A 55888-nucleotide genomic window follows, 5' to 3' on the forward strand; every position below is an offset into this window, starting at 1 on the left:
CCCGGTGAAAACCACCTCACGCACATGCTCCAGCTCGGTCGAGCCTTGTTCGTCGGAGTTCATGGGATCGTGCGGAACCAGCGCGCCAGTTTAGCGGAACCGAGCACAGTGCAGCGCACGCAAGCCATCACAATCTCATCTTTTTCGATTGGCTCGCCGACCAGGAAGCTATCTGTTGCTTCGACGGCAGGGTTAGGGGCATTTAGCCTCATGCTCAAGCGCTTTAACGTGTCGGACCAGCTGCATTTCGCGGAGCTGTCGGGCGATTACAATCCCATTCATGTCGATGCCGATCACGCCCGGCGGACGGTTGCCGGCACATTGGTCGTCCATGGGATACATCTGCTACTTTGGGCTCTGGACACCTTCGCCGCGGAACGCGCCGCAAGTGATGAGATCAAAAACCTGCAGGTGCAGTTTTCGCGCTTTGTGCACGTCGGCGAACTCGCTGAGGTCCAGGTCAGCCGCGAAACGGACAAGGCTTTCCAACTTCGTATTACGGCGGGGGGGCTGCTGCGGGCTCTCATCACCCTGACGATCGGCCCGGAGGATCCCGCACCTGTACCGGCTCCCGCGGAAGGAGCGCAATCCCATACGCCATCCCGCCCGATAGATTGGCCCATTGCCGAGTGGGTAGCGAAGCAAGGGATCGTTCCGTTCGCTAAGGACGCGGCGACCGTCGCCTCTGCATTTCCCGCCGCAGCGCGCTGGCTCGGCGCCTCCCGCCTGGCCGGCCTCGCTACGACAACCCGCCTCGTCGGCATGGTCCTTCCGGGACTTCATTCAATTTATGTGGGACTTAACCTCCGCTTCCATGCGAGCGGCGCCGAAGTGTCTGCGATACGCTTTCATGTTGATGAGCCCCGACACGGCCTGCTCACCTTGCAGGTGGCCGGAGCCGGCCTGGTGGGGTCGGTCCAATGTGTAGCTCGCGCCGCACCGGTCGCCCAACCGCGCATGGTTGATCTGCTCGAAAAGGTCGGACGCGCCGATTACGCCGGTGCAACCATACTGGTGGTAGGCGGATCGCGCGGCCTGGGCGAGCTCGTCGCCAAGCTTCTAGCAGCGGGCGGGGCTGACGTTACAATCAGCTACAGCCGAGGTCGTGACGATGCGGAAGCCGTAGCAACCGAAATCCGGAAAGCGGGGAGTATGTGCCGAACGATGCACTTCACCGTACAGGAACCCGCGGCGCCGCAGCTCGCGGCTGTGGACTGCGCCTTCGACTATATTTATTATTTCGCGGCGCCGACGATCGCACGCCCAAACTCCGCCTTTTTCGACGGCGATCGTCTCGCCGATCTCCAGGCCTACTTCGTGGGTGGTCTATGGAACTTGGCGTCGGCGATCCGACACCAAAAGGGCGGCGCTACCCTTTTCTATCCTTCGACAACGTTCCTTGACGATCGACCTGGGGGCATGGCCGAATATGTCATGGCAAAGGCAGCCGGCGAGCTGCTGTGTGACGAGATCAACCGGACGATGTCCCCTCTTCGCATCGTTTCGCGACGGCTACCGCCGATTGCTACCGACCAGACGGCGGGGCTGACCGGCCTCGCGCCGGCGGTCGATACTATCCTGCCGATCATCGCCGCGGTTCAGCGCGGAAGCGAGCCAGCCCTGACGACGACGCGGTAGATTCCGAGCGGTTGTGCCAAGCACGTCTTTAGCCGATCTTCGCCGCCACGACGCGCTGAAGATCGCCAACGTTCTTGAGCGTGTCGATCTCCGAGGTCTTCATCTTGATATTCCAGTGATCCTCGACTGCGACGATCAAGCTGATGTGCTTGATCGAGTCCCATCCTTCGACATCGTCCGCCATCGTTTCCGGCGCCAGCACGATTGAATCGTCGCCGAAAAGATCACGGAAAATGTCGGTCAGCTCCGCCATGATGGCCTGATCGTCCACGTCATTCGCTCCTGATGGTGATGGGGAAATCGTGTGCGGTCTCGGCAACATCCCGTCGGTACAAGCGCTCCGTATCGCCGGGCTGACCCGGTAGAGGCGTGAACCCCAGCCGGTCATAATGATCCGCTACCATTCCGTTTTGTGCTGTCCTACGGAAACAACCGACGAGTTCGGTCGCGCCGTGCGCAATTGCCTGCTCCACGACGACGGCCAAGGTTGCCTCTTCGACACGACGGCCAAGCACGCGACAACTCATCAACCAAGTGTCGAGGAAACAAAGACCGGCACCATCGACGCGGCCGATTATCACCGCGATGATCCCATTGTCGCCGAAGCGATCGGTAAGACGGAACTGCAATCCGAACGCCGAAGGATCGGTCATCACGGCGGCAACCTCGTCCTCGGTGTAGCGACGCGTCGTCAGATTGAACTGGTTGGTCTTGTTAATGAGCTGCACAGTACGAGCCAAACCCACCCGATCGAATGTTCGCCAAGAGAGCGCCATCTCGAGCGAAGCGAGATAACCATTCAAATCTGTCGCTTTGGTCCGAGAGGCTTCCCGCTCCCTATTCGTTTCGTACAAGGCCGTCCTGCCTCGATCTTCTGCCGTGATTGTAAGCCCTTCGAAGTAGCCGGCGTCCGCGAGGCATCGCGCAAACAGTGCCGGATCCTCCGGCAATTCGGGCACCGACACCATCGGAAGCTCCCGCCGAACCAGGTTCCGCTCGAAGGGATTGTCATCGACGAAAACGAGCGAATCCAGGCCGATGTTGAGCTGGCGGGCAATCTCCTTGAGGTTGCTCGCTTTGTCGTCCCAATTGGCTACGAAAGCTGAGAAACGGGAGCGCCGCAACACCATGTCCGGATGGTGTTCGAACGGCGAAAGGGCATTGGATTCATCGTTTTTGGAGCAAGCTGCCAGGAGTATGCCGCGTCGTTCCAGCCCAGCCGCATAGGTCTGAAACGCGGCGAACGCTTCCCCAAGCGGATCACCCTGCCCCACGACGATGCCTTGGAGACCATCGTCCCCGATCACGCCGCCCCACAAGGTGTTGTCCAGATCCAGTACCAACGCCTTCGAGGCCCGCCCTTGTCCAGCAGCTAGCAGCCGGGCCACCAGATCGCCGTACAGCGGCGCCGCGCGCGGTGTTATCTCCTGCTTCGCTCGATGCCAAAGAACAGGATCATGCCAAGCATCGAGACCGAGCTGCGTTGCCCATGCATCGATCGCCAGCAAACCGACGCCCTCCGCACCGACGATTGCTCTCAAACGGGCGTTCATTTCAGCAGCGATCGCTGCGCGCGATCCCGGCAAGTTCTGCTCATTCGATCCCAAAAGCGGCGGAAAGACCGGAAGCACCGTCTGCTGAATGATCTGTGCGCCGAACGCAGCGCGCGCTGAACGCCAGAGACTCTGGAGGAGATCACAGCGCTGATGCACAACGGCCTCGGCACTCTCTGGATTAAGAGCCGGATCGACATCGCCGACGAGATGACCGGCATCCAACGCGAAAAGGATGGCAGTCGGGGCAAAGCCGTACAGCCCGGAGGCGGGATTGGCGAGTTCTTGGCGATACTGCCCATAATCGGGCTCGTAGAGCGTAATCCACAGACCGCGCCTGAGCCCAGCGACACGTAACGCACTTGCGAGTTGGGCCGTTGTCGACGAAGCCAAGACAGCAAGACGGATTGGACGCGTGGCGAGGTTCACCGGTGGCCCATCGCCGAACAATCGCATGAGCGCCTTGTCGAGACGACCGACGCGGACAAAATCTAGCTTCACGCCTGCCAGCGCAACCAGCGCGTTCCAAGCCGCCTCGCCGACTTCCGACCGCTCGATCTCGGCGATACGGACGGACCAGTCATCTATAGATGGCAACCAATAGAGGTTAGCGCTGGGCCCGGACGGAGAGGTCAAGAAAACACCTTGGATGATCGGATGGATCGGCTCAAACGCCTGCGCGGCCTTACGCCTGCCCTCGTGAAGCAATCAAGCGTTGCGCGATGATCCCTGTCGGTCGAAGATCGTACTTTCGACGACCCGCCAGACGTCCTCGGGGCTGATGTCGGACATGCAACGCACACCGATTTCGCATTGACTGGCCGAAGCCTTCGAGCACTCTTTGCAGGCAATATCCGCTGCCGCCCAACTGCTCCGAACGCCGACGGGACCCCACCTGAGCGGATCATGCGAAGCCCCGAAGATGGCAACGGTAGGAAGGCCGACGCGCCCGGCAAAATGGGTCGTCCCCGTGTCGAGACCGATAAAACCATCAAGCTTGGCAAGAACCTCACCGAGATCCTCGATTCGGCAACAACCAGTAAGATCGATCGTCCGCCCCCCAGCACTGAGTTCCGCTATCAGCGCCCGGACCTGCTCTGAGTCGCTTGGTCCTCCTAAGAACACGATATCCACGTTTGGTTGATCGAGAAGCCGGCGGCAGAGCTCTACGAAAGCGTCGTGCGGCCATAGCTTGGTTTCCTTATTCGCGCCGATCGCAACGCCTATGAACTGACGCTCTCGCCTCAGCAGGCGTCGCTTACGCTGCACGAGTTGCTGGACCGCCGCTGCTGCCGTTGAATTTTGCCGCGGCTCCCGCAGTCGATCGACGATCTCTGTTGAAGAGGTGACGAGACTCGGCGCATGCCGGAGCGCCACCATTGCGGCGAGATCGATCAGCTGAAGCTCAACATGCTCAACCGGCAACTCGGGAGAGCGAGCCTGCATGCAGTGGAGCTCGACAGATGCGATTCTTAAGCGCGTGGGATCGCCGCTCCCTTCGCCCATCGCGGGCGCGACCTCGACGCGGATCGGCTCCGCACTATCCACAAGTTCAATCTCGAAAGGCGTTTCGAAGAGTCCTGATTCGCAAACAGCCTGTGCCGTCGAGATCCGAGCCACCACCTGCCCCGGACGAGCCCCCCCTATCGTGAGTGTGAGTGGCACCCAGTCTTCTGGCTCACCCACCCACACGCGCAGGACACCGCGATATCGGCCAGCACGAAGGAGAAACGGCGCCGAGCGGGCAATACGTCCGACCGACGTCAGCTCGCACTGCATCGCCAGGACAACCGGCTCGTCGCCCGATTTGAAAAGGTGGGAGGCCTCTCCACCTCCTCCTGTGAGCCACACTCGTGCCTCTGTGTGACTCACGCCCGTATGACCCTGGACCTCCACTAGGAGGTCTACCTTCGGCTGGCTTGTCGAACATAAGAGGTTAAAGGGCGCACGGCCGATCGTCGTCCAACGACCCCATGGCTCCCAGTCAAGCCAACCTGGACCGAACGCCATTTCGGATCGATCGATTGTAACGAGAGGCTCAGCCGTCAAAGCGGGTGTGCCGCCAGCGATTGATTGCCGCATGTGAATGGCGCGAAGGGCGGCACCGAGCGGTCGATTGTCCGGAAACCCTTCATCACTCGGCGCCCATACGGCATCGGTCGAGAGTTCGATGTCCACCCGGCCCACCGTACCGGACAAACAAAGCCCCTTCTCGTCGACCGTATGCCCCATTCCACCCTCAAGATCACAGGGGCGAAGACTAAGGCTCGTCATGCCGGTATCGAATCCGCGATGCGTCACGGGCAGGGCGACGTCTAGATAACTGTAGGTCAGCAGGTCGCCAAAACCGGCGCGGACGTCCGCCTCGAAGATCTTGAGAAGCGCGCGTGTATCTTCGTCACGCCGAAGGTCGATCGCCAGGTCAAACCTCGGCAGCGCAAGTGCACGCAGCCCATCAATCGCCTCCCGACGACGTTGCTCGCGCGTATCACGATCCATATCGCCGAGGCTGTTTTCAGCAAAGAGATCGACCGGGTAGATCTCGTCAGCAATCTCCAGCCTGCGGGCTAACCCAACATTCCATGGCCCACAGATCAAAGTGATGTGCGCGTCGGCAAACGATTTTCGCAGGAGCATCAAGGCCGGCGCAGCGATCAGGAGATCCCCGATATGATCAGGCTTGATGCAGAGAATACGGCTGACAGGCCGTTTGACGGGCGCCCCTCCAACTACCACCGCCCGAACGCGAGGGGCGTCAGCGTCGGGAAGTGCAATCGCCGCCACCCGCCTGGTCACAATCAGTTTTTCTGCGTCAGCACTCGCGCCGTTACGAAAGGCGTGAAAAGCTGATTGATGATGCTGACCATCTTCGTCGGCCGATTGGCAGCCGCATTGGCGATATAGATCACGTCCTTGTCGCGGATAGCAAACTTCTGGGCCAGGAAATAACTAGCCGGCTCCATCATATTCAGGCGATAGATAACCGGCTGTGCCCTCGCATCTGACTGCGCCATGGGATCATAACGGAACAGAAAGACGGCGGAAGGATCAGCGCGCTCATCCTGCGGCCCACCGGCGCGGGCTACCGCCTCTGCGAGCGACAGGTCGCCGGTTTCGAATGCAACTTGCGAAACGCGGGTCGTTGCCCCGAGCACGATGAAGCTGCGAGGCCGCTTGATGAGCTCGATGCGATCACCGGGGATCAGAACGAGATCATCGGCTGCACCGGCACGAATGCGGCCCAGACGCTCCTCGACCGTCTGGCTACCGCGATTGAAGCGAACCAGCGTGTCCTCGGAAGAATTGGCAGCTCCGCCTCCAAGAGCGATCGCGTCGAGGAGCCGCTCCCGTTGCAAGGTCAGTTCGAACCTACCCGGCTTGCGAACGTCGCCGCCGACATAGACAGTGCCGCTCAGGTTCGACCGGACGGCAACCACGGCTTGCGGGCTCTGCGACTTGCCGCGAAGTCCGCGGACGATCATGTCCTGGATCTCCGGGGGAGTACGTCCGGCCACTTGCAGCCGGCCGATATATGGAAGACTGATGCCCCCCTGCCGATCCACAACGATCGCGGGAAAAGTCACATTTCGCGCGCCCGAATCGAAGCCCTGCCCTACTTCTCCGCCGCCGGACGTCCCGAAAAGCGAAACGCCGACCTCGAAAATGCCGATCCCCAAAACGTCACCGGGCCCGACCACATCGTTACGGCCCTCGGCAGCAAGACCTGCAAGAGTGGGCGCCGCGCGATCGACAACGTCCGCCTTGGCCTCAATTTCCGCCAGAACGGGTGCCGTGATGTCCGCGATTCGAAAACCGATTGTGTTGCCGCTGCTGTTAACCCGGCGCTTTATTTCCCCCGCGGTGGGGCCGCTGGCAGGCAATGTTGCGCACGCGCTCAGCGATCCCAACAATATGGTGACAAGCCCCGTGCGGAGGGGAGCGGAGAGGCGGTAAAGCATTAAGGTCGGAAATCCTCCGGACGTGCGCCTGAACATGAGGGCGAGCGCGTGCTTTCGGCGACGCCCTAACCAAGCCGGCTTCTAGTGCCCGCTCACCGCCGGATCAATCGAGCATTCAGAAGGATCGCCGCTGCAGGCGGCTATGCACCTCGCTAGCCTCCTCGATCGTGTCGAAAAAGACCACCGACCCCCCGTAAACCACGGCTCCGCGCTTGCAATATTGCTTGAGGGAGCCGGGATCGTGGGAGATCATGATGATCGATGCGTGATCGCGGCGGTGAAGCAGCGCCTCCTCCGATCGCGCCCTAAACCGCTCGTCGCCGGCGCCTGTAACCTCGTCGACCAGATAGCATTCGAAGTTGATCGCAAGCGACACACCGAAGGCCAGCCGCGCACCCATGCCAGCCGAATAGGTTTGTACCGGCTGATGCAGATAGGGTCCGAGCTGTGCGAAATCTTCGACAAAATCCAGGAGTTCATCCTCGGGCTGATTATAGATGCGGGCGATAAAGCGAGCGTTGTCCGCACCGGTCAGACTGCCCTGAAAGCAACTGCCGAAGCCGATAGGCCAGGACGTGTTCATCGTCCTGGTGATCGTGCCAGTGGATGGCTGCTCGACGCCGCCAATCAGCCTCATTAACGTCGATTTGCCGGCACCGTTCGCACCGCAAATCCCGATGCTCTCCCCACGCTGGATGGTGAAATTCAGATTATTGTAAACGCGCTTCTCGAATTTCCTGATGTGATAGGTCTTGGAAACATTCTCGAATCGGATCATGCAAGCGGGACCTTGTAGCCAGATCGACGCTGCGGAAGCGCCGATCGCTGTTCCCATTAGCCGGTGATGCCCCAAGCGCCAAATCTACGACTGTGCGTTGACGGGCGGATGCTGGCTCCAGGGGGGACAGGCGTCTCCACATATGCACGGTCGATTGCTACGGCACAGCGGGGCATTTCCCCGTCCGCCCTCATACTCCACGATCAGTCGACGCAAGGTTGGTTGGCGGGAGGTCGGCTCCGTCGATGGGCACGCGCGCTGCTCCCCCTCTCAGCGCAAGCTCACGCCATAGGGGACCATATCCTTTTCGCCCCCGACCTTTATCGGCTCGCCCAAGTCTATTTCGATCTGCATGGCCGGCTCTTGGAAGTCCGCAGCCCGATAGAGGGCGGCATTATGCACTGGACCTACCCGGTGCCGCTTCGGCTAGTCGGCTGGCGCAATGTCTATACCATTCACGATGCGATTCCCCTGGCACATCCTGAACTCAGTCAGATCGATCCGGTCCGGCATCGCAAGCTGCTTTCGCGGATCGTCGATCAGGCGGACGGCATAGTCACAGTCTCCAACGCTGCTCGGGGCGAAATCGCGAACGAGCTGGGCATAGAGCCCGCGCAAATCGTGAATTGCAGCCAACCCGTCAGTCCGGCGTCCGACGGAGGACCTCCGCCGGCGGGGCTGACGTCTCGCAACTACCTCCTCGCGCTCGGCTCCGTCGAACCTCGCAAGAACGTCCAGCGCTTGCTGAAAGCGTATGCGGCTAGCCAAGTGCGGATGCCGCTCGTGGTCGCGGGCCCCGCGTCGCAACTCTATCCCGATCTGGAAGCCGCTATCGCAACGACCCCGGGGGCCATTCGCCTACCGGACGTCGCAGCGGGCGATCTCGGTCGACTGATATCCGGCGCTCGCGCGCTGGTCATGCCGTCGCTGGCCGAAGGCTTCGGCCTGCCGGTCGCCGAGGCGATGGCCTTGGGGACTCCGGTTATAACAGCCTGCCGCGGCGCGCTGGCGGAGACTGCGGGGGGGGGAGCTTTGCTCATCGAACCGACAGACATTTCAGCGCTTGCGTGCGCTCTTCAGCAAATAACAACTGATCCAGACTTGTGTCGTCGCCTCTCGGAGGCTGGGCTTCGGAATACCAGCCGTTTCTCGCCCGCAATGTTCGCTGGCGCTCTTGCTAGCTTCTACGGTGATCTGCTTGCCGCCACGTCGCACTCACGATAGCGCCGCGCGAATGAATCGGATGCGAATCGGGATCGACGGCTACAATCTTGCTCTCCCAAATGGCACCGGCGTCGCGACATACGGCTACACGCTCGCATCCGTTCTCAAAGCAAGCGACTTTGACGTCGAAGGCGTCTTCGGCATCGATGCCGGAAAAGATGCCGCACTGCGCGAGATCCTATTCTTCGAAACGCTCGGCAAATCGCCGGTCGAGCGATCGCTCGAACAGCGCCGGCAGGACAAACGGGCGCTTCGTCGCCGAGCACTCAATCCGTTCGCCTCACCTCGGTTGGACGATGTGCCGCTGAGCGGGCGCGTGGTGACGCAACCGCTCGCGGATCGTCTCCCGGCGTTCGACCGCATCATGAGCGCTCCGCGCCTTTTCGATCTCGCACATTGCCATTTCGCTTATTACGGTCGCCTACTGCCGATCAGGATGAGCACCCCGCCTCCGATCATGCACTGGACCTATCCGATCCCAATACGGCTCGTTGGTGCCCGCAACATCTATACATTGCACGATCTGGTGCCGCTTCGGCTTCCCTACACAACGACGGATCCCAAGAGGCGCTATCGCCATTTGATTTCTAGGATCGCCGCAACCGCCGATCATCTGTGCACGGTGTCGGAGGCAAGTCGTAACGACATACTGACCGAGTTCGGAATGAACCCCGGGGATATCTCGAACACTTATCAAGCCGCCATCATGCCGCCAGGAACGCTCGCCAGGACAGTTGCCGAAGATGCCGCAGTGATCGAGAACATTTTCGGCCTGCCTCATCGCGGCTATTTCCTGTTCTTTGGAGCCATCGAGCCCAAAAAAAACGTCGGGCGCCTCATCGAAGCCTATCTTTCGCTTGGGTTGTCGACACCGCTCGTCATCGTGGGCGGCCGAGGTTGGCAGAACGAGGGCGAACTGGCGCTTCTCGGCACCGCCGCCGGGACGAGCGATGAGGAAGATCAGATCGGCAGCGTGAACGCCCGCGATCCATCACGGCGCGTTATTCGGCTGACGCATCTCTCCCGGTCCTTGTTGTTAAAGCTGATCCGTTCCGCGCGCGCCGCCCTGTTTCCCTCCATCAGCGAAGGCTTCGGGCTTCCCATTTTGGAAGCGATGCAGCTCGGCACTCCGGTGCTTACCTCGAACATCAGTGCGATGCCCGAACTTGCCGGCGACGCTGCCGTCTTGGTCGATCCGTACGACACGTTTGCGATCGCTCAAAACATCGCGCACCTCGACACAGACCGGAGCCTGCGCGAGCGGCTGAGTCGCGCTGGTCCTCTTCGCGCCGAGCATTTTTCACCGGAGCGTTACAGCACGCGCCTCAGGACAATGTATTCCGAGGTGATGGCCGCGCCCCTCAGGTGATAAGCGCGGCTTTTCTGCAGACGATGCCACATGCCGAGAGACCGTTCGGTCCGACGATCAGCTTACGGTCGTCGATCCGGAATTCCGCGACGTCGTGCCCACGCGAGATCAAGATGATACAAATCCGCTCGATGTCGCCCCGAGCGAACGGCCCGACCGTCTCGCCGCTAGGATCATAATCGATGACATGCACGGCCAGGCCACCGGGACGAAGAGCGGCCATCGCCGCTTCGATAAACCGAACGCCTGCGGCTGCGGAACCGAGCCGCGAACACAAGCCGTCGGTCCATAGAAAATCGTAGTTGACCACCTCCGGCGAGAGAGGGTCTAAAGCGGCGACCCGTGTGGAAACACCAGATCCGCCAAGCGCCTCTCGTTCGGGCGGAATGATCGCATCGACATCACAGCCCTCTGCCGTCAATTTCTCGAAGATGGCCTCCTCTTCGCAATCGAGCCCGGCGCCTCGCGCGCCAGGCCTCAAGAAGCCATACGCCCGCACGGCTTGAACGACATAGCTGCTCTTCCAGCGAGTCAGCGCCGTCGTTCGATCGTGAGCTCCGCCAAACCACTGCCGGGCGTCCAATCCGCGCAATTGCAGATCCGTCGCGAGTTGGGTGACCGGCGTCTTCAGCGTTGCCGGCGCAAGCGACACGAGCTCCGGTGTGGCGAGGCTCTCTCCGCCGAAGGCAGTGTTGCGTGCTTCCGCCACCACCTCACGCATCTCGTTCGGGTCCGCCGGACGATCAAGCACCACCTGCAGGTCAGACGCCTCCGCGTCCGTGTCGCCGATTATGCCGCCATACAGAGCGTAGATGACACCGTGAAAAGCCTCGAAACGCAACTGGTGAAAGCCATTGACTGCCACCAAGCGATTCAAGGCGATCCGTTCGGCCGTTGCGAGGCGCGCATGCTGTTCGCCAGCGGACAGCATGTGAACGCGCAGATTCAAGGTGCCCGTGGTGGCCTTCAGCGAACCGAAATGCACTTTGAAGTGCGCAATGCCCTCGGCGACCACTACGTAAGGCGTGTGAAAAGCGTAGTCGCCGTCGGGCGCCCCTTCGCCGCCAAGGCCATTGATCCGGCTAGCCATGCCAGGAACATAGGCGAACGGATCGAGCGCAAGTTCGCCCATCGGGGCACTGGTTTCGACGCTCATGATCACCTAATCGATACAGTCCGAACAGTGTCGCCCTCCTCCGAGAGCAATCCGCGACTGCCTCTACGCTCGCCCTCGGCGAGTGGCAACGCGCGGAAAGGCTCATCTTGACCGGGCTGTTGGGGTATGTTTGACGGCCCCTGCCTTAGCAATGGACCATTGATGCTGAATTTGAATTTGGGGTTGCCCGAAACGATCGACGGGCGATCCTGCCTGCGCACCCTACCGGGTCCGTTCGGCCATGCCGTTTATGGTCCATACGAGCAGCTCAACGCCGGCGAGTATCTCGCGGGATTCCGGATCAGCAGCGACGAGCCAGCTTTGCCCGAAAAGGTGCTGCTCGCCGTGATTGACGTTTCGTGCGCCGGCGGCAAGCAATTGCTAGCCCGGCGGGAAGTTCGGAGCACCGATCTTGCGGACGGCAGCGCGTTCACCGTCCCGTTCACAGCCGCCGGTCCATGCCGTGCCGAATATAGGGTGTGGGTCAGCGGCAAGGCGTCTCTTCTGATCGAGGACAATCGTTCTGCCGTGCCGGTGATGCGGTCAACGGATGGCGCGGTAACCTTGAGCGACGACGCGCACTTCCCGGAAGAGGCCGGCGCATCGGTTCCCTTTTTCGTCGAGAACCGGCAGTTCCTCCGGAATCTCTATGACCAGGGGATAGCGATCCGTATCGTCGATGGCGGCGTCCGCGCGGTTGTCGGCGGGATTGTACTCCACGGTCGCTCTCTCGACGATCTCAGGTTCGTTGGTGAACTTTTCTTTGAAAATGCGTACAACTTCGGGGTCGATCGTCAGACGGCCGTCTTCGATGTCGGCATGAACGTCGGGCTGGCGGCGCTTCACTTCGCGCGCAAGGCAGAAGTCGCCGAAGTCCACGCCTTTGAGCCATTCCCGGAGACGTTCGAACGCGCAATAGCGAACATCGCGCTGAACCCGGCCTTGTCGGCCAAAATCAAGCCACATCATGTCGGACTGTCCGACCGAGACTTCGATGGGCCAATCCTGATCAACGACAAGGACGATTCGGGGGCGATGACGACGGTCGGGGTCGAAGGCGGCGTCGCAGTTCAGCTTTCGTTGCGCGACGCCGGGCCACTTCTTGCCCCTCTTATCGAAGACGCGATCGGGCGCGGCCTCGAGGTAATTCTGAAGGTCGATTGCGAAGGCTCCGAGTTCGCGGTGTTCGAATCACTGCAGCGCAATGGTCTGCTCGGAAAGATCAGGGCGTTCCTCGTCGAATGGCATTCGATGTTCGACGGGAAAACCCAGGAAACGCTCCTCGCCCCGTTGCGTCAGGCCGGTTTCCTCGTTTTCGATCGATCGCCTCCGGTCGGGAACGGCTTCTTCTACGCAGTCCGGATCGTCGAATAAGCGCCCCGCGCGGCGTCGCGGACCGCAATCAGTTCGGATAATAGCCGCTCGAGTTCCTCAAGCGGCATCGCGTTCGGCCCGTCCGACAGCGCCTTCTCGGGATCGGGATGCGTTTCCATGAACAGGCCGGCCACCCCGACCGCCACCGCCGCGCGCGCGAGCACGGGCACATATTCGCGCTGTCCGCCCGAACTGGTGCCCTTCGATCCCGGCAGCTGAACCGAATGCGTCGCATCGAAGACGACCGGGCAATCGGTATCGCGCATGATGACGAGCCCGCGCATGTCGACGACGAGATTGCCGTAGCCGAAGCTCGTGCCCCGCTCGGCCACGGTGAACGCCGGATCGGCGATCCCGACCGCGGCCGCGGCGGCGCGCGCCTTGTCGATCACGTTGACCATGTCGCCCGGCGCCATGAACTGCGCCTTCTTGATATTGGCAGGCCGGCCGCTCGCCGCAACCGCCTCGATCAGGTCGGTCTGGCGGGCAAGGAAAGCCGGCGTCTGCAGCATGTCGACGACCTCGGCGACGGGCTTCACCTGCCCCACATCGTGGACGTCGGTCAGCACCGGCAATCCGGTCTCGGCGCGGACCTTCTCGAGGATCCGCAAGCCTTCTTCCATGCCGAGCCCGCGGAAGGACGCGCCGGACGAGCGGTTCGCCTTGTCGAAGCTGGATTTGTAGATGAGCAGGATGCCCAGCCGCTCGGCGATCCCGCGCAACGTCTCGGCGACCGACAGCGCCAATGCTTCGGTTTCGATCGCGCAGGGGCCCGCAATCAGGAACAAGGGCTCGTCGAGCCCGACGGGCCGCCCCAGCAGGGTCGTGCGGCTCATGCCTGCGCCGCGCGCCGCAAGGCCAGCATCCGGTCCTCATCGGCGGCGCCGGCCAGGATCCGCTCGGCGGTCGTTGCGCGAATGCCGTAGCTCACGCTCAATTCTCCCAGCGTGAAGCCTTGCGCCATGATGTCCTCCAGAAATGCCATCGGATCCTCATAGCGGACGGGCGAGAATTCGAGAAAGATGGTGAGCGGCCGCCCGCGTCCGAACAATCCGGCCATGCCGCGCCAGATCCGCTCCTCGGCGCCCTCGACGTCGATCTTGATGACATCGGCGTCGAGCAGATCGCCGAACCCGTCCAGCCGGCGCGAGATCATCCGGATTCCCTCGATCTCGTCGCCCGCATGGGTGATGAGATGCGCGTTCTTGGGCTCGCCGTCGGGCACGCGCAGCACAGATGCCTCGCCGTCCAGATCCCATAGCGGATCACGGTGGAGCGAGATGCGGTCGGCCAGCCCGGATCGCGCGGCGCTTTCGACGAGCAGATCGGCCATGATCGGGTTGGGCTCGAACGCATGGACCCGCCCGCTCGCGCCGACGCGCTCCGCCATCAGCAGCGAGAAATAGCCCAGATTGGCGCCGATATCGATTGCGACCATGCCCGGCTTGAGCACCGCCTCCAGCGCCTCGGTCAGCCACATCTCCCAATAGCCGTCGGCGACCAGGCTGCGCGACAGGCCCTCGTCGGACGGATCGATCAGCATCGGCGTTGTTTCGCGCACGGTCACCAGCGTCCGGCCCGCGTCGATCGGCTCGGCGCGCGTCAGCGCGCGGCAGCGCCGCTCGCGCAGGCGCCGGCGGATTCGCCGCGCGATCGAGGCCGCCTCCTCCAGGAAGGTCGGCGGCAGGCCCGGATAGGCGCGTGCCACGTCACTCGATCCCCCGGCACGCCAGCGCCGTCTCGATCACGGGCGCGTCCTCGGGATTGTTGAGCTCCCAGATGTCGCAGCCTTTGGGATCGACCTCGACGACGCGCACCGGCACGCGCATGTCGAGGAAGCGGATCTGCTCCAGCCCCTCCAGCAGCTCCAGCGGCGAGGCCGGCGCAGCGGCATAGCCCTCCAGCGCGGAGCGGCGATAGGCATAGACGCCGACATGCAGGAACAAAGGCAGCGTGGGATCGCCGATGCGCGCCCGCGGGATATGCGGGATCACCGATTTCGAGAAATACAGCGCGTCGCCGCGGCTGTCCGTGGCGAGCGTTGTCCCCCCGACGCAGCCCTGCGCCTGATCCGCGAACAGGCGCCGCTGCACCTCGGGCGTCGCGCGGATCGCCGGGGTCGCCACCTGGATCGTCGGATCGGCCGCCATCGCCTCCAGCAATGCCGTCAGGAAATGCGGCGGCGTCAGCGGCGCATCGCCCTGCAGGTTGACGAAGATGTCGATGTCGTCGGGCAGGGCCGGCAGCGCGGCGGCACAGCGCTCGGTGCCGTTCGCGCACTCCTCGGGCGTCATCGCGACCTCGGCCCCGAAGCCGCGCGCGGCTGCGGCGATGCGATCGTCGTCGGTCGCGATCACCAATGTCGCGATGTCGCGCACCTGACAGCCCGCTTCCCAGGTCCGCCGGATCAGCGGCTTCGCCTCCCCGCCTGCGCCGATCAGCAGGGCGAGCGGTTTTCCGGGATAGCGGCTCGAAGCGTAGCGGGCTGGAATAAGGATTGCGGCGGTCAAGCGAGCCCCAGCCGCAGAAAGTCGTGAACATGAACGATCCCGACCGGTCTGTCCGTCCCATCATCTTCGACAGCGAACATGGCGGTGATTTTATGCTTGTTGAGAAGCGTCAGCGCATCTTCGATCAGGCAGCCGGGCGACACCCATTTGGGATCGGGCGTCATCATGTCCGTCGCCTTCCCCTCGATCAGACTATCAAAATGGCGCCTCAGATCGCCGTCGGTGATAACGCCCACAAGTCGCCCATCGCGATCCACGACGCCAGTCATACCGAAGCTGCGCGACGTCATCATCATGATCACGTCGCGCATCTCGCAATCTTCGGTCACGATCGGCATCGCCGCATCGCGATGCATGATCGCCGCTACCCGCATCATCCGCTTGCCGATCGCTCCGCCCGGATGGAGCTCCTCGAATCCCGCACGGGAAACGCCTCTGACTTGCATTGCCGCGAGCGCGAGTGCGTCGCCTACCGCCATCATCATCGCTGTCGATGTCGTCGGCGCGAGATTAGCGGGACACGCCTCCCCGACCGATGGCAACAGGATGCCGACATCGGCCTGACGCATCAGAAGTGATTCGGCTCGGCCGGCGACAGCAATGATCGGCACACCAAGCTTCCTCGCATGGGCAACCACAGGCTGCAGTTCGCTCGTTTCGCCCGAATTGGAGAAAGCGATCAGCCCGTCGCCCGGCGCCAGCATGCCGAGATCGCCATGTGCCGCTTCTGCAGGATGAATGAAGACCGACGGAAGACCAGTGGACGACAATGTCGCCATCACTTTCCGCGCGACGTATCCTGACTTGCCCATTCCGGTCGTTACGACGCGTCCGCGCAACGACAGCAATATCGATACCGCCTCAGCAAACCGGTCGTCCAGCGACGCCGAAAGCGCTAGCAAGCCATTAGCCTCGGTCGCGATCACCTGTCGACCGTAAGCGACGAGATCGGCCGGCGGCAGGTTTATGCGCGCAGGTGCGCTATCTTGAGCGGGCAAACGCTCCTCCTAAAATCTCTTGTCGAGCAGCCCCTTAGCTCGTTGGCGCCGCACTTGCGAGCAACTTCATGCTCAGGAGGGGCAAGGTCTTGAGCAGGCGCACGAGAGCGATGGAGCGTCGAAAAAGCGCGCTTTAGCCATCGGAAAGCACCATCTACAGTGCGGCGAGGAACGCGTATTTTTCCTGATGGGACAGGATGAATCCGTAGACGCCCGACGCCAGGCTGCCGATCTCGTGCGGCAGAACTCATTTTACACGTCTTCGCGCTTGAAACTGGCGCTTGATCGCGTAGCCATCCTGCGGAACGATCGCCGCGCCCGAAGCGCGTTTTTTACCCGCTCAGTACCAAGACAGCACCCGGAACGAAAAACATGGAAGTTGGGACAATGAGGCGAAAGCAGGTAAGGGTGATAGGGAATTGCCAAGCTTGGGCAGTTGCTTCTTTTTATCGAGATTTCGTCGGAGCCCCCAACGGCGAGGATGTCAAGGTCGTTGACGATCTCGGCTTGGACGCTGCGGCGCTTCGCGTCGCTGTGCAGGACGCGGATGTCGTAATTGTCCAAGAGCGCGATTTCAAACACGGGCTTTCCAAAGAAGAATTAGGCGGCAACCTGGACGTCTTCGGTTTCCCTTTGGTGATGGCCGGCTTCATGTGGCCGCATGCCAATGAACCGCACATCAACAATGTAAGTGAATGGCCGATTTCCGACGGGCCTTATCCTTCGCAAATGGGTGACAGCTATCTTAATCGTCTTATCAGTAGGGGAGTTTCCCCCGAAGACGCCCTCGACCAGTATCTATCGCTAGACATTGCGAAGGCAGCGCATATCGATCGGTTGATGGAACTCTACCTCGATCGCCAACGTCAGCGTGATGCGGCAGTAGGGTTTAACATCGCTCCGATCATAGAAGCAGAGTTCAGAACCCGGAAGCTTTTCCTGACCGCCGAACATCCGGATGCGTGGCTGTTCGGCGTGATAGCGAAGCAGTTGTTCGAATCCATGAACGTGCCTGGAGACATCATCAGCAACGCGCTCAGCACGCTTACCCGTTCGCCCTTCCCGCCGACCGAACTCGCCCTCCACCCGGGTGTGATCAAGCACTTCGGGCTGACGTTCGCCGATCAAGATGACACGTATCGGTTTGCCGAAGAGGGGCGGATCACGTTCAGCGAATACGTGCTTCGGTACATGCGATACGAGAGCAATCCGAAACTACGCGAAGCAATCTACATGGCTGGAAAGGAAGATCCTTCCCTAACCCTCCAGAGGCTAGACCAGGCATTGGTGGGGTCGCCACAATCGATCCGGGCGCACAGTTCGCGAGCCGAGATGCTCCGGCTTCTCAATAGACTAACGGAAGCCGAGGCGGCGTATCATGAGGCCATTCTGCTTGATCCCGACAATGCGGATCTGTACGTCGAATTAGCTCGAATGCTCTCAAGAGCCGGACAATGCGACCGTGCGGAAGAGTTCGCGCGTATCGCGATCGCCAAGGAACCGGCGCACGGCGGACCCTATGTCATGCTCGCAGAGGCGCTTATTTACAGTGGGCGCATCGCAGAGGCCCTGGAGCCGGGCAGACGCGGCATTCGACTGTCTCCCGGGGACGCGCATGGTCATCGCATGTACGCGATCGCGCTTCACGCAAGCGGGCGCCTTGAAGAAGCGGAACAGGTCGTTCGGCAGGGTCTCCTCATCCAGCCATCCAGTGCAGATCATCGAAATTTGCTGGCGGAAACGCTGGAAGGGCAGGAGCGGCGTAGCGAGTCTCTCGAAGCGTTAGAGGATGCCTTGGAAACGGGTTGCAAGAACGATCAGACTTATTCTCTCCTTGGCAATTTCCTCATGCGCGCCGGCGAACTGGATCGCGCGGAACAGGTCTTTTCCGAAGGAGCCGATCTCTATGGTCATTTCCGCCCGGATCTTCGCGATTGCGCACGGCAGGTCCAGCAGATGCGATCCATGGCGTGAGATGTAGGCGCTGAACACCATGGTACTGCTGGGTTTTGCGATCGTCGGCCAGCTTAGGTCGGGCCAGAGCCCCTGCGTCGCGGGTCAGGCGACGAACGATATGCTGGCTGATCAGGTCGGCCAACCCACGGTAAAATCACAAGGTGACGGACTAACATGATCAAATGGGTGCTGGCTGCTGACAACGATGCGATCCGCACCGCCTGCGGGGAAAAGCGTGATCAACACATCACATCGACATCGCACGAAGGCTGCCTGATCTACGGTCCATATTTGGAAATACCCGCCGGTCATATGAGCGCTAGGCTCACGATCGCGGGGGCAGCCCGCGGCAACGCCACGATCGAGATCACAAGCAACGACGGCCAACGGACTTTGGCCAGAAGCAACGTCGATCTGGATCGATCGGGGGACAGCCTTTTCATAGAATGTGATCTCGACACGCCGGCTCTCCGCACCGAGATTCGCTTATTCGTTACCAAGGACAGCATTGTTTCGGTGTCCGGCCTCGAAATCGACGTTGAAATCCCGGAGCCGGCGTCACCGGCCCTCGACCGCCCAGTGGGGCAGGAATCCCGCAAGACGTTCGCCGACAAGGTCAGCAATGGCTTCATCGGTCGGTATCTGGGCGGCAGGTCGGTACTAGAAATAGGCTTCCGCGGCTATGGCGATCAGATCGTTTTGCCAATCGTGCCGCAAGCGATTGGGATCGATATTGACTATCAGGGATATGATGGCCGAGTTCTCCCCTTTGCGAATGAAAGCGTCGACAGCATCTACACGAGTCATTGTCTCGAGCATATCCCGGACTATAGGTCCGCTTTTGCTGATTGGTATAGGGTATTAAAAGTGGGGGGATATCTAGTAATATCCGTTCCACACCAATATCTTTTCGAGAAACAGCGATACTTGCCCTCCTTCAGCAATACCGATCATAAGCGGTATTACACTCCGGAATCGCTTTTAGCGGAAGTCCGTGAATCTTGGCCAGAGCAAAGCTACAGGGTCCGCCATTTGATCGAAAATGATCGCGGCTTCGATTATACGCGATTCCCAGACGAACCGTCACCCGGCTGCTACGAAATCGAACTCGTCATTGAGAAAATGAGAATACCCTCTTGGCGCCTCGATGACGGATCGGTCCGGCCATATAGCGCAGCCGAGTTTCACGGGCATGGGCCAAGGCCAGACCGTTGGAGCATCGATATCGATTTTGCGTCGTCTGAACCGTGCAAGGTCTGGGGTCCATATGCCCGACTGGTCCCTGCTGCTTATGAGGCGATCTTCTTCTTTGAGAGCGATTTCCGCGGCGAGAGCCTGTCAGGTGACATCACGCTTGACGTCGCGGTTAACCGGAACCGAACGGTGACGCGAACCCTGTCTGGGAAAGAAGGTGCGGACTTGCTTCGCGAGGGCGTGATCAGCGTCCCGTTTCAGGTTGCCGACGATGTGTCGCATGTGGAATTCAGAACATTCACTGGCGAAATGCCGATGGACGGCAATTTGACTTTCAAGGGCGTTGACGTGCGGTTCCAGCGTGATTGATAAGTGCGTGATGCCTCCGCAATTTTTTTTGCTGTCGGGCCAAAAGCCGCTCTTGTCCAAATTATCACACCCCGTTTTGCCGCTACAGGCCGCGTTGCGATCCGGAAAATTATGATCCGCATGCTGGTGCTCGACGTCGATGGAGTGCTGACCGATGGCGGCCTCTTTTATGGTCCCGATGGGGAGCAGCTGAAGCGCTTCAACGTGCGCGACGGGCTCGGCATCAAGCTGCTTCAGCAAGCGGGCGTGACGATCGCGATCGTCAGCGGCCGATCCTCGCCGGCGCTCGCCCGCCGTGCCGCCGAACTCGGCATCGCCGAGCTTCATTGCGGGGTCGGCGACAAGGCAGCCGTGATGTCGGCGCTCCAGACCCGCCTTGCGACCCCGCCTGCCGACACCGCCGCGATGGGCGACGATCTCCCCGATCTGGCGCTCTTCGCCGGCGCCGCGCTCCGCATCGCCCCCGCCGATGCCGAACCCGAACTGATCGCCGCGGCGGACCTCGTGACGCGGCGCGCCGGCGGGCATGGCGCGGTGCGCGACGCCGCGGTCCACATCCTGGCGCTGAACGGCAATGCCGCGCTGGCCGGCGGGCCGACCGTCGCGCACGGGTGACGGTCTTGGCGCAAACCCGCCCCGCTTCCTACATGATGCGCGTGATGCCGCTCTTTCCGCCTTCTTCTCCTTGCCGGACCGCGCCATGTTCGGCGCGCTGAAGCGGCTCGGGCGCGGCGGCGGCAAGCTGGCCGAACCCGATCCGTCCGATTTCGCGCCGACTTTGCCCGAGGGCGAGCGCGTCTATGCGATCGGCGACATTCACGGCCGGCTCGATCTCCTCAACGATCTGCTCGGCCTGATCGATCTGGATGACGAACAGCGCGGCGCCGCCCGCACCACGCTCATCCTGCTCGGCGATCTGGTTGATCGCGGCCAGCATTCGGCCAGCGTCGTCGAGCGCGCGCTGCGCCTCCAGGCCGCGGGCGATCGCTTCCACGCGATCAAGGGCAATCACGAGGAGGTGATGCTCGGCGCGCTCGCGGGCGACGAGGCGGCGATGCGCCTGTTCCTGCGCATCGGCGGCATCCAGACGCTGGAAAGCTATGGTGTCGGCCTCGACGATCTGCCGAGCGGCGAGGAGATCGAGACCCTCATCCAGCGGATGCAATCGGCGGTGCCGCGCGAGCATGCCGCCTATCTCGCCGGCATGGAGGACAAAGTCGAGATGGGCGATTATCTGTTCGTCCATGCCGGCATCCGCCCCGGCGTGGCCATCGCCGATCAGGATCCGGTCGAGCAGCGCTGGATCCGCGACGCCTTCCTCGATCACAAGGGCGGGCACGGCGTGATGGTCGTCCACGGCCACAGCATCACCGCCGAGCCCACGCTCCTGCCCAACCGCCTCGGCATCGATACCGGCGCTTATTATAGCGGCGTGCTGACCGCGCTCGGTCTCGAGGGCACCGAGCACTGGGTCTTGCAGACGCGGCCCACCGGCGATGAGGCGACCGGCGAGACGGGCGACGATTGAGCGACGCCGCACCCCACCTCGCCGCGACGTTGATCGTGATGCGCGATCGCGCGGAGGCGCCGCCCGAGCTGCTAATGATCCAGCGCTCGGCGACCATGCGCTTCGGGCCGGAGGCGTGGGTGTTTCCGGGCGGCCGGATCGATCCCGGCGACGTCTCGCTCGCGGCCTCGCGTCTGCCCCCGGGCGCCGATCCCGACGATCATGCCGCGCGCATCGCCGCGATCCGCGAGACGATCGAGGAAGCCGGTGTCCCCATCGGCCTCGATCCCGTGCCGGACCCGGCGACGCTCGCGGCGCTGCGCGCTGCGCTCCACGCCGGCGAGGCCTTCGCCACGCTCCTCGATCGTTTCGGTCTTCGCCTGCTGCCCGAGGCGCTCCATCCTTTCAGCCGCTGGTGGCCACCCGAAAGCGCGCCGAGGCGCTTCGACACGCGCTTCTATCTCGCCCGCGCGCCGGACGAGGCGGTGCTGGATGCCGATGGCGGCGAGACGGTGGCGATCTGCTGGACGGCGGCCGAGGCGATGCTGGCAAGACCCGACGCGCGAATCCTGTTCCCGACGCGCTGCAACCTCCACCGGCTCGCAGCATGGAGCGATTTCTCAGAAGCTGTGGCGGACGCGGCCGCGTATCCGGCCGCCACGATCGTCTCCGAGCTCATCGAAATCGGAGAGGAGCGCTTCGTTTATATTCCGGAGGGTCATGGCTATCCGGAAACCCGGCTCGATCTGGCGAAGGCGCTTCGCGACTGATTCTCAGCGCGCCGGCCGGCTCGCCATCAGCCCCAGCAGGCGGCCGGCGATATCCTCGGCGGCGATGTCTTCGCGCCGGGGATCGGCGGCATTGCCCACTGGCCACAGCGCATAATCGGTCCGCCGGTCGCCAGCACCGGTGAACGCGCCCGCCAGACTCGGCTGGTGATCGCCGTAGAAGCCGAGCCAGCCTTTGCCATGCTGCTCGATCGCCCCACGCAGCACCGGGATCATCGCATCGGTTGCCTCGGCATGGCGCAGCCAGCGGCCGATCGTCTTGCGGTCGGGCACCTGCCACGACGGGGGCAGCGGCGACGGCAGGACATGATCGTGCGATCCGTCCCACGGCCCGTGATTTTCGATCGTCACGACGAACAGGAACAGGTCCGGTCCCTCGCGCGCTATCAGGTCCGCGGCGAAACGCGCGAGCGCGGCGTCCGTGACATATCCGCCGTCGCGCTCGGCATCGACGAACGCCTCCTCGCCGATGAAGCGCTCGAAGCCGAGCATCGGCATCACTTTGTCGCGTGCATAGAAATTGCGCGCATAAGGGTGGACGAAGATCGCCTTGCAGCCCGCCTCGCGCGCCGCCTGCGCGAGCGACGGCAGCGGCGCCTGCGCGAAATGCTCGTAGGGGTTGAAGCGGTCGAGCCCGAGCGCCTCCGGGCCGATCCCCGCGACCGCCGCCAGCTCGCTGCGGATCGTGTTCGCGCCCCAGCAGGGCACGGTCAGCCGACCGGACAGCGCTGCTTGCGCTCTTAGCTGCGCGAAATGCGGCAGCCGATCGGCAAGGTCGGGATGGAGCCGGCGGGCATCGACGAACGACTCGCCCTGGAGAAGCACGACCGGCCCGACGCCCTTCGGCCATGCCGGCAATCCGCGTGCGCGCACCGCTGCGCGCCGCGGCTCGCGCTCGTCGCTCGCCAGCGTGGCGTGGACGATGCAGCTGGCGAGCAGCCCCAGTGCCTTCGCGTCGATCTCGGGATCGCCCGTCGGCGCGAAGCTGCGATAATAACCAGCGAGCCTGCCCCGGAGCACGGCGCTCGCCGGAACGACGAAGGCAGCGCGCCCGATCGCGGCCGCCAATGCCGCCAGCCCGATCTGCACGAGCAGCGGCAAATGCCACAAAGGCGGCTCCGCCCGCAGTATGCCGGCTACGAGCGCGGCGATCGCGATGGTCCCCGCGACCATCTGCGCGGTGCCGACGAAAGCGATGTAGAAACGCGGGTGGCGCACGACCTCCAGCAATTCGGCGCGGTCGGCGAACACGACCGGCTCGTCGAGGATCGCGCGCTTCACCCGATCCGCGACGCCCAGCCCGATTCCGAGCGCGACGATGCCGATCCCGGCGACGATCGGCCGCGCCGTCGCCAGCGTGAACAGCAGGAAGCCCAGGAGCGGCGCCAGCGCATCCAGCGCCAGCGGCGCGGGTCTCCGGCCGATCACCGGCGCGCCGACCATCCGCCGCAGCCCCGCCCATGTCACCAGTGCGAGCAGAAGCCCTATCGCGAACCGCGCGGCCATAAGTGCGGTCAGGCGCCGGGTTCGATGTGGAAGCGGAAGCCGCGCACGATGCGATCGCCGATCGCCGCCGGCATCAGGTCCGCCGCCTGCTGGCCGAGCGCGAGCAGCCGCGGATGCGTGACGCGCGCCGCGCGCCGATCGATGCCGCGCGTGATCACCCGGACCATCGTGTCGAGGCTCGTCATGAACGGCGTCGGCCCCTTCCAGCGATCGGTCATCGGCGTGTCGAAGAAGCCGGGCACAACCACCGTCACCGCCACGCCCGCCGGCGCGAGCAAGGCCCGCAGCGCCTCGCCATAAGCGCGCACGCCGGCTTTGCTGGCGCTGTAGCCGGGGCTGTAGGGCAGGCCGCGCAGCGCTGCGGTCGAGGACACGACGACCAGCTGCCCCGCCTTGCGCGCGATCATCGGCGCGATCAGCGGCTCCATCACGTTCATCGTCCCGAGCAGGTTGGTCCGCACCTGCAAGGTCGCGAGCTTGTGCCCCTCGGGCGCGCCCGCTTCGCTCGTTCCGGCCGATACACCCGCGGCGGCGATGGCGATGGCGAACGGGGCGACCGCATCCTGTTCGGCGATCCACGCGCCGATCGGCGCCGCCTCGGCCACGTCGAACAATCCGGTGACGACCTCGGCGCCCGCCGCGCGACAGTCCGCCGCGGTCGCCTCCAGCCGCGCCGCATCGCGCCCGATGAGCGCGAGGCGAACGTCGGCGGCCGCATAATGGCGCGCGAGCCCGGCGCCCAGGCCGCTCGACGCTCCGGTAACGAGGATGCTGCGGCGCGCGGTCATCCGCGCGCGGAGGCGGCCCTGACCCCCTTCACCGCCACCCCCGGCGCCGTCCGCCGCACGACCGGCGCGCCCGGCGCATTCGCCTCGATCCGCCCTGCGGCGCCTTCGATGAGCATGTCCAGCCCCTCGTCGCTGAAATAGCCGCCATGGATCAGGCAGCGATCGACGAGCACGCGGCGAAACGCATCGAACACCTCGGCCACGGGCGCCTCGGGCTGGCGCCAGAAGGTATCGAGCCCCGCCTGGTGCGTGATGCGCGCGATATTATAGACCGCCTCGCCTAGCACGATCGTCGGCACGCCATAACGCAGCGCGAGCGTGCCGGTGGTGCTGTTGACGGTAACGACACCGCGCGCGGCGCGCACCAGCGGATCGATATCCGCCCATGCGATAAAGACCACGCGATCGGCGATCCCGAGCTTGGCGGCGGCATTGAGGGTGCGCGTTTCCCAGTTCGTCAGCCCATTGTCGAGCGGGTGGCCCTTGACGACCAGTAACGTATCCGCCGGGCCATGCGCGGCGAACGACGCCAGCACATGCTCGATCGCGGGCTGTATCCGTTTGAAATCGGAATGGACCCGGATCTGATAGTCGCAGTCGAGCTGCAGCGGAAAGACGAAGAAGGGCTGCCCGCCGGCGTTCAGCCGATCGATCGTCGCGCTCGATCGCCGCATTCCGCGCCGCTTGCGGACCAGCCGCGCCGCCCAGCCCGCATATTCGACGAGGATGTGCCACGGCCGATGCGTCCGATAGCCGGGAAACAGCGGGGTCAGCAGGAAGCTGCTGAGATTGTAGGTCAGATCCTCGCGCGCGCGGCGGCCGAAGAAGGAGGCGATCGGCGCATGCTCCTCCAGCGGCGGCAAGGCGCGTGCGGCGCGGAGATAATCCTCGGGATTGCGCGGCAGCTTCGAATGGCCGTTCACACCCTCTGCCTCGACCGTCACATAATCGGGACGGATATAGCCTTCCTCGAAGACATGGACCTGGATGCCGCGCGCGCGCGCCACGGCGATCGCAGCGGCATGGAGCGGCCGGCAATCGCCGAACAGCACGAGATCGGTCGCGGGCGCACGGTCAAGATAGGCGTCGAGGAAGGCCGGCCAGCGCGCCAGCGTCCCGCGATAATCGGTCGCACCCGGCGTCCGCCAATAGAGCTTGTCGCCGCCGTTGAAGTTGATCCGGCGGACGCCATGTCCGGCGTCCGCGAGCCGATGGCCCAGCAACGCGAAGAAGGGACCGGCCAAGCCCTGAAGAAACAGAAACTCTCGGCGCCCTTTTCGCCGGGAAACTCGATCCAAGGCCACCATCCCCGTTCTTTGCACCGGCATTTCGTCCGGCACAAGCATCCGGCGATGTTGCGGCGCGATAACAGACATGATTGGGCCAAACTATGGCAAACATGCCATTTGCTAGGCCGCGGTGACGCGCTGCGGACGTTGCGGTCAGGCGGGCCGCAGCGACTCGATGACGCCGCTGCCCGGATAGGCGACGAGCAGGTCGGCGCTGCCGGGAAGGCCCAGAACCGCCCCGTCCTCCACCATCCACACCGTCCCGGCCTCGAAGGACTCGCCGTCGATCGTCCCGTCCTCGGCCAGCGGCACGAGCCACAAGGGCCGCCCGTCGCCCGGCAGCGATGTCTCGATCGCGCCGGTCCACCGCTCCAGCACGAAGGCGGGTCCGTCCGCGAGGATCTGGCGCCCGGGCGAAAGCTCGTGCGCCTTGTAGGGCGCGACATAGGGCACCGGATCGCTCACCGCGATGCCGTCGGTCAGATGCAGCTCGCGCGCGCTGCCATAATCGTAGAGCCGATAGGTCAGGTCCACATTCTGCTGGACCTCGACCAGCGTCAGCCCGGGTCCGATCGCGTGGACGGTGCCGGCAGGCGTATAATAACTGTCGTCGCGCTTGACCGATTTCCAGTCGACCAGTTCCTCGATCGTCCCGTCGAGCGCCGAGGCGCGCAGCCGGTCGCGGCTCATCACCTCCATCGTGCCGATCGCGATCGAGGCGTGCGGATCGGCATCGAGCACCACCCACGCCTCATCCTTCCCGCGCGGATAGCCGCGCGCCTGCGCCGCCGCATCGTCGGGATGGACCTGGATCGAGAGGCGGTCGCTCGTGAACAGATATTTGATCAGCAGCTCCGGGCCGCCCTTCTCGCCGTCCTGCGCGCCCGGCACCTCGAACCAGATCTCGCCGACCGGATCGCCGCCCTCGGCGACGCTGTCGAAGGCCGGCCACAGGTCGCGACGCCCCCAGGGCTTCTCGACACGCTTCGTGGTCAATTTGGTGGCGGGCATCGCGGGCTCCGAACGGCAGGGGTGGCGTGATGGCGGAACGCATCATGCGGCCGAACGTCGGGAAAGGCGATGACGTTCCTGACACCCGCTCGCCTGATCGCGCCGCTCGTCGCGATCGGGCTGTTGGCTCTGGTCTGGCTGCTTTTGCCCGGACCGCCGGGCCGCTCGGCCACGCTCGATCTGGGCGAGCCTATCGGCAGCGTCACGCACCGCCGGCTGGCCGGTCTCGGCGAAAGCGGAGCCTGCCGTGCCGCACTCGATCGTGCAGGGATCGCCTATCGCGCGATCCCGCCCCGCACCGCCCCCGATACATGCGCCTTCGATGACGGCATCGCCTGGCGCCCCGGCGGCGCGCGCGAGGCGCTGTACGCCCCGACCGCGCCAGCTCTGGCCTGTCCGTTGGCGGCGGGCCTTGCGCTGTGGGAATGGGATATCGTCCAGCCCGCCGCCGCGTCGCTTCTCGGCAGCCCCGTCGTGCGCATCGATCATTTCGGCAGCTTCGCCTGCCGCCGCATCTATGGGCGCGAGAGCGGCGCGTGGAGCCGGCATGCCCGCGCGCAGGCGATCGACGTCGCCGGCTTCCGCCTCGCGGACGGCCGCCAGATCACCATCGCTGCGGACTGGAAAGGAGAAACACCCGAATCGCGCTTCCTCCATCGGGTGCGCGACGGCGGCTGCCGGGTTTTCGGCACGACGCTCTCGCCCGATTACAATGACGCGCACCGCGACCATCTTCATCTGGACGAGGGCGGGACGGTCTGGAGCCTTTGTCGGTAATGCGCGCGAACAGCGCGATCAGGCCGGCGCTGCCCGCATCGATCGCCATGGATTGGCGATGATCAAATCACCCCACTTGGGCGGCACGGATCAATTCGGCAACGCGACCTCGACCTTGTCGACCCACTCCGGATAGAAGCAGGGCGCTCGGCTCGACCAGCCGGGCGCGGTCGCCGCGGCTTCACTGATCGACTGGAGCAAGGCCCGGCGCTTTTCCGGGTGCAAATGCGGCAGCGCCGCTGCAGCGCAGAACGCACCCGGCAGCCAGGGGCGGATCGATCCGCCGAGCAGCCGTTCGTACAGGAAGCGATAAGCGGCGAAGCTCGTGATGCGCCCTTGCCCGAGATCGAAGGCGGAGATCGTCACGAGCGGCGAGAAGAAAGGCTCCATCTGATCGAGCCCGCTGTCGTCGGGGATATGATCGCGGATATGATCGAGCCGGCAATAGATGCGCGACTGCGCCTTGATGCTCGCCGATTCGACAATATCGCGCGACCAGCGCGCGGTCGCGTCGCTCCGGCCGAGGCCGACATCCAGCGAGCGGCGGATGTACCGTTGCGTGGACGAGGGGAAGGTCGCGAATTCCTTGATCTCGGAGAGCGCCATCGCGCCATCCGCCGGTTTCATCTGCTGAGCCATCTCATGTCTCCCGCCAACAAGCCGCGAGGAACCTGCCACGGAGATGGTATCCGGGCCGTTAACCGCGGGTGTCTTGGGACGAATGAATCACATACGGTGCTGCGATGCAACATTGCGTCGAAGGAATGACGGATTGGCGACCACTGTGTTGCGATCGCGCATCTGTGGATAAGATGCGCGATTGCATAATCTGGCCGGCAGAGGGAATTTCTGCCGGATTCCGTCGTCAGTGATGATCCGACGAGATCGCCGCTTCGGCCTCGGGATCGTAACCGGAGGACGGTGCGGGATCCTTGCCCTTGCCGGGCTGCGTGTTCGATGGCGCGTCCGAGGTCGGAAAGCTTTCGTCGAGCGCGATATCAAGCTTGGCATCCTCGTCACTCGGATCGCGCTGGAGCCGCTTGCTGTCGCTCGCATCGTTCGCGGGGCGGATTTCGGTGGGTTCCGGGGTCTCGGTGGCGGGGTCGCTCATGACACTCTCCTTGTTGCCGGCTGTTCACGCACGACCGGCGACTCGAAGGGACCAACGCCCCGCCGATACGGCCGTTCCGCTCCGGAAACCTTGCCGCAACAGGGCCGCCGGGCCAGAAGCACGCTTTGCTCCCAGTCCGAGGCCGTCATGCGCTCCTTTCTTCTCGCTTTGCTGCTCGCGCTGCCCGTGCCGGTGCTCGCCGCCAATCCCAAGCCGCCCGAGCCCGCCAAGGCGGACATCGCCCCCGCGCCGCTGTCGGCCGATCGCTCCGTCGCGCAGAGCGTCGTCATCGCCGGCGCCACGATCTCGTATCAAGCAACAGTCGGCACGCTTCCCCTGTTCGATGCCAAGGGCAAGAAGACCGGGGAGGTCGTGTATACCGCGTATGTCGTTCCCGGCCGCGGCCCGTCGCGCCCCGTCACCTTCGCCTTCAACGGCGGCCCGGGCGCGGCCTCGGCCTTCCTCAACTATGGCGCGATCGGCCCGAAACGCGTCCAGTTCGGCGCGCAGGGCGATGCCCCTTCGGACAGCGCGCAGGCGCGCGACAATGCCAATAGCTGGCTCGATTTCACCGATCTCGTCTTCATCGATCCGATCGGCACCGGCTATAGCCGCAGCCTGCTCGACGAGGCGGAAGCCAAGAAGACCTTCTTCACGCCCGACACCGACATCCACTATCTGTCGCGCATCGTCGCCGACTGGCTGACGAAAAACGGCCGGATGACGAGCCCCAAATATCTCGTCGGCGAAAGCTATGGCGGCTATCGCGTGCCGCGCCTCGCTTATTATCTCCAGAGCCAGCTCGGCGTCGGTCTCAGCGGCATCGTCATGGTCTCGCCCGCGCTCAGCATGACGACGCTGGACAGCGACGTGACCACCTTCGCGCCGCTGCGCTACATCACGAGCCTGCCGTCGATGGCGGCGGGGCAACTCGAACGACAGGGCAAGCTGACGGGTCCGGAGGCGCTGGCAGACGTGGAGGCCTATGCGCGCGGCGAATATGCGGTGGATCTGCTGCGCGGCCGATCGGATCCGCAGGCGATCGAGCGGATGACGGCGCGCGTCTCGGCTTATACCGGCCTGGATCCCAAGCTCGTCCGCCAGCTGCAGGGCCGGATCGAGATCCGCACCTTCCTGCGCGAGGCGCATCGCGATACCGCCGCGATCGGATCGATCTACGATTCGAACGTCACCGCCTTCGATCCCTATCCCGAATCGCCGGACAACAAGGCCAACGATCCCTTGCTCGATGCGATCGTGGCGCCCGTCACCGGCGCCGCCGTCGATCTGATGACGCGCACCGCGGGCTGGAAGATCGAGGCGCGTTACAATCTGCTGTCCTACGATGTCGGCAATGCCTGGGATCGCCAGGCCAATCGGGACGAGGCGATCGCCGATTTGCGCAAGGCGATCGCGGTCGATCCGAAGATGGCGGTGCTGATCGCACACGGGATGGACGATCTGTCCTGCCCCTATTTCGTGAGCCGGCTCGTCATCGATCAGATGCCGACATTCGGCCGCGCGAACCGCGTCCAGCTCGCGCTCTATCCGGGCGGCCACATGTTCTACAGCCGCGCCGACAGCGGCGCGGCCTTCCGCAAGACCGCGCTGGGCCTCTATCGCCCCTGACAGGGCGCGACGATCATCCCGCCTCGCCGGGCGGGATGACGTGGCTCTAGCCCTTCTTGGGAAACAATCTCGCCAGCACCGTCTCGGCGACTCCGCCGAGCGCGGCTGCCAACGCATCCTGCCCGGCCGATCCCTTGGCCGCATCCGGCTTATCCGCGCTGGCCGTAGTCTTGGGCGCAGGCTTTCCCTTTGCGCGCTTGGCGCTGATCGCCGCCTGCGCCGCGGTCGCCGCGATCGACAGCCCAACCGCGATCGCCTCGCGCCCGGCCGGGGAGTTCGCCGCCGCGACCAGCTTCGCGCCGGCCTCGCGCAATTCCTCGACGATTCCCGCGGCGCTCGCCGCCTCGGGCGCGGCCTTGGCCTTCTTGTGACCCTTGGCCTTGCCGCTCTTGCCGGCCTTCTTCGCCTTGTCGCCCATCGCGTGTCCGCCTCTGTACTGTCTGGCCAAGATAAGACACTCGCGACGCCACGCAATGCCCGTCATCTGCCCGAGCGCGGCACCGCCTGCGCGCCCGGCTGCGGCATATCCACCGTCACCCCGACGTCGGCCCACGGCACCTTGCCGTCGACATAGACCTGGATCGAGGGCGGCGGAAAATCGGGATCGCCGAACGCGCCGACCGGGATGCTAACCGTCCCCGCGCGCATCGCGACGCGATAAAGAACCGTCGCCCCACAGTCGGGGCACAGCTCATATTCGATCGGGTTGCCGCTATCGCCGATCCGCGACCAAGTCTTCGAGATCCCCTCCTGCCGCACCGCCGCCGCTGGCCATGTCGTGTTCCACGCAAACGCGCTCCCCGTGCGCGCCCGGCACGCCGCGCAATGGCAGATCGAATTGCGGATCGGCTCGCCGGCGGCATACGCCTTGAGCTGCCCGCAGCGACAACTCGCGGTCCGTTCGGTCATCATCCACCTCCGTTCGTCCCGAGCGTAGTCGAGAGCCCGTGCCAAGTGTCCCGGCTTCTCGACTACGCTCGAAGCCTAGCCAGGCTCTCGACTTCGCTCGACACGAGCGGATTGTGAAGTCCCCTCTGCGCGCGCGCCACTTGCCCCACCCCCGACACGCCACTAGGCTTGCCCCCAAGTACCGGCGGCGCCTCGCCACCGGCGAACCATAAGAGCATGTCGATGGCAGAGCGGTCGCAGCAGGCGGCGCCTCGGCCGGCCGCGGGCGGTCGGGCCCCGGGCATATCGCCCCGACGCACCCGCGCCTGGCCGCAGCGGCACACCTATGCCGCGCTCGATCTCGGCACCAACAATTGTCGCCTGCTCATCGCCCGCCCCGAAGGTGACGGCTTCGTCGTCGTCGATGCCTTCTCGCGCATTGTCCGCCTCGGCGAAGGCCTCGCCGCCACCGGCCGTCTGAGCGATGCGGCGATGGACCGCGCGGTCGAGGCGCTCGCCATCTGCGCGGAAAAGCTCAAGCGCCGCCACGTGACTTTGGTCCGCTCGGTCGCGACCGAAGCCTGCCGCCGCGCCACCAACGGCGCCGATTTCATCGGCCGCGTCGCCCGGGAGACCGGCATCCGCCTCGAGATCATCACCGCCGAACAGGAAGCGCGTCTGGCCGTCATCGGCTGCCATGCCTTGCTGGAGCCCGGCGACGGCCCCGCTTTGGTCTTCGATATCGGCGGCGGCTCCACCGAACTCGTCCTGCTCGCCGAGGGCGACGCGCCCGTGCCCGAGGTCGAGGACTGGTTCAGCGCGCCGTGGGGCGTCGTCTCATTATCCGAAAGCGAGCCGCATGTCGGCGCGAACGAAGCCGAGCTGCGCATCGCTTATGCGCGAATGAAGCAGCGCGCGACCGACGCCTTCGCCCCCTTCGCCGCGCGCCTCGTCGCCGCCGCCAAACGCCCCGGCCGCCTGCTCGGCACGTCGGGCACGGTGACGACGCTCGCCAGCCTCCACCTCGATCTGCCGAGCTATGATCGCAAGAAGATCGACGGGCTGATCGTCGCCTCGGACGATCTGCGCGCGGTCAATCACCGCCTCGCCGGCCTGTCGATCGACGAACGCGCGACCTTGCGCTGCATCGGCACCGAGCGCGCCGATCTCGTCGTCGCCGGCTGCGCGATCCTAGAGGCGATCCTCGATCTGTGGCCGGCCGAGCGCCTCTCGGTCGCGGATCGCGGCATCCGCGAGGGCATCTTGCGCGGGCTGATGGCCGCCGATGCGGTGCCGGCATGAGCCGCGGCGGATCCGGCGGCAAGCAGCGCGTCAAGACCGCGCGCGGGCGCTCAGCCTCATCGGTGCGCTGGCTCGAACGCCAGCTCAACGACCCCTATGTGAAGAAGGCGCAGGCGGACGGCTATCGCAGCCGCGCCGCTTATAAGTTGCTCGAGCTCGACGAGCGCTTCGGCCTCATCAAGGGCACGCACCGCGTCCTCGATCTCGGGCTGGCGCCCGGCGGCTGGAGCCAGGTCGTGCGCCGCCTCAATCCGCAGGCGACAATCGTCGGCATCGATCTCCTCCCCGTCGATCCGATCGACGGGGTCACGATCCTGCTGATGGATTTCATGGACGAAGACGCCCCCGCACGCCTCGCCGAGGCGCTGGGCGGCAAGGCCGATCTCGTCTTGTCGGACATGGCCGCCAACACGGTCGGCCACCAGCAGACCGATCATCTGCGCACGATGGCCCTAGTCGAGGCGGGTGCCGATTTCGCCGGCGAGATCCTCAATCCCGGCGGCGCTTACGTCGCCAAGGTCCTCGCCGGCGGCGCCGACCACGGCCTCGTCGCGCTGCTCAAGCGCATGTTCACGACCGTGAAGCACGCCAAGCCGCCCGCCAGCCGCAAGGATTCGTCCGAATGGTATGTGATCGCGCAAGGGTTCAAGGGCCTCGCCCCGAAGCCGGACGCCGAGGCCGAATAAGCGGCGGCGGCTGTGCGCTCAGCGAAGCGCCAGCACATCGCCCTCGATCGAGACGCTGCGGAAACGCTCGAGCATGCTCTGGCCCATCAGGCCGAGCCCGTCGCCGCCCGGCACGATCATCGCCGGCACGTCCGCGAACGTCTGCCCGCCGATGTCGATGCGGTCGATCGTCGCCCGCGCCATGCGCACGACCCCCGAACTCGTCTGCAGCCGCCCATCGAACGCGAAATCGTCGACCTTCACGCCCATGCGCCGCGCCTCGCGCGCCGAAAGCATGATCGCGCTCGCGCCCGTATCGACGAGCAAGCGCACGCGATGGCCGTTGATGTTCACCGTCGCGTAGAAGAAGCCGTCGTCGCTGCGCTCCAGCCGCTGTCCGTCATTGGCGGGCGGGGCCGGTGCCAGATCGGGCGTCGTCTCGCGCACCGGCGCGGCATGCTGCGTCGCGCCGAGCGTATACGCGGTCGGCACGACGGCGGTCAGCAGCGACGCGACGCCCGCGACGGTCAATCCTAGATGGCCGGGCATGACCACCCTCCCGCTTGCCGCCGGAGCGCGCCTAGCCGATCCACGAGAACCATCCGAAGAAGAGCGCGATCGGGGGCACCCAGCAGATCAGGCCACCGACGAGCAGCAGCAGGACGCGCATCCGCGCCGACCATTGCTCGATCTCGGGATCGACGAAGAGCGCTCTTTCGCGCTCGGTCCAGGGCTGGTGAACGACCGGCGGCGCGAGATTCGAGCGCGCGCCGAACTCGCCCCACACGATCTTGGTGCGCTGAAGCTTGCGATGGACCTGGCGCGGATCCAGCCGCCGCTCGAACGTGCAATCGTAAAAGATTCCGTCGCGGCAGACGACGGTGGCATATTGCTCGCCAATATCGCCGATCTCGATCATCACGCGCGCGCCTTGCGGCATGGCATCGTGAGACTCGATGACCACACCATCCGGCGACAAAGCGTGGACGACGACGGGATGGACAAGATCGGATGCGCCGTTGATCTGCGCGGCGATCCGCGTGCGACGCTGCGGCACCGGCGAAAAGGTCTCGCGCTCTTCGCGGACCAAAGCATTGAAGGCCATATCGACTTCCTTCCCGAATGGATCGCGGAGATCCTTTTTAGGATGGACGAGAAAATGCCGCCTTCATGACAATCGTTCCGCAGTCTTACAGTAAACCAACTAACTTGGGTTAATCATTAAAGGTTCAAGATTGGAATCTCTCGATTCTTTCTTGAAACGTTAACAGGTGGGAAGAGATATACACGATTAACATTATGTTATATTGCTCGATACGCAGCATCAAAAACATTAACGATTAGTTAAATATTTTGAACCGGGCAATTCGTGCATCGGGGCTATTAGCGGAAAACACAGTTCGTCTTCTGCCGTATCAAGAATAGCTAGAAATCGATGCCGGCCGCGACTCCGGATGCGCGCCCAGCCCGCCGGCTTCACCAAGCTCCGCTGTCTCCCATCGGCTGGAAGCTTGGCGATCATGGACGAATTCGAGCGTAGGTTGGCCCGCGTCTATGCCTGACGGCGGAGACGCTTGGCGACGAAGGCGAACGCCTTGAGCAGCAGGAAGGCCAGCCCGAACAAGGCGAGCGGCCACAGCACCATCATCAGCAGGCCGAGGAAATAGAAGCTGCCCGCCCCCATCTTGCTCTGCACCGCCCAGTAAAGCGGCTCGGCGATCACGTAGATCGAGAACCATGTCGCCACGAACACCACCGCGATGAGCGCGATGGCGACGAACCACAGGAACAACAGGACGAGCCCGTCCTTCACGCCACGCCCCAGCCGCATCAGGCGCGCACTCCGCGCGCCATCGCCGCCGAATTGCTGCGCAACGCGGTCAGCACCACCTCCACCATCGCATCGGCATCGAGCCCGGCCTCCGCATATTGCTTCTCGGGCTTGTCATGCTCCTGGAACGCATCGGGCAGGCGCAACGTGCGCAGCTTGAGCCCGGCATCGATCAGGCCTTCGTCGGACGCGAGCGTCAGCACATGCGCGCCGAGGCCGCCGACAGCGCCCTCTTCCACCGTGATCGCCACTTCGTGCGTCGCGAGCAATTTGCGGATCATCTCGCGATCGAGCGGCTTGGCGAAGCGCAGATCGGCCACCGTCGTCGAAAGCCCCTGCGCTTCCAGCCGGTCGGCGGCGATCAGCGCATCGCCCAGCCGCGTGCCCAGCGACAGGATCGCCACCGTCTTGCCTTCGCGCACGATCCGGCCCTTGCCGATCGCCAGCCGCTCGGGGACGGCCGGAATCGCCACGCCGGTGCCGTTGCCGCGCGGGTAACGCACCGCGATCGGCCCGCTGTCGTGCAGCGCGCAGGTGTGGACCATATGGACGAGCTCGGCCTCGTCGGCGGGCGCCATCACCACGAAATTGGGCAAGGTCGCCAGATAGGTGACGTCGAAGCTGCCCGCATGCGTCGCCCCGTCCGCGCCGACGAGCCCCGCGCGGTCGATCGCGAAGCGCACCGGCAGATTCTGGATCGCCACGTCATGCACGACCTGGTCATAGGCGCGCTGCAGAAAAGTCGAATAGATTGCGCAGAAAGGCCGCATCCCCTGCGCGGCCAAGCCAGCGGCGAAGGTCACCGCATGCTGCTCGGCAATACCCACGTCGAACGCGCGCTCGGGAAACGCCTTGGCGAAGCGATCGACGCCCGTGCCCGAGGGCATCGCCGCGGTGATCGCGCAGATCGTGGAATCGCGCTTCGCTTCCTCGACGAGCGCGTCGCCGAACACGTTCTGGTATGTAGGCGGCCCCGCCGGCGCCTTGGCCTGCTCGCCCGAGACGACGTCGAACTTCTGGACGCCGTGATATTTGTCCGCCGCCGCCTCGGCCGGCGCATAGCCATGCCCCTTGCGGGTCACGACATGGACGAGGATCGGGCCTTCCTCGGCGTCGCGGACATTCTCGAGCACCGGGATCAAATGATCCAGATTGTGGCCGTCGACCGGCCCGACATAATAGAAGCCCAATTCCTCGAAGAGCGTGCCGCCCATCGTGATGCCGCGCGCGAATTCGTCGGTCTTCTTGAGCCCCTCGGCCAGCGGCCGCGGCAGCCGCCGCGCGAAACGCTTGGCGAGATCGCGCAGCGTCAGGAAGCGCCGCGACGAGACAATCCGCGCGAGATACGCGGACAAGCCGCCGACCGGCGGCGCGATCGACATGTCGTTGTCGTTGAGGATCACGACGAGCCGGTTGCCCGCCTCGCGCGCATTGTTCATCGCCTCATAGGCCATGCCCGCCGACATCGCGCCGTCGCCGATCACCGCGATCGCCTTGCCCGGCTGGCCCGCCAGCTTGTTCGCGACCGCGAAGCCCAGCGCCGCCGAGATCGAGGTGGAGCTGTGCGCCGCCCCGAACGGGTCATATTCGCTCTCGCTGCGCTTGGTGAAGCCGGAGAGCCCGCCACCCTGACGCAAGGTGCGGATCTGGTCGCGCCGCCCGGTCAGGATCTTGTGCGGATAGGCCTGGTGGCCGACGTCCCAGATCAGCCGGTCGCGCGGCGTATCGAACACATAATGGAGCGCCACGGTCAGCTCGACGACGCCGAGCCCCGCGCCCAGATGCCCGCCCGTGACCGACACCGCCGAAATCGTCTCGGCGCGCAGCTCGTCCGCCACCTGGCCCAATTGGTCCGCCGCGAGGGCACGCAGTGCGATCGGCGTCTCAATCGTGTCGAGCAGCGGGGTGTTCGGGCGGTCTGTCATGGATGGAAGCGACTCTTTTATCAGTCGGACGGCTTAGGCCCGGCGCACCGGCATTGCTACCCCGCGAGGCCGTCCCCGCGCTCAGGCGGCGCAATCGACGCAGCGGCCGCGCACTTCGATCACCGGGCGTTCGGGCGCGAAGCCGGAGGCGGCGGCGGCTTCGCGCACGCTCTCGGTCAGCCGGTCGTCGTCGACATGCGCGATCCGTCCGCATCCGTCGCAGATCAGGAAGATGCAGTCGTGGCGGCAGGCGGGATGCGCGTTGACGACATAGGCATTGGCGCTCTCGATCCGCTGCGCGAGGTTCTTGGCCACGAACAGATCGAGGATCCGATACACGCTGTTCGCCGCCACGCGCCGGTCCTGCGCGCGGCTCACCGCCTCGGCGATGTCATAGGCCGACGCGGGCTTCTCGAACCCCGCCAGCGCCTCGAACACCTCGGCGCGCATCGCCGTCCATTGCTCGCCCGATGCCTCGAGCGACGCTTTCGCCGCGGCGCCCAGCGCGCTGCCGGAATGGACGGTGTGGACATGGGCCATATCATCCAAGTTAGGTCCGCCACGCCCCAGCGGCAAGCCGAGCGATTGACGGCGCACGCGCCGCACCATAGCCCCCCTCCATGTCGCTCCGCCCCGCCACGGCCCGTCCCCGCCCGCGCGCGCTCGGCCATTGGCTGCTCGTCGTCGCCTTGCTGGTCTTCGCGATCGTCGTCGTCGGCGGCGTGACCCGGCTCACCGAGAGCGGCCTCTCGATCACCGAATGGAAGCCGATCCGCGGCACGATCCCGCCGCTCACCCAGGCCGAATGGCAGGCCGAATTCGATGGCTACAAGGCGATCCCCCAATATCAGACCTTCAACCAGGGGATGACGCTCGACGGCTTCAAGCGCATCTTCTTCTGGGAATATCTCCACCGCCTGCTCGCGCGCACGATCGGGACGGTGCTGGCGCTGATCCTGATCACCTTCTGGTGGCGGCGCTGGATCCCGCGTGGCTATGGCTGGCGGACCTGGCTGATCTTCGCGCTGGGCGGGCTGCAGGGGCTGATCGGCTGGTGGATGGTCGCGTCGGGCCTCCAGAACCGCACCGAGGTCAGCCATTTGCGCCTCGCGACGCACCTGCTCGCGGCAATGCTCATCTACGGCGTGCTGATCTGGACCGCGCTCGATCTGTTCGCGCTCGCCCGCGCGCCTTATGCGAAGCGCGCGAAGCTCAAGGCGCTCCCCGCGCTCGCAATCCTCGCGCTCGCAATCCAGCTCGCGCTCGGCGCCTTCACCGCGGGGCTGCGCGCGGGCTATGCCTTCTCGTCCTGGCCGCTGATGGGCGGCAGCCTGTTCCCGGCCGGCGGCTGGCAGGCGGGCGCGGGTGCGCTCCACAATCTCGTCTCGAATCCGGTCGTCGTCCAGTTCGTCCATCGCTGGTGGGCGTTCGTCGCCGCGCTCCTGATCCTGCTCGTCGCGCGCAAGGCGTGGCGCCGCGGCGCACCGGCGCGCGCGCAGCTTTTGCTCGCGGTCGTCGCGCTCCAGATCACGCTCGGCATCGTCACCCTGCTCAGCGGAGTCGATATCGTTCTGGCTGTCGCACATCAGGCGGGCGCTGCGCTGCTGCTCGCGGCGTTAATCTGGACATCGCACACGCTCGGCAGCCCCGCTCGGCGCTGACCCGACCTACGATTCGCCTCCCCTCCCTGGAAGGGAGGGGCCGGGGGTGGGTCGGCCCGATCAGGCATCACACCCCATATCGAGGCACCCACCCCTCGATCCCCTCCCTGCGTGCAGGGAGGGGAAGAAACGCCCGGCAAATCAGGACCTTCCCGTCCGACCGGGGCTAAAAACGCCCCTCAAATCCTTACGGTACTCCAATACCTCTCACAAACACCCTCGTAATCCTTGACTTTTTTGGCCCTTCGCAGCATTTGGCCGGCGTCGGCGCTGTCCCTCGCGGGGTGGCGCCTGCTTGTTTTGAGGGGCGCCGGGCTACGGTCACGAACTCCTCCTGGAAAATCGAGGACTTGAGCCCATGAAGGCGCTGACCAAGACCACCAAGGTGGCGACGCCCACCACGGTGGAGAAGAAATGGCATCTGATCGACGCGGACGGCCTGGTCGTCGGCCGCGTCGCATCGATCATCGCGAACATCCTGCGCGGCAAGCACAAGCCGAGCTACACCCCGTTCATCGATTGCGGCGACAACGTCATCGTCATCAATGCGGACAAGGTGCGCTTCACCGGCAAGAAGCTCGGCCAGAAGGTCTATTACAAGCACACCGGTTATGCCGGCGGCATCAAGGGCATCACCGCTGCCAAGGTGCTCGACTCCAAGTTCCCGGAGCGCGTGCTGGAAAAGGCCATCGAGCGCATGATCCCGCGCGGGCCGCTGGGCCGCCAGCAGATGCGCAACCTGCGCGTCTTCAAGGGCACCGAGCATGATCACACCGCGCAGAACCCCGAAGTCATCGACATCGGTAGCCTCAATCGCAAGAATAAGGTGGGCGCATAATGTCCGACGATCGCCAGTCCCTCGCTGATCTCGCGGCGCTGACGGGCCAGGCCCCGGCCGCGGTTCCGCAGACCCCCGTCACCACCGGTGCCGGTTCCGACGACGCCGCCGAGGCTTACATGTCCGGCCAGATCGCCGAGCCCGCCGCGCCGACGATGCCGCTGCGCGAGCAGAAGATCGACAAGCAGGGCCGTGCTTATGCCACGGGTCGCCGTAAGGATGCGGTCGCCCGCGTCTGGCTCAAGCCCGGCTCGGGCAAGATCACGATCAACGGCCGCGATCAGGAAGTGTATTTCGCACGCCCGACGCTCCGTCTCGTCCTCAACCAGCCGTTCGGCGTCGCCGAGCGCGAGGGCCAGTATGACGTGATCGCCACCGTCAAGGGCGGCGGCCTCTCGGGCCAGGCCGGCGCGGTCAAGCATGGCATCAGCCAGGCGATCACGCGCTACGAGCCGATCCTGCGCGCGCCGATCAAGGCCGCGGGCTTCCTCACCCGCGACAGCCGCGCGGTCGAGCGCAAGAAGTACGGCAAGGCCAAGGCGCGCCGTTCGTTCCAGTTCTCGAAGCGGTAAGAAACGGGCGGCTTCGGATTGCACAAGCAATCCGAAGACTCGCCACGACGGGCAGCGAAGGCGGCACAGCCGCTTTCGTCTGACGCCGTGGCCGTGGCACACGGCCAATCAGAAAAGGTGGTTCCGGCACCCCGGGGCCGCCTTTTTCTTGTAAAATTCGTGACGGCCCCGGAATATCGCTTTTCCGCACTGCAATATGATCTACGTTGGCCGCATGAGGGCTCTCCGGGGGTTCGGTCCGGGGGGATTGGCCAGCTTCATCCTTGCAGGCGTCTGCGCCTTGCTCGCCGTCGGCGAAGGGATCAGCCGTTGGTCGGAGACGACCGATTATCCGCTGTTCCGGCTCGATCCGCACATCGGCTATATCGAGCAGCCCGATCAGTCCGGTAGCCTCGGCCGCGTCAACGACTGGGCCTATAACGACAAGAGCATGGGCATCGCCGCCCCGTTCCGGCCGTCGCCCACGGCGCCCGATACGCTCCTCGTCGGCGACAGCATCGTCAACGGCGGCAATCTCTATCGCGAGCGCGACAAGCTCGGTGCGCGGCTGGGCCAGCGGCTCGGCGCGGTCTGGCCGGTCGGCGCCGGCAATTGGTCGCTCGGCAACGAATCCGCTTATCTCGATCGCCACCCGAGGTTCTCGCCGGCATCGATCGGATCGTCCTCGTGCTGAATTCGGGCGATTTCGGACGCGTCCAGCCGTGGTGGTCGTCGCGGGTGCATCCGCTCGCGCACCTGCCGTCGCGGCTGGCCGAGACGATCGTCCATTTCCTCCTCCCCCGCCCCGACAATCGCGAGTCCGAGGGCGATGTCGACTGGCGTCCCTGGTGGCGCGGTTTCCGGCAACGCTGGCCCATGCCGGTCGTGATCGTCGCCTACCCGACGAAGGACGAGCTGCTCCGCCACGATCCTGCGGCTTTGCGGCACGCCGCCAGTCTCGCCGGCCCCGGCGTCCGCATCCTCGATGCCGCGCGCGATCCCCGCTGGCGCGCGGATCTCTATCGCGACGATCGCCGCCCCACGCCGGAGGGCAATGCCGTGCTCGCCGCGATCATTGCCGACAGCGCGCCCGAGCGCTGATCGAGCCATGCTCAGGGGTGGTGGGAGTGCGTCGGCATGCTAGGGCATGATCATGTCCCAAAACCCCAGACTGGCCGGTATCGTCGATGTAGATGGCGCCTCCTATGAATGGGAGGTCCGACGCGAGCCCCAGTGGAGCGAGACCGAAGGCTGGCAGGGCATGACCATCGCTTTGCTGCAGCAGGACTCCCAGCGCGGCGCGCTGCTGGAATTCCCGCCCCCCAAACGCCTGCTGAAAGGGCTGCAGAGGGGGCGGCTCCAGGTCAACGACGCCATCCTCTCGCGCGGCATCCGCGCCGCCTTGCTGGCCGGCTGGGAGCCCGCTTCGCGCGGGAAGACCATGTGGTTCAGCGTCGACGCGGACGGAAACTGATCGTCGCTAGCGAGGCGGCTTTGGCGAACAGCGAAACGTGGTGAAAGGCGTCTTTCGGCTCCCCTCCCTGGAAGGGAGGGGCTGGGGGTGGGTTGCCATCCACCTGTGCGCTCTGCTGGACAGCAACCCACCCCTCAATCCCCTCCCTTTCAGGGAGGGGAGGTAACGGCGGCAAATGGTGGAGGCTGTGTGAGAACGGCTTTCCCCTGGGACGCCGCGAGGCGCGCGAGCGTGTGTTGGCTCAGGCTTGCATCGCGGCCATCAGCTTGTGCGCGCCGAGAAGAGCGATGGCGCGCTTGATGTTGTAGGCGAGGATGTGAAGGCTCGCTTCGGTCGCGACGTTCTCGAGCCTTCGGGTTTTGAAGTGGCTTCGACCCATCCAGTCCTTGATCGTGTCAAAGACGTGCTCGACCGTGCGTCGTCGGACCTGCATGGCGCCCGGCATCCCGTCGAGGCGCGCCTGCATGGCCTCGATAACCTCCTCGTGCTCCCATCGCTTGATGCGGCGCTCGATACCCGCGGTGCAGTTCGCCTTCATGGTGCAGCGCGAGCGGCAGGCCGGTGTGGCGTAGCCGTGGAGCGTCATACCGTGCTCGAGGCTGGAGAAGCGCCGGGTCATCGTCTCGCCGGCCGGGCAGCGGTAGGTGTCGCTTGTCAGCTGGTAGACGAAGTCCTGCTTGCCCCAACGGCCATCGGCTTTGGCGCCCGAGGTGAGCGGTTTGGGAAGGATCGGCACAATGCCAGCTGCTTCGCATGCTAGCACCTCCGGGCCTGAGAAGTAGCCCCGGTCTGCAAGCACGGTGAGCGCATCAGTGCCCGTGGCCTCGCGTGCCTGGCGTCCCACGTTCGCCAGCGACGTGCGGTCGTGGCCCAGGTTGACGACCTCGTGCGCGACGATGATGTGGCTACCGGTATCGACCGCCGCCTGGAGGTTATAGCCGACCTGGCCGGTACCCGTGCCGGCGGAGGCCATCGCGCGGGCGTCGGGATCGGTGAGCGAGATTTGCCGGTCAGGTGATGCCGCGACCGCCTGCTCCATAACTTCCAGTTCGCGCATCTGGCGCCGCAGTTCATCGAGCCTCGTCGTCAGCCGCGCCGTGCGTAGCTCGGCGGCCTCGCTCTCCTGCCGGTCGGCTGTGTCGAGCATGCCGAGGTAGCGCTCGATGCTGGCGTCCACCTGTTCCATACGGCGCCGGATTGTCACGGGTGTGAAGTTGCGATCACGCGCGTTCACCGCGCGCAGCCGGCTACCATCCACCGCCACCGTGCCGCCCGCGATGAGACCCAGGTTACGGCAGACGAGCACGAAGCGGCGGCACGCTGCCTGGATCGCGCCAAGTCGGCGATCGTCTTGAAGTCCGGTGCCAGCTTGCCCGTCAGCCACATCAGCTCGACGTTGCGACCCGCCTCGCGCTCCAACCGGCGGCTCGACTGCACTTGGTTCAGATAACCGTAGATGTAGAGCTTGAGCATCGTCGCCGGATGGTAGCCCGGCCGTCCCGTCACCGCCGCGCCTACAAAGCCGAGCGCCATCAGATCCAGCTCATCGACGAAGACATCGACCACCCGTACCGCGCTGTCATCGGCAACATAGTCGTCCACGCAGTCCGGTAGCAGCAGCCTCTGCCGGCGGTCACAGCCCTCGATGAAACGGCTCATCCCAACGCCTCCATCAGCGTTAGAATACTACCACATCACCACGTTTTCACACAGCCTCGGTGGAAAGCGGACAGGCGACTTATTGCCGGTTGGCGATCCGCGGCCGCTTCAATCGGCCTCGCGTTTGTCAAACATCCACGCGGGCAGGTCGAATGCCTCTCCGTCCGCTCCCTTTGGAGGTTGGCCATAAGTCGTGACGAAGCCTTCCTCCCAGCCGGTGAGGCCGACGTGAGTTTCATGTATCGCGAAGCCCTCCGGATACTCACAGAAGCCCGGTTTATCGCAAAGTTTAGGTATCACCGACTCAGCTTCCTCGCGGCTCGCAAATTCCAATTCTTAACTCGGTATCTTGCCGATGATCGTACTCGCGTGTGAACCACAAACTAAATAGCAGCACACCTTGATCCTCGGTTGGCCACGGTGCCGCTGCTTTTAGCATGAACGGTCTCGGGCGCGAACGTCGACAACTGGGGCGCTCGCAGACAGTCCGTTTTCAGGCCAGCCTTCGAGCGCGACGCCAGGTTACCCGCCACCCGATGCCGCTCGCCCCTGATCTACGAGGCGCTCTTTGCCTTCCGATCGATCAGAACGGCCTGCTGCCACCTGCTGGGCGCCTTGTCGGTGCGGTGGATGCACCCTGCCCAGCAGCAGGGTCGCTTCTTGCCCTCCAGCAGTTCTTCGGACGTCCGTTCGATGCGACGCGGGCGCGTCTTCGCCTGCTTCGCATCCTCCACCCAGCAGATGAACTCGTTGCGGCCCAGCGGCGTCAGGCTTTCCCAGAGCGCCAGCACCTCGGGATCCGTGCGCAGCGCCGCCTGCAGATCGTCGCCCGCCCGATGGACCGTGCCCTGCGCAAAAACGTCCGCCATGAACCCTCCGAGCGTCGCCCCGACAATTGGGCCTTTTCTCGCTCGCCGAAAAACGAATGTCCACGTCCGGTCCGCACGCACCGATGCCGATCGGATGTCCGCTCACGCGTCCGCGCGCGTGCGTTTCAGCGGTGATCCGCTCCGATCGCGCACGATTTCCAAACGACCTCGCAAATGCGCGTCATCCGCGTAAGCCAAACCCGCATAATGTGCTGCATTGCAAAATGACGGTTGCCGTGTGCGCCGTCGTGCGACACTAAAGCGGGATGGAACAGGCGCGCACGAGACGGGGGGTCAGCCAGATCGGCGTCGTCGCCCTGCTGCTCGCGCTCGCGATGCGCCTGCTCGTCCCCACCGGCTTCATGTGGGACACCGCCGCGAACGGCGGCGCGCAGCTCGTCCCCTGCTCGGGCATGGCGCCCGCGCCGGCTGCCCACGCGATGCACCACATGGCGATGCCGGGGCAGCCGCACGAGCGCGGCCATGACGGCGGCGACACGTCCAATCGCGAATGCGCCTTCGCGGGGCTGGCCGGCGCGCTCGATCTCGCCGATCCCGTCGTCGCGCCGGCGGCGCCTCTTCTCGTCGCCGCCGTCCTGCCTATCCTGTGGGCGCGCGCCGCCACGCCCGGCCGCGGCCTCGCCGCGCCGCCGCCCCCGTCGCGAGGGCCACCCGCCACCGTCTGATCGATCGTCCGGCGGCCTCGGCCGCCGCTTGCTCATCGGTTCGGAAGGTTTTCCATGTCTGTTTCCCCACGCGCCCTCGCCGGCGCTCGCGCGCGCCTGTTCGGCGCCGCGATGCTCGTTGCCGTCGCCACCCCCGCTCATGCCGCCAAGGACGATCAGTCCCAGGACATTCTCGTCACCGCCGCGCAGACCGCGGCCACGATCCAGAACACCCCCACCGCGCCCGTCACGATCGATGCCGCGCGCATCCGCACCACCGTCAATGCGGTGAATGTCGAGGACACGCTCAAATATCTGCCGAGCCTGTTCGTCCGCAAACGCCATATCGGCGACACCCAATCCCCGCTCGCGACGCGCACCTCGGGCGTCGGCGCCAGCGCGCGCAGCCTCGTTTATGCGGACGGCGCTCTGCTCTCGGCGCTGATCGGCAACAACAACACCAATGCCTCCCCACGCTGGAGCCTCGTCTCCCCGCAGGAGATCGCGAAGATCGATGTGCTCTACGGCCCCTTCTCGGCCGCCTATCCCGGCAACAGCATCGGCGCGGTCGTCAACATCACCACCCGCCTGCCCGATCATCTCGAGGGCACCGCCACCGCCGGGATGAGCCTCCAGACGTTCAGCCAATATAGCACGCGCGACACGCTCCCCGCGCGCCAGATCGGCGCCACATTGGGCGATCGCTTCGGGCCTTTGTCGATCTTCGCCAGCGCCGATCACGTCTCCAGCGACAGCCAGCCATTGCTCTACGTGACCGCCGCCACCCCGGCCGCGACCTCCACCACGGGCACGCCTGCGACGGGCAGTTTCGCCGACGTCACCCGCCTCGGCGCGCCGATCCGCGTCGTCGGCGCGAGCGGGATCGAGCGCCAGCACCAGGACCGCTACAAGCTAAAGGCCGCGCTGGACGTCACGCCCGACATCCACCTGACCTATGTCGGCGGGCTCCTGCTCGACGAGACCATATCCTCGGCCGAAACCTACCTCACCGCCGCCGGCGCCCCCGCTTATGCCGGCACGTTCAACATTGATGGCCGCGCTTACACGCTGGCGGCCACGGCCTTTGCGTCGGGCATTTACACGCGCGAACAGCGCCACTGGTCGCACAGCCTGACCGCCAGCGGCTCGGCCGGCATGTTCGACTGGCAGATCATCGGCACGCTCTTCGATTACGACAAGGACGTGCAGCGCACCCCCACCACCGCGCCACCATCCGCTCTAGCGGGCGGCGCCGGCACGATCCTGCGCCTCGACGGCACCGGCTGGAAGACGCTCGACGCCAATGGCGGCGTCCATCTCGGCGGCGGCCACCGCATCGGCGTCGGCGCGCATGTCGACGGCTTCGAGATCAAAAGCAGCCGCTATCTGACTACCGACTGGCGCACGGGCAGCGAAGGCGCGCTCGATCTCCAGTCGCTGGGCAAGACGCGCACGATCGGCCTGTGGCTGCAGGACGCCTGGGACATCCGCCCCGATCTGACGCTGACCGTCGGCGGCCGCACCGAATGGTGGCGCGCTTTTGATGGGCTGAACTTCTCGCGCGCGCCCGCGATCGCCAGCCTCCAGCCGACCCGCACCGCCGAGCGCTTCTCGCCCAAGGCGACCTTGGCCTGGACGCCGATCCCCGGCTGGACCGCGCGCGCCTCGTTCGGCCAGGCCTCGCGCTTCCCCACCGTCGGCGAACTCTACCAGATCGTCACGACCCCGGTCCCCGCCACGCCCAATCCGAATTTGAAGCCCGAGCGCGCCCGCTCGGAAGAACTCGCGCTGGAGCGCCACAGCCTCCACGGCACCGCGCGCCTCGCGCTCTTCGACGAGGTGATCGACAACGCCCTGGTCTCCCAGACTGGCCCCCTCAACGGCACGACCACGCTCGCCACCTTCGTCCAGAATATCGACCGCACCCGCGCGCGCGGCATCGAGGCCTCGTTCGATCGCCGCGATCTGCTCGCCGGGTTCGATCTGCTCGGCAGCGTCACTTATTCGGACGCGAAAACGCTGAAAGACAGCGTCCTCCCCGCCGCCGAGGGCAAGCGCCTGCCGCAGGTCCCGCGCTGGAAGCTCACCGCCGCCGCCACCTGGCACCCGATCGCCCCCGTCGCGCTGACCTTGGCCGGCCGCTATGCGAGCCGCCTCTACGGCACGATCGATAATAGCGATCCGATCGGCCACACCTATCAGGGCTTCGAAGGCTATTTCATCCTCGATGCGCGCGCGGTCTTCGACGTGACGCCCAAATGGTCGCTCAGCGCGGGCGTCGATAATCTCAACAACAGGAAATACTATCTCTTCCACCCCTTCCCGCAGCGCACCTTCACGATGCAGGTGGGGTACAAGCTTTAGAGCTTCTTGCTCTCGCACCCGCTCATCCTGAGGAGCCATTGAGCGAAGTCGAAATGGCGTCTCGAAGGACTTGGACCGACATCGCAGGTCCTTCGAGACGGCCCTTCGCCTGCGCTCAGTCCCTCCTCAGGATGAGCGGGGTGGAATACGGTCAGTTCGAGCGACCACCGGCCGCGCATTCGCCCCGCTCGCGGTCGGCCCGAAGCGCCGGATCGCAGGTTCGCCGGGATGCGCGGTCTCTATTTCCCGTCCAGCGCCTCGATCGTCGCGGTCGCGAGCGGCTCGTTCCGCATCGCCAGCGCGACCTTCTCGGCCCCCTCCATCGCGCGCAGCACGTTGCCGCCCGCAAGCTTGGCGACATCGGCATCGCTCCAGCCCCGCCGGATCAGCTCGGCCAGCAACGCCGGATAGGTCGAGACGTCCTCCAGCCCCGTCGGCAGATCGCTGACCCCGTCGAAATCGGAGCCGATGCCGACATGGTCGACCCCCGCCACCTTGGCGACATGCGCGATATGATCCGCGACCATCGCCAGCGTCACCGCGGGCCGTGGATGCGCCGCGTCCCATGCCTTCAGCGCCGCCGCCGCCTTGTCGGGCTCGCCGATGAACATGCCCCCGAACGGCGGCGCGTTGAGCCGCGTCCTCTCCGCCGCGCGCTCGGCGCCCCACACGCGATAGTCATGCGAAACATAAGCCGGCGCGAAGGTCACCATCACCACGCCACCGTTCTTGGCGACCAGCTTCAGCACCTCGTCGGACACATCGCGCGGATGATCGTCGACCGCCCTCGCGCTCGAATGCGAGAAGATCACCGGCGCGCGCGACACCGCCAGAGCATCCTTCATTGTGCTTTCGGCGACATGGCTGAGATCCACGAGCATCCCCAGCCGGTTGAGTTCCCTGACCACCGCCTTGCCGAACGGGGTCAGCCCATTATGCTTGGGATCGTCGGTCGCGCTGTCCGCCCAGTCGATCGTTACCGCATGCGTCAGCGTCAGATAGGAGGCGCCCAGCGCCCGATAGGCGCGCAGCACCGCGAAGCGTTCGTCGATCTGCCCGCCGCCCTCGACGCCCATCATCGAGGCGATCCGCCCCGCTTTGTGGATCCGCCGCACGTCGGCCGCGGTCGTCGCCAGCTCGAACACGCCCGGATTGCGCGCAACGATGCTCTTCACGAGATCGATCTGCTCCAGCGTCTCGATCACCTGTTCCTGCTCGGGCAGATTGGCGCCGACATAGACCGACCAGAATTGTCCGCCGACATGGCCCTGCCGCAGCCGGGCGATGTCGGTCATATAGGCGGGCAGGCTGTCGAGCTTCATCGTCCAGCGCTTCTCGCCGTCGCGCCCGCGCAAGCTTTCCGCCCAGTCGTTATGACCGTCGATCATCGGCGTCTGCGCCATGATCCTCAGCGCGCGCGCCATCGCCGGGTCGGCCGGCGGCGGCGCGGCGAGCGCCGGCAAAGCGGTGAAGGCGAGAAGGGCGGCGGCGAGGGGAGCGAGCTTGGTCATGCTTGCACGATGCAGGCCCGCGCTGCGCCGCACAAGAGCCGGCTCAGATCACGTCGGCGACGAGCCCCAGCGCCTTGGCCTCCTGCGCCTCGATATACCAATTGGCCGGTGCCTTCTCCAGCACCTCGTCCATCGTCACCTGGCTGTCGCGCACCAGATTCTCGAAGCCCTCATTCTGGATCGCGATCGACGCCTCGATCTCGTGCAAGGCCGCCTTGACCGTCGCCACGCACGTCGTCAGCGGCCCCTCGATATTGAGCCGCTTGGACATCTTGCGTTCGTGGATCATCAGCCGCGTGCCGCGCGTCAGATAGCGGTTGGGCGTCGCGAAGAAGCTCATGAAGGTCGTCCCCGCCGAATAGATCGCGGCCTTGCCGAGGAACACGAAGCGGCGCTTGCCCGGCTCCAGATCGCTGTGGAAGCGGACATCCTCGCCCATCATCCGCGCGACTTCGGGATCGCCGCCCAGCGTCGACAATTCGATGACGACGAGCCCCTCCTCGGGCGCGGCGGCGAGCTGCTCGCGGAAGCGCGCATACATGTCGTAATCGACCGACCCGGACAGCGCGATCGCGGGCGAGCGGAACATCGGCGGGGCAAGCGGCTGGTCTGTCATGGGATATACCGGCTGAGGAAAGCTCGCGCCTGAACACTCCGGCAGCGATCCGGTTGCATCGCCGGCTCGGCGCAGACCTATCCCCTGCGATGTCGGGCGCCGGACGATCGGGGAGAAAGGCAACTCCGCTGCGTTAGTCCATGCGCCACGGAGCGCCTGCCCGCCATCGTTTCCCCTCGCCGGCGGGCAAGGCGGAAAGAACCACAGGAACGACGAACTGAAAAGGACCGCAGCCACCGCACGCGCATTGCATGGCCCGGATGGACCACAAGCGTGGCAAAAAGGCACCACAATGGCGCCCGGAACCCCGCTTTACCGCGCGGGCGATGGTCTCCGCGGCGACGAACCGCGAATCGAGGGGACGATCGGGAGACGCCGCTGCGGTGTTTGATAACAAGCGCACCCAGCGCCACATGGACGGCCAGCCCTTCCGCTCATTGTGCGGCATGGGACACACCAATCTGCAGGCTTCACCAGGGAAGCGCTATTCGCTCTGGCAGACAGTTCCGCGAGGGTTCACGAGACCGTCGCGCGCATCAAACGCCAAGCTGAGCAGATTGTTGAGCTCAGGGCCCGCATCCCGAAGCTCGAAGCGCTGATCTCATCGAGCAGCAGAAGGAGATGATCGGGCGGCTCCGGCGCCGTTCCCCGCTGGCGAGCGGCTTCGCCCAGGCCCTAAGGCTGGCCTTCATGCGATCGATAACGATTGTCGAAGCGGCTCTTTTCCGTATGACGCCGCACGGATTGGTACGGGGCGAAGCGCGAGGAGCTCCGGCCTCAATAGCAAGGAGCCCAAATTGGAAAGCCCCTATTTCCTTCTGGATGAAGTCAGTCGCGAGGTCGCTGCAGGTCGGCATCGATAGATTATCGGCGGGCTTTGGGAACAAATAGGAGCGTTGCAATTCGAGTTTCTGAAGAACCAAGGTCTTCAGCCCGACCATACGCTGCTGGATGTCGGCTGTGGCTCGTTACGGGGCGGCGTACATTTCGTCCGCTATCTTGATCCTGGGAATTATATTGGGCTCGACATGAGCCGATCACTTCTGAACGCTGGCTATGACATCGAATTGGCGTCGGCGGGGATACAGGATCGGCTACCTCGGGAGAACCTGATCTGCGATAGCAGCTTCAAAGTCCCATGTGCGTCAGGCACACTCGATTTCGCGTTGGCGGTTTCTGTTTTCACCCATCTGTCGCTGAACCGCATTCGCCAATGTCTCACTAACGTAGCGCCCGTGATGCGGTCGGGCGGCATGTTCTATGCGACCTTCTTCGAACTCCCCGAAGCGACGGCGCGAGGGAAGCCAGTGCAGCACGCTGGCGGCGTTGTGACATCGGACGTGGACGATCCATATCATTATAGTTTGCAGGATTTGGCCTATTTGGTCGAAGATCTGCCATGGAGGCTTCAGCCGATTGGAGCGTGGAACCACCCGCGCGGCAGCATATGATTGCTTTTGAGCGATCCGATGACGCGGCGTCACGGGAGACCTCAGAGCGCCAGTAAACGGCATCATCGCCAGTTCGGCGACGGGGGCACGCGATCAGTAGCCGAACCATCCTCGTGGTCTCCCGGCGGGATCGATGTTCCGCGCCGTCCGTTGGATCCTTATGGGCTTCACAATAGACTACGACGTTGGCATCCTCGGCGCTCTCCTGATCGGGGCGCTGGGCATCGTCGGCATGATGGTGCTCGCCATCGTGTTGACGGCTGCGAAACGCGCGCACGACGATATTGTCGAAGATGAGGGCGAAGATCCCGATCTCATCGCCTGAGCAGCGGCTCAGGCCAGATCGGCGCCCGCGGCGCCCTTCACTATGAGGCGCCTACTGGCCGATGGCATTCTCTGCGATCAGTGACGGCTCGCTAACGCTTCCTGCCATATCTCCGTAAGTTGGCCCTCGGTTTGATCCGTAGAGCGCTGCCTTCGGCATACAGGGGCTGAGGGTCCGGCCATGTTGCATTCCGTGTTGCATGGCGCCGCCGGGAGCCGAGCGAAATCCCTGCAAAATCAACGGATTCGCCGGAACGCTGTTGCACGGCGCGTGCGACACGACAGCTCGCGACGCCGGGGCCCTTAAGGGGTTGATTTTATGATGAAAACCGCTGGATGCCCCGTGAGGATTCGAACCTCAATTAACGGAGTCAGAGTCCGTAGTCTTACCTTTAGACGACAGGGCAGCGTCAGCGGAGGCGGGCGACATAGGCAGGGGGCCGATTCGTGTCAACGTGGGCAGTCTTAGAGCAAATGGCCCTGCCGGACGGTTTTCTCCGGGGCGGTGCGTTTGAAAGCGGCGGCGGGGTCGATCCAGGGAATATCGGGCCGCTTGCCCTGGAAAAGTTCGGCCAAAGTCAGGATCTGGAGGCGCGGATAGCATTTGCCGGTCGCCTCGGCATGGAACACGCCAACCGCAGCCGCCTCGCGCTCCATCGGCTTGGACGGCAAGGCCTTGGTGATGAAGAGGCCGATCGGCGCCTTCTCGCGCTCCATGGCTGAATGGAGATCCCGGATCATCGGCACGCCGACCGTGTCGCCGCCCTTGACCGAGACGAGAGCCTTCTCGGTGCGTTTGCCGTCAGGCTTGAAGTAGATGATGCCGTCGACTCCGCCATCGGCTCCCTTCTTCCTGCCGCCGAAGGGCATGGCATCGACCATGCTGACCGCCCACCATTGAAACTGAGATTTGTCGCGGCGGGCCAGATCCTCGGCAGAAGCAAGATCCTTGGGTGTGCCCTCGACCGTGAACTCAGCGCTCGGAAAAGCGGACTTTACCCGCCGTTCGACGAGGCTGATCGCGAGATGGGTCACGTCGATCCCGATCCACTGTCGACCGAGCTTTTCGGCGGCAAGCACGGCAGTCCCGCACCCACAGAAGGGATCGAGCACCACATCGCCGGGGCTCGACGATGTCGCGATGATCCGCTCTAGCAGCGCAAGCGGCTTCTGGGTCGGATAGCCCAGGCGCTCCTGCGCATTGGCGGACAGCGGCGGAATGTCATCCCATAGCGACTGGAAGCGCTCACCCGGGCTTTCGTCCTCATACATTTTCAGGCGCAGCGCACCGCCGGCCTTCGTTGGGAATGCAGCCGGCGTTCGGCGTCGTAACGCTGCAGGCGCTCCCGGTTGCACGACCAGCCATTGGGATGCGGCTGGTATGTCGTGCCGTTGGATGCTGTGAATGGAAAATGGAGGTTGGGCCGCGCGGAGGGATTGCGCAGAGTCACCGATTGCCAGCGGCGCCCATCGGGATCGACACTTCCATATTTGCTGCGGGCTTTGTCGCCGCTGATCTGCCGATATTGCTGGTTCCAGCAATATCGATCGGTCTTGGTATAGAAGAAGATCGCGTCGGTGATGTCGCCATAGGCACGGCCAACATTGCCGTGCGCGAAGGTCCGTTTCCACGCGATTTCGGTGCGGAATTTCTCAGGTCCGAACACCCCGTCGAGCAGCAGCTTGAGATAGTGACTCGCGGTCGGATCGCAGTGCAGATAAAGGCTGCCTGTCGGCTTCAGCACCCGGTGCAGTTCGATCAGTCGGACCGCCATCATGGTCAGATATGCCATCATGTCGTTTTCGCCGAGAAACGTCCGCAAGGCATTGAGAAGGTCGAAGGCCTTGCTCTTACCGCTTCGCGCGACCTGATCGAAGGCGTCTTCGGCCGTGTCGTTCCAGTGCCAGCTATCCTCGAAGGCCTGGATCTGGGCATGTTGCGCATCGATCCGCGTGCGCATGGCTTTGGGCGGCGCGAAGATGATGTTGTAGCTGGCGTTGGAATTGAACGGCGGGTCGAGATACACTAAATCGACGCTCTCGTCACGAACGTGCGCGCGGAGAATGTCGAGATTGTCGCCATAATGCAGTCGATTGACCAATCGACACCCCTGAGTTCAGGGGTTTACCTTAAGGATGGCGGCACTGCCGTTCAGACGGAGCTTGCTCCGTTACGGACAAAACGGCATTATTCCGATCCGTAACGGACCATACTTGACTTGTATTTTTAATCGGCTCGTCATTCCAAGCTAGTCGTGGAAGCATTCCGTACGGTGCCAATGAAGGTATCGCGGATCCGGCCGATCCGTCGCCCTGGCAGGAAGCCGCGCCCGGCGATCGTGGTAGATAAGGCGCTCCACGCTCTCGCGATCGTTGATCGCCCGCGATCGAACATCCAGTGGATAGTGCCCGACAGCGCGATTCCATTGTTGACGGCGTCCGGGCCGCCCGCCTCGACGCTCATGACGTGCGCGGCTTCCGTTTCGGCCCGCCCTCCGCCGTTGATGAGCTTCATGCCAGTCAGCGCGCACTGCGATCCTTAGGCGTCGAGGACCCTCTTGCGGAACTGCTGGTTCCGCACCGTCCGGTTGACGAGCATCCTGGCGCGATCGACCGGACCATCCCATGGAACCCGGTCTTCCCCGAACTGCTGCAACAACGACGCATCGTCGTCCACGTCGCTTCGCGGCAACACCTCGTCCTCCGTGATCAGGCCGAGTTGAAGGATATGGTCGAAGTCGGCGTCCGAGATCGCGCGAACCGGCTGCGTCGCTCGAGCGCTGTCGAGCCCGCCGTCCGGTCGGAGCAATCCGCGCTCGACGAGTTGGCCGTGGCGATAAAGTGGCACAGCGCGACCGAACACCACATAGCTTCCGAGCCGATTTGCGCGCGGTGCACATGCGGCCGGTCTCGATCCGGTTCGATGCGCTGCACGCGCGCAGCCGCCTGATAGCCGCCGCGATCCTGATAGAGGATCCATTGATCGACCGTGCGCGCCGCCGTCCCCAGCCACTCCAAGGGGAAAGCGAAACTACGCTCCGGCAGATCGCCGGAGCGGTGCCGCGGCGGGAGGAGAAAGACGCCCTTGCTGGGCATCGCTGGCTCCACGTCGGGCATCGGACCGAGCCAGCGATAGGTGCCGCGATCGAGAAATTCGAGCAGCCCTGCGTCGCGAAGCTGCTGCAGTTCCCGCCCGAGCGTCTGGGTCGGCGTGCTGCCGGCGGTCCGCGTTTCATCGATGATCGCGCCGACCTCCGCATTGATCAGCGCCCGGCGCGTAAACAGCGGAGAGCCGGTTCTTGCGACGTGGCGGTGTATCGCCCGAGTCACCGCTTCGGTCCAGATCCGCATGCCAGCCCCCCCCCCTCGCGCGATGGATATCGCCAGGCTTGCCCCACCGAAAGCAAGTTTCGCATACCGGAGCGAGGTGGCAACCCCGCCCCCCGCTTCCTACATCCTCGGTCTAGCCTCCCCGCCGGAACGGATATAGAACAGACCCATGAGTCTCACCCACATCAAGGTGCGCGGCGCGCGCGAGCATAATCTCAAGGGCGTCAACGTGGATATCCCGCGCGAGACGCTCACCGTCATCACCGGCCTGTCGGGCTCGGGCAAGTCCAGCCTGGCCTTCGACACGATCTATGCCGAGGGCCAGCGCCGCTATGTGGAATCGCTCTCGGCCTATGCGCGCCAGTTCCTCGAGCTGATGCAGAAGCCCGATGTCGAGCATATCGAGGGCCTCTCCCCCGCCATCTCGATCGAGCAGAAGACGACCTCGCGCAACCCGCGCTCCACCGTCGCCACCGTCACCGAAATCTACGATTATATGCGCCTGCTGTGGGCGCGCGTCGGCGTGCCTTACTCGCCCACGACCGGCCTGCCGATCTCGGCGCAGACCGTGTCGCAGATGGTCGATCGCGTGATGCAGCTGGCCGAGGGCACGCGCTTCCTGCTCGTCGCGCCCGCGGTGCGCGGCCGCAAGGGCGAGTATCGCAAGGAGCTGCTCCAGTGGCAAAAGGACGGCTTCACCCGCGTCCGCATCGATGGCGAGACGCTGGAGATCGAGGACGCGCCCGCGCTCGACAAGAAATTCAAGCATGACATCGACATCATCGTCGATCGCCTCGTCGTGCGCCCCGGCATCGAGACGCGCCTCGCGCAGAGCTTCGAGACCGCGCTGAAGCTGGCCGAGGGGCTCGCTTATGCCGATGTCGTCGGCGAGATCGACGCGAACGCCACCGCCGCCAGGGAGGGCATCAAGAAGGGCATCAAGGCGCTTGCTCTGCCCGAAGGTGTCGCCGATCGCCTGACCTTCTCCGAGAAGTTCGCCTGCCCCGTCTCGGGCTTCACGATCGCCGAGATCGAGCCGCGCCTGTTCTCGTTCAACGCCCCCCAGGGCGCCTGCCCCGCCTGCGACGGGCTCGGCGAGAAGCTTTATTTCGATCCGCAGCTCGTCGTCCCCAATGAGGGCTTGTCGATCAAGCAGGGCGCGGTCGTCCCCTGGGCCAAGTCCAACCCGCCCAGCCCCTATTACATGCAGGTGCTGGGCAGCCTCGCCAAGTCCTATGGCTTCACGCTCGAAACCCCCTGGAACGAGCTGTCCGACGAGCATCGCGCCGCGATCCTCACCGGCACGAAGGGCAAGGCGATCCCGCTCACCTTCGTCGACGGGCGCAAGAGCTATACGGTCAACAAGGCGTTCGAGGGCGTCATCGGCAATCTCGAGCGGCGCATGTCCGCGACCGAGAGCGCGTGGATGCGCGAGGAGCTCGCCAAATATCAAAGCTCCGCGCCGTGCGAGGTGTGCGAG

The 55888-nt window shown here is 64.6% G+C and carries 57 protein-coding genes, 1 tRNA gene and 1 pseudogene (2 of these 59 cut by a window edge); 24 read left to right on the plus strand and 35 right to left on the minus strand.

Annotated elements, in window-relative coordinates; translation table 11 throughout:
- Window positions 1-63 carry the beginning of a hypothetical protein gene (locus tag Q4F19_RS04710; protein ID WP_303540308.1) on the minus strand. Its footprint begins 927 nt before the window's first position, so only the first 63 of its 990 coding nucleotides appear in the window; the start codon lies at window positions 61-63; its stop codon lies off the left edge, out of view.
- 45 nt (window positions 64-108) lie between these two features.
- On the opposite strand from Q4F19_RS04710, the gene Q4F19_RS04715 reads away from it, so the two are divergent.
- Window positions 109-1638 (plus strand): SDR family NAD(P)-dependent oxidoreductase, encoded by a 1530-nt coding sequence (locus Q4F19_RS04715; protein ID WP_303540309.1) that lies wholly within the window; start codon window positions 109-111, stop codon window positions 1636-1638.
- 28 nt (window positions 1639-1666) lie between these two features.
- Here Q4F19_RS04715 and Q4F19_RS04720 read toward each other — a convergent pair whose 3' ends face one another.
- The 5 genes from Q4F19_RS04720 to Q4F19_RS04740 form a co-directional block, all read right to left on the minus strand.
- Window positions 1667-1909, minus strand: a complete 243-nt coding sequence (locus Q4F19_RS04720; protein ID WP_303540310.1) for an acyl carrier protein — start codon at window positions 1907-1909, stop codon at window positions 1667-1669.
- A gap of 1 nt (window position 1910) precedes the next feature.
- On the minus strand, window positions 1911-3899 hold the full coding sequence (locus tag Q4F19_RS04725) for an HAD-IIIC family phosphatase (protein ID WP_303540311.1): 1989 nt from the start codon (window positions 3897-3899) through the stop codon (window positions 1911-1913).
- Complete coding sequence (locus tag Q4F19_RS04730) at window positions 3900-5828, minus strand: glycosyltransferase family 9 protein (protein WP_303540996.1); 1929 nt, start codon at window positions 5826-5828, stop codon at window positions 3900-3902.
- A gap of 161 nt (window positions 5829-5989) precedes the next feature.
- Window positions 5990-7150, minus strand: a complete 1161-nt coding sequence (locus Q4F19_RS04735) for a polysaccharide biosynthesis/export family protein (RefSeq protein WP_303540312.1) — start codon at window positions 7148-7150, stop codon at window positions 5990-5992.
- A gap of 115 nt (window positions 7151-7265) precedes the next feature.
- Window positions 7266-7928, minus strand: coding sequence for an ABC transporter ATP-binding protein (locus tag Q4F19_RS04740; protein WP_303540313.1), 663 nt, complete (start codon window positions 7926-7928; stop codon window positions 7266-7268).
- A gap of 396 nt (window positions 7929-8324) precedes the next feature.
- Here Q4F19_RS04740 and Q4F19_RS04745 point away from each other — a divergent pair, with 396 nt between their 5' ends.
- Together Q4F19_RS04745 and Q4F19_RS04750 are read left to right on the plus strand one after the other, a co-directional pair.
- Window positions 8325-9152: a glycosyltransferase family 4 protein gene (locus Q4F19_RS04745; RefSeq protein WP_303540314.1), complete on the plus strand. Its 828-nt coding sequence runs from the start codon at window positions 8325-8327 to the stop codon at window positions 9150-9152.
- A gap of 19 nt (window positions 9153-9171) precedes the next feature.
- A complete protein-coding gene (locus tag Q4F19_RS04750) occupies window positions 9172-10521 on the plus strand; it encodes a glycosyltransferase family 4 protein (RefSeq protein WP_303540315.1) in 1350 nt (449 codons plus the stop codon).
- Here Q4F19_RS04750 and Q4F19_RS04755 read toward each other — a convergent pair.
- Window positions 10514-11677, minus strand: coding sequence for a hypothetical protein (locus Q4F19_RS04755; protein ID WP_303540316.1), 1164 nt, complete (start codon window positions 11675-11677; stop codon window positions 10514-10516). The two genes, Q4F19_RS04750 and Q4F19_RS04755, sit on opposite strands and share 8 nt — an antisense overlap.
- A gap of 162 nt (window positions 11678-11839) precedes the next feature.
- Between Q4F19_RS04755 and Q4F19_RS04760 the strand changes: the two genes are divergently transcribed.
- Window positions 11840-13051, plus strand: a complete 1212-nt coding sequence (locus tag Q4F19_RS04760) for an FkbM family methyltransferase (protein ID WP_303540317.1) — start codon at window positions 11840-11842, stop codon at window positions 13049-13051.
- Here the strand turns inward: Q4F19_RS04760 and kdsA are convergent.
- From kdsA to Q4F19_RS04780, 4 genes are read right to left on the minus strand one after another with little or no spacing between them, the layout of a single operon-like run.
- Entirely contained in the window at window positions 13027-13887 is an 861-nt protein-coding gene (gene kdsA / locus Q4F19_RS04765) for a 3-deoxy-8-phosphooctulonate synthase (protein WP_303540318.1), read from the minus strand. The genes Q4F19_RS04760 and kdsA overlap by 25 nt on opposite strands.
- Entirely contained in the window at window positions 13884-14759 is an 876-nt protein-coding gene (locus Q4F19_RS04770) for an FkbM family methyltransferase (protein WP_303540319.1), read from the minus strand. Before Q4F19_RS04770 ends, kdsA begins: the two co-directional genes overlap by 4 nt.
- 1 nt (window position 14760) lies before the next feature.
- On the minus strand, window positions 14761-15561 hold the full coding sequence (locus Q4F19_RS04775; protein WP_303540320.1) for a 3-deoxy-manno-octulosonate cytidylyltransferase: 801 nt from the start codon (window positions 15559-15561) through the stop codon (window positions 14761-14763).
- A complete protein-coding gene (locus tag Q4F19_RS04780) occupies window positions 15558-16559 on the minus strand; it encodes a KpsF/GutQ family sugar-phosphate isomerase (protein WP_303540321.1) in 1002 nt (333 codons plus the stop codon). The genes Q4F19_RS04775 and Q4F19_RS04780 overlap by 4 nt, the downstream gene beginning before the upstream one ends.
- A 387-nt stretch (window positions 16560-16946) precedes the next feature.
- On the opposite strand from Q4F19_RS04780, the gene Q4F19_RS04785 reads away from it, so the two are divergent.
- The 5 genes from Q4F19_RS04785 (at window position 16947) to Q4F19_RS04805 (ending at window position 22355) form a co-directional block, all read left to right on the plus strand.
- Window positions 16947-18533: a WcbI family polysaccharide biosynthesis putative acetyltransferase gene (locus tag Q4F19_RS04785; protein ID WP_303540322.1), complete on the plus strand. Its 1587-nt coding sequence runs from the start codon at window positions 16947-16949 to the stop codon at window positions 18531-18533.
- Between the two features lie 156 nt (window positions 18534-18689).
- Window positions 18690-20078: a methyltransferase domain-containing protein gene (locus tag Q4F19_RS04790; protein ID WP_303540323.1), complete on the plus strand. Its 1389-nt coding sequence runs from the start codon at window positions 18690-18692 to the stop codon at window positions 20076-20078.
- A gap of 111 nt (window positions 20079-20189) precedes the next feature.
- On the plus strand, window positions 20190-20693 hold the full coding sequence (locus Q4F19_RS04795; protein ID WP_303540325.1) for a KdsC family phosphatase: 504 nt from the start codon (window positions 20190-20192) through the stop codon (window positions 20691-20693).
- A gap of 85 nt (window positions 20694-20778) precedes the next feature.
- Entirely contained in the window at window positions 20779-21606 is an 828-nt protein-coding gene (locus Q4F19_RS04800; RefSeq protein WP_303540327.1) for a metallophosphoesterase, read from the plus strand.
- Window positions 21603-22355, plus strand: a complete 753-nt coding sequence (locus Q4F19_RS04805; RefSeq protein ID WP_303540329.1) for an NUDIX hydrolase — start codon at window positions 21603-21605, stop codon at window positions 22353-22355. The genes Q4F19_RS04800 and Q4F19_RS04805 overlap by 4 nt, the downstream gene beginning before the upstream one ends.
- A 3-nt stretch (window positions 22356-22358) precedes the next feature.
- On the opposite strand, the gene Q4F19_RS04810 is transcribed toward Q4F19_RS04805, so the two are convergent.
- The 4 genes from Q4F19_RS04810 to Q4F19_RS04825 form a co-directional block, all read right to left on the minus strand.
- On the minus strand, window positions 22359-23879 hold the full coding sequence (locus Q4F19_RS04810; protein WP_303540330.1) for an LTA synthase family protein: 1521 nt from the start codon (window positions 23877-23879) through the stop codon (window positions 22359-22361).
- An 8-nt stretch (window positions 23880-23887) separates the two neighbouring features.
- Complete coding sequence (locus Q4F19_RS04815) at window positions 23888-24667, minus strand: SDR family NAD(P)-dependent oxidoreductase (protein ID WP_303540332.1); 780 nt, start codon at window positions 24665-24667, stop codon at window positions 23888-23890.
- A complete protein-coding gene (locus tag Q4F19_RS04820; RefSeq protein ID WP_303540334.1) occupies window positions 24664-25911 on the minus strand; it encodes a capsule biosynthesis protein in 1248 nt (415 codons plus the stop codon). Before Q4F19_RS04820 ends, Q4F19_RS04815 begins: the two co-directional genes overlap by 4 nt.
- 198 nt (window positions 25912-26109) lie before the next feature.
- Window positions 26110-26967: a class I mannose-6-phosphate isomerase gene (locus Q4F19_RS04825; RefSeq protein WP_303540336.1), complete on the minus strand. Its 858-nt coding sequence runs from the start codon at window positions 26965-26967 to the stop codon at window positions 26110-26112.
- 69 nt (window positions 26968-27036) lie between these two features.
- Between Q4F19_RS04825 and Q4F19_RS04830 the strand changes: the two genes are divergently transcribed.
- Complete coding sequence (locus Q4F19_RS04830; RefSeq protein ID WP_303540338.1) at window positions 27037-27744, plus strand: extensin-like domain-containing protein; 708 nt, start codon at window positions 27037-27039, stop codon at window positions 27742-27744.
- A 90-nt stretch (window positions 27745-27834) separates the two neighbouring features.
- On the opposite strand, the gene Q4F19_RS04835 is transcribed toward Q4F19_RS04830, so the two are convergent.
- A complete protein-coding gene (locus Q4F19_RS04835) occupies window positions 27835-28383 on the minus strand; it encodes a hypothetical protein (RefSeq protein WP_303540340.1) in 549 nt (182 codons plus the stop codon).
- Between the two features lie 226 nt (window positions 28384-28609).
- Entirely contained in the window at window positions 28610-28855 is a 246-nt protein-coding gene (locus Q4F19_RS04840; RefSeq protein WP_303540342.1) for a hypothetical protein, read from the minus strand.
- Window positions 28856-29002: 147 nt separating this feature from the next.
- On the opposite strand from Q4F19_RS04840, the gene Q4F19_RS04845 reads away from it, so the two are divergent.
- Entirely contained in the window at window positions 29003-30484 is a 1482-nt protein-coding gene (locus tag Q4F19_RS04845) for a S10 family peptidase (protein ID WP_303540344.1), read from the plus strand.
- A 46-nt stretch (window positions 30485-30530) separates the two neighbouring features.
- On the opposite strand, the gene Q4F19_RS04850 is transcribed toward Q4F19_RS04845, so the two are convergent.
- Together Q4F19_RS04850 and Q4F19_RS04855 are read right to left on the minus strand one after the other, a co-directional pair.
- The gene (locus tag Q4F19_RS04850; protein WP_303540346.1) at window positions 30531-30902 is read right to left on the minus strand and encodes a hypothetical protein; all 372 of its coding nucleotides are present in this window, start codon (window positions 30900-30902) and stop codon (window positions 30531-30533) included.
- Between the two features lie 62 nt (window positions 30903-30964).
- On the minus strand, window positions 30965-31393 hold the full coding sequence (locus Q4F19_RS04855) for a GFA family protein (RefSeq protein WP_303540348.1): 429 nt from the start codon (window positions 31391-31393) through the stop codon (window positions 30965-30967).
- Between the two features lie 222 nt (window positions 31394-31615).
- On the opposite strand from Q4F19_RS04855, the gene Q4F19_RS04860 reads away from it, so the two are divergent.
- Together Q4F19_RS04860 and Q4F19_RS04865 are read left to right on the plus strand one after the other, a co-directional pair.
- Complete coding sequence (locus tag Q4F19_RS04860; protein WP_303540350.1) at window positions 31616-32674, plus strand: Ppx/GppA phosphatase family protein; 1059 nt, start codon at window positions 31616-31618, stop codon at window positions 32672-32674.
- Entirely contained in the window at window positions 32671-33360 is a 690-nt protein-coding gene (locus Q4F19_RS04865) for an RlmE family RNA methyltransferase (protein WP_303540351.1), read from the plus strand. Before Q4F19_RS04860 ends, Q4F19_RS04865 begins: the two co-directional genes overlap by 4 nt.
- Window positions 33361-33378: 18 nt before the next feature.
- Here the strand turns inward: Q4F19_RS04865 and Q4F19_RS04870 are convergent, their stop codons facing one another.
- The 5 genes from Q4F19_RS04870 to Q4F19_RS04890 form a co-directional block, all read right to left on the minus strand.
- Window positions 33379-33888, minus strand: coding sequence for a retropepsin-like aspartic protease family protein (locus tag Q4F19_RS04870; protein ID WP_303540353.1), 510 nt, complete (start codon window positions 33886-33888; stop codon window positions 33379-33381).
- A 31-nt stretch (window positions 33889-33919) separates the two neighbouring features.
- The gene (locus tag Q4F19_RS04875) at window positions 33920-34444 is read right to left on the minus strand and encodes a hypothetical protein (RefSeq protein ID WP_303540355.1); all 525 of its coding nucleotides are present in this window, start codon (window positions 34442-34444) and stop codon (window positions 33920-33922) included.
- A 447-nt stretch (window positions 34445-34891) separates the two neighbouring features.
- Complete coding sequence (locus Q4F19_RS04880) at window positions 34892-35170, minus strand: hypothetical protein (RefSeq protein ID WP_303540357.1); 279 nt, start codon at window positions 35168-35170, stop codon at window positions 34892-34894.
- The gene (dxs, locus tag Q4F19_RS04885; RefSeq protein ID WP_303540359.1) at window positions 35170-37095 is read right to left on the minus strand and encodes a 1-deoxy-D-xylulose-5-phosphate synthase; all 1926 of its coding nucleotides are present in this window, start codon (window positions 37093-37095) and stop codon (window positions 35170-35172) included. The genes Q4F19_RS04880 and dxs overlap by 1 nt, the downstream gene beginning before the upstream one ends.
- 81 nt (window positions 37096-37176) lie before the next feature.
- Window positions 37177-37635: a Fur family transcriptional regulator gene (locus tag Q4F19_RS04890; protein ID WP_303540361.1), complete on the minus strand. Its 459-nt coding sequence runs from the start codon at window positions 37633-37635 to the stop codon at window positions 37177-37179.
- Window positions 37636-37715: 80 nt separating this feature from the next.
- Here Q4F19_RS04890 and Q4F19_RS04895 point away from each other — a divergent pair, with 80 nt between their 5' ends.
- The 6 genes from Q4F19_RS04895 (at window position 37716) to Q4F19_RS04920 (ending at window position 41619) form a co-directional block, all read left to right on the plus strand.
- Entirely contained in the window at window positions 37716-38756 is a 1041-nt protein-coding gene (locus Q4F19_RS04895) for a COX15/CtaA family protein (protein WP_303540363.1), read from the plus strand.
- 358 nt (window positions 38757-39114) lie between these two features.
- Window positions 39115-39594, plus strand: a complete 480-nt coding sequence (gene rplM / locus Q4F19_RS04900) for a 50S ribosomal protein L13 (RefSeq protein WP_303540365.1) — start codon at window positions 39115-39117, stop codon at window positions 39592-39594.
- Entirely contained in the window at window positions 39594-40166 is a 573-nt protein-coding gene (rpsI, locus tag Q4F19_RS04905) for a 30S ribosomal protein S9 (RefSeq protein WP_303540367.1), read from the plus strand. Before rplM ends, rpsI begins: the two co-directional genes overlap by 1 nt.
- 214 nt (window positions 40167-40380) lie before the next feature.
- The gene (locus Q4F19_RS04910) at window positions 40381-40839 is read left to right on the plus strand and encodes a hypothetical protein (RefSeq protein WP_303540369.1); all 459 of its coding nucleotides are present in this window, start codon (window positions 40381-40383) and stop codon (window positions 40837-40839) included.
- Window positions 40833-41246 (plus strand): hypothetical protein, encoded by a 414-nt coding sequence (locus tag Q4F19_RS04915; RefSeq protein WP_303540371.1) that lies wholly within the window; start codon window positions 40833-40835, stop codon window positions 41244-41246. Before Q4F19_RS04910 ends, Q4F19_RS04915 begins: the two co-directional genes overlap by 7 nt.
- A 52-nt stretch (window positions 41247-41298) precedes the next feature.
- Window positions 41299-41619, plus strand: coding sequence for a hypothetical protein (locus Q4F19_RS04920; protein WP_303540373.1), 321 nt, complete (start codon window positions 41299-41301; stop codon window positions 41617-41619).
- Between the two features lie 241 nt (window positions 41620-41860).
- On the opposite strand, the pseudogene Q4F19_RS04925 reads toward Q4F19_RS04920, so the two are convergent.
- The 3 genes and pseudogenes from Q4F19_RS04925 to Q4F19_RS04935 all read right to left on the minus strand — a co-directional run bounded on the left by Q4F19_RS04925 (window position 41861) and on the right by Q4F19_RS04935 (window position 44147).
- Window positions 41861-43278, minus strand: a pseudogene (locus tag Q4F19_RS04925) (IS1182 family transposase).
- 108 nt (window positions 43279-43386) lie between these two features.
- Window positions 43387-43611: a hypothetical protein gene (locus tag Q4F19_RS04930; RefSeq protein ID WP_303540375.1), complete on the minus strand. Its 225-nt coding sequence runs from the start codon at window positions 43609-43611 to the stop codon at window positions 43387-43389.
- Window positions 43612-43832: 221 nt separating this feature from the next.
- A complete protein-coding gene (locus tag Q4F19_RS04935; protein WP_303540377.1) occupies window positions 43833-44147 on the minus strand; it encodes a YdeI/OmpD-associated family protein in 315 nt (104 codons plus the stop codon).
- Between the two features lie 266 nt (window positions 44148-44413).
- On the opposite strand from Q4F19_RS04935, the gene Q4F19_RS04940 reads away from it, so the two are divergent.
- Both Q4F19_RS04940 and Q4F19_RS04945 read left to right on the plus strand, forming a co-directional pair.
- A complete protein-coding gene (locus Q4F19_RS04940) occupies window positions 44414-44833 on the plus strand; it encodes a DUF2946 family protein (protein WP_303540379.1) in 420 nt (139 codons plus the stop codon).
- 54 nt (window positions 44834-44887) lie between these two features.
- Window positions 44888-47176 carry a TonB-dependent receptor gene (locus Q4F19_RS04945; protein WP_303540380.1) on the plus strand — a complete coding sequence of 763 codons (2289 nt, stop codon included), beginning with the start codon at window positions 44888-44890 and terminating at the stop codon, window positions 47174-47176.
- 239 nt (window positions 47177-47415) lie between these two features.
- Here Q4F19_RS04945 and Q4F19_RS04950 read toward each other — a convergent pair whose 3' ends face one another.
- Both Q4F19_RS04950 and Q4F19_RS04955 read right to left on the minus strand, forming a co-directional pair.
- On the minus strand, window positions 47416-48687 hold the full coding sequence (locus tag Q4F19_RS04950) for a dipeptidase (protein WP_303540382.1): 1272 nt from the start codon (window positions 48685-48687) through the stop codon (window positions 47416-47418).
- A 43-nt stretch (window positions 48688-48730) separates the two neighbouring features.
- A complete protein-coding gene (locus Q4F19_RS04955; protein ID WP_303540384.1) occupies window positions 48731-49303 on the minus strand; it encodes a peptidase S14 in 573 nt (190 codons plus the stop codon).
- Window positions 49304-50199: 896 nt separating this feature from the next.
- Between Q4F19_RS04955 and Q4F19_RS04960 the strand changes: the two genes are divergently transcribed.
- Together Q4F19_RS04960 and Q4F19_RS04965 are read left to right on the plus strand one after the other, a co-directional pair.
- Complete coding sequence (locus tag Q4F19_RS04960) at window positions 50200-50754, plus strand: class I SAM-dependent methyltransferase (protein ID WP_303540386.1); 555 nt, start codon at window positions 50200-50202, stop codon at window positions 50752-50754.
- A 133-nt stretch (window positions 50755-50887) separates the two neighbouring features.
- The gene (locus Q4F19_RS04965; protein WP_303540388.1) at window positions 50888-51079 is read left to right on the plus strand and encodes a hypothetical protein; all 192 of its coding nucleotides are present in this window, start codon (window positions 50888-50890) and stop codon (window positions 51077-51079) included.
- A 332-nt stretch (window positions 51080-51411) separates the two neighbouring features.
- On the opposite strand, the gene Q4F19_RS04970 is transcribed toward Q4F19_RS04965, so the two are convergent.
- The 6 genes from Q4F19_RS04970 to Q4F19_RS04995 all read right to left on the minus strand — a co-directional run bounded on the left by Q4F19_RS04970 (window position 51412) and on the right by Q4F19_RS04995 (window position 54429).
- A tRNA-Gln gene (locus tag Q4F19_RS04970) sits at window positions 51412-51485 on the minus strand.
- Between the two features lie 58 nt (window positions 51486-51543).
- Window positions 51544-52350: a DNA methyltransferase gene (locus Q4F19_RS04975; RefSeq protein ID WP_303540390.1), complete on the minus strand. Its 807-nt coding sequence runs from the start codon at window positions 52348-52350 to the stop codon at window positions 51544-51546.
- Window positions 52351-52352: 2 nt separating this feature from the next.
- Window positions 52353-53180, minus strand: coding sequence for a DNA methyltransferase (locus tag Q4F19_RS04980; protein ID WP_303540391.1), 828 nt, complete (start codon window positions 53178-53180; stop codon window positions 52353-52355).
- Window positions 53181-53317: 137 nt separating this feature from the next.
- Window positions 53318-53593 (minus strand): HNH endonuclease, encoded by a 276-nt coding sequence (locus Q4F19_RS04985; protein WP_303540393.1) that lies wholly within the window; start codon window positions 53591-53593, stop codon window positions 53318-53320.
- Between the two features lie 24 nt (window positions 53594-53617).
- A complete protein-coding gene (locus Q4F19_RS04990) occupies window positions 53618-53755 on the minus strand; it encodes a hypothetical protein (protein WP_303540394.1) in 138 nt (45 codons plus the stop codon).
- Between the two features lie 32 nt (window positions 53756-53787).
- The gene (locus tag Q4F19_RS04995) at window positions 53788-54429 is read right to left on the minus strand and encodes a hypothetical protein (RefSeq protein ID WP_303540396.1); all 642 of its coding nucleotides are present in this window, start codon (window positions 54427-54429) and stop codon (window positions 53788-53790) included.
- A 148-nt stretch (window positions 54430-54577) separates the two neighbouring features.
- Here Q4F19_RS04995 and uvrA point away from each other — a divergent pair, with 148 nt between their 5' ends.
- On the plus strand, window positions 54578-55888 hold the beginning of the coding sequence (gene uvrA, locus Q4F19_RS05000; protein WP_303540398.1) for an excinuclease ABC subunit UvrA. The gene runs 1671 nt beyond the window's last position; 1311 of the gene's 2982 nt are visible here — the first part of the coding sequence; its start codon is at window positions 54578-54580; the stop codon falls past the right edge of the window.

Source organism: Sphingomonas natans (genome assembly GCF_030546695.1).
Classification (GTDB): domain Bacteria; phylum Pseudomonadota; class Alphaproteobacteria; order Sphingomonadales; family Sphingomonadaceae; genus Sphingomonas_I; species Sphingomonas_I natans.

Bases quoted from the DNA above. Each gene is read 5' to 3' on its own strand.
- Q4F19_RS04880 (WP_303540357.1), bottom strand. From the start codon at position 35,170: ATGCGGCTGGGGCGTGGCGTGAAGGACGGGCTCGTCCTGTTGTTCCTG.
- Q4F19_RS04745 (WP_303540314.1), top strand. From the start codon at position 8,325: ATGCACTGGACCTACCCGGTGCCGCTTCGGCTAGTCGGCTGGCGCAAT.
- Q4F19_RS04870 (WP_303540353.1), bottom strand. From the start codon at position 33,888: ATGCCCGGCCATCTAGGATTGACCGTCGCGGGCGTCGCGTCGCTGCTG.
- Q4F19_RS04890 (WP_303540361.1), bottom strand. From the start codon at position 37,635: ATGGCCCATGTCCACACCGTCCATTCCGGCAGCGCGCTGGGCGCCGCG.
- Q4F19_RS04850 (WP_303540346.1), bottom strand. From the start codon at position 30,902: ATGGGCGACAAGGCGAAGAAGGCCGGCAAGAGCGGCAAGGCCAAGGGT.
- Q4F19_RS04920 (WP_303540373.1), top strand. From the start codon at position 41,299: ATGTCCCAAAACCCCAGACTGGCCGGTATCGTCGATGTAGATGGCGCC.
- Q4F19_RS04865 (WP_303540351.1), top strand. From the start codon at position 32,671: ATGAGCCGCGGCGGATCCGGCGGCAAGCAGCGCGTCAAGACCGCGCGC.
- Q4F19_RS04995 (WP_303540396.1), bottom strand. From the start codon at position 54,429: ATGCGGATCTGGACCGAAGCGGTGACTCGGGCGATACACCGCCACGTC.
- Q4F19_RS04845 (WP_303540344.1), top strand. From the start codon at position 29,003: ATGCGCTCCTTTCTTCTCGCTTTGCTGCTCGCGCTGCCCGTGCCGGTG.
- Q4F19_RS04810 (WP_303540330.1), bottom strand. From the start codon at position 23,879: ATGGCCGCGCGGTTCGCGATAGGGCTTCTGCTCGCACTGGTGACATGG.
- rpsI (WP_303540367.1), top strand. From the start codon at position 39,594: ATGTCCGACGATCGCCAGTCCCTCGCTGATCTCGCGGCGCTGACGGGC.
- Q4F19_RS04790 (WP_303540323.1), top strand. From the start codon at position 18,690: ATGATCAAATGGGTGCTGGCTGCTGACAACGATGCGATCCGCACCGCC.
- kdsA (WP_303540318.1), bottom strand. From the start codon at position 13,887: ATGAGCCGCACGACCCTGCTGGGGCGGCCCGTCGGGCTCGACGAGCCC.
- Q4F19_RS04755 (WP_303540316.1), bottom strand. From the start codon at position 11,677: ATGAGCGTCGAAACCAGTGCCCCGATGGGCGAACTTGCGCTCGATCCG.
- Q4F19_RS04955 (WP_303540384.1), bottom strand. From the start codon at position 49,303: ATGACAGACCAGCCGCTTGCCCCGCCGATGTTCCGCTCGCCCGCGATC.
- Q4F19_RS04750 (WP_303540315.1), top strand. From the start codon at position 9,172: ATGCGAATCGGGATCGACGGCTACAATCTTGCTCTCCCAAATGGCACC.
- Q4F19_RS04965 (WP_303540388.1), top strand. From the start codon at position 50,888: ATGTTCCGCGCCGTCCGTTGGATCCTTATGGGCTTCACAATAGACTAC.
- Q4F19_RS04800 (WP_303540327.1), top strand. From the start codon at position 20,779: ATGTTCGGCGCGCTGAAGCGGCTCGGGCGCGGCGGCGGCAAGCTGGCC.
- Q4F19_RS04985 (WP_303540393.1), bottom strand. From the start codon at position 53,593: ATGAAGCTCATCAACGGCGGAGGGCGGGCCGAAACGGAAGCCGCGCAC.
- Q4F19_RS04730 (WP_303540996.1), bottom strand. From the start codon at position 5,828: ATGCTCCTGCGAAAATCGTTTGCCGACGCGCACATCACTTTGATCTGT.
- dxs (WP_303540359.1), bottom strand. From the start codon at position 37,095: ATGACAGACCGCCCGAACACCCCGCTGCTCGACACGATTGAGACGCCG.
- Q4F19_RS04840 (WP_303540342.1), bottom strand. From the start codon at position 28,855: ATGAGCGACCCCGCCACCGAGACCCCGGAACCCACCGAAATCCGCCCC.
- Q4F19_RS04935 (WP_303540377.1), bottom strand. From the start codon at position 44,147: ATGGCGGACGTTTTTGCGCAGGGCACGGTCCATCGGGCGGGCGACGAT.
- Q4F19_RS04895 (WP_303540363.1), top strand. From the start codon at position 37,716: ATGTCGCTCCGCCCCGCCACGGCCCGTCCCCGCCCGCGCGCGCTCGGC.
- Q4F19_RS04910 (WP_303540369.1), top strand. From the start codon at position 40,381: ATGAGGGCTCTCCGGGGGTTCGGTCCGGGGGGATTGGCCAGCTTCATC.
- Q4F19_RS04940 (WP_303540379.1), top strand. From the start codon at position 44,414: ATGGAACAGGCGCGCACGAGACGGGGGGTCAGCCAGATCGGCGTCGTC.
- Q4F19_RS04830 (WP_303540338.1), top strand. From the start codon at position 27,037: ATGACGTTCCTGACACCCGCTCGCCTGATCGCGCCGCTCGTCGCGATC.
- Q4F19_RS04855 (WP_303540348.1), bottom strand. From the start codon at position 31,393: ATGACCGAACGGACCGCGAGTTGTCGCTGCGGGCAGCTCAAGGCGTAT.
- rplM (WP_303540365.1), top strand. From the start codon at position 39,115: ATGAAGGCGCTGACCAAGACCACCAAGGTGGCGACGCCCACCACGGTG.
- Q4F19_RS04875 (WP_303540355.1), bottom strand. From the start codon at position 34,444: ATGGCCTTCAATGCTTTGGTCCGCGAAGAGCGCGAGACCTTTTCGCCG.
- Q4F19_RS04950 (WP_303540382.1), bottom strand. From the start codon at position 48,687: ATGACCAAGCTCGCTCCCCTCGCCGCCGCCCTTCTCGCCTTCACCGCT.
- Q4F19_RS04785 (WP_303540322.1), top strand. From the start codon at position 16,947: ATGAGGCGAAAGCAGGTAAGGGTGATAGGGAATTGCCAAGCTTGGGCA.
- Q4F19_RS04825 (WP_303540336.1), bottom strand. From the start codon at position 26,967: ATGCCCGCCACCAAATTGACCACGAAGCGTGTCGAGAAGCCCTGGGGG.
- Q4F19_RS04835 (WP_303540340.1), bottom strand. From the start codon at position 28,383: ATGGCTCAGCAGATGAAACCGGCGGATGGCGCGATGGCGCTCTCCGAG.
- Q4F19_RS04945 (WP_303540380.1), top strand. From the start codon at position 44,888: ATGTCTGTTTCCCCACGCGCCCTCGCCGGCGCTCGCGCGCGCCTGTTC.
- Q4F19_RS04760 (WP_303540317.1), top strand. From the start codon at position 11,840: ATGCTGAATTTGAATTTGGGGTTGCCCGAAACGATCGACGGGCGATCC.
- Q4F19_RS04860 (WP_303540350.1), top strand. From the start codon at position 31,616: ATGGCAGAGCGGTCGCAGCAGGCGGCGCCTCGGCCGGCCGCGGGCGGT.
- Q4F19_RS04815 (WP_303540332.1), bottom strand. From the start codon at position 24,667: ATGACCGCGCGCCGCAGCATCCTCGTTACCGGAGCGTCGAGCGGCCTG.
- Q4F19_RS04735 (WP_303540312.1), bottom strand. From the start codon at position 7,150: ATGCTTTACCGCCTCTCCGCTCCCCTCCGCACGGGGCTTGTCACCATA.
- Q4F19_RS04795 (WP_303540325.1), top strand. From the start codon at position 20,190: ATGATCCGCATGCTGGTGCTCGACGTCGATGGAGTGCTGACCGATGGC.
- Q4F19_RS04740 (WP_303540313.1), bottom strand. From the start codon at position 7,928: ATGATCCGATTCGAGAATGTTTCCAAGACCTATCACATCAGGAAATTC.
- Q4F19_RS04975 (WP_303540390.1), bottom strand. From the start codon at position 52,350: ATGTATGAGGACGAAAGCCCGGGTGAGCGCTTCCAGTCGCTATGGGAT.